This window comes from Acinetobacter sp. YH12235 (genome assembly GCF_013417705.1).
Classification (GTDB): Bacteria; Pseudomonadota; Gammaproteobacteria; order Pseudomonadales; family Moraxellaceae; genus Acinetobacter.
Map to the genome: position 1 here is coordinate 115,067 of NZ_VPDL01000003.1, position 42,887 is coordinate 157,953.

At 44.0% G+C, this 42,887-nt stretch carries 36 protein-coding genes, 3 tRNA genes and 1 pseudogene (1 of these 40 cut by a window edge); 18 read left to right on the forward strand and 22 right to left on the reverse strand.

Annotation, left to right across the window (positions count from 1 at the left end):
• Positions 1-1,379 carry the 5' portion of a 3-isopropylmalate dehydratase large subunit gene (gene leuC, locus FTV13_RS02930; protein ID WP_180010945.1) on the reverse strand. The gene continues 55 nt to the left of window position 1, outside the view, so only the first 1,379 of its 1,434 coding nucleotides appear in the window; it begins with the start codon at positions 1,377-1,379; its stop codon lies off the left edge, out of view.
• A gap of 262 nt (positions 1,380-1,641) precedes the next feature.
• On the opposite strand from leuC, the gene FTV13_RS02935 reads away from it, so the two are divergent.
• From FTV13_RS02935 to ovoA, 3 genes are all read left to right on the forward strand, one after another.
• Positions 1,642-1,878, forward strand: coding sequence for a DUF2061 domain-containing protein (locus tag FTV13_RS02935; protein WP_159123642.1), 237 nt, complete (start codon positions 1,642-1,644; stop codon positions 1,876-1,878).
• Positions 1,879-2,063: 185 nt separating this feature from the next.
• On the forward strand, positions 2,064-2,933 hold the full coding sequence (locus FTV13_RS02940; protein ID WP_004781845.1) for a LysR family transcriptional regulator: 870 nt from the start codon (positions 2,064-2,066) through the stop codon (positions 2,931-2,933).
• A 217-nt stretch (positions 2,934-3,150) separates the two neighbouring features.
• Complete coding sequence (gene ovoA, locus FTV13_RS02945) at positions 3,151-5,274, forward strand: 5-histidylcysteine sulfoxide synthase (RefSeq protein ID WP_257218446.1); 2,124 nt, start codon at positions 3,151-3,153, stop codon at positions 5,272-5,274.
• Between the two features lie 43 nt (positions 5,275-5,317).
• Here ovoA and FTV13_RS02950 read toward each other — a convergent pair whose 3' ends face one another.
• A complete protein-coding gene (locus FTV13_RS02950; protein WP_005232362.1) occupies positions 5,318-5,569 on the reverse strand; it encodes a DUF2789 domain-containing protein in 252 nt (83 codons plus the stop codon).
• Between the two features lie 156 nt (positions 5,570-5,725).
• On the reverse strand, positions 5,726-6,376 hold the full coding sequence (locus FTV13_RS02955) for an HAD family phosphatase (RefSeq protein ID WP_180010949.1): 651 nt from the start codon (positions 6,374-6,376) through the stop codon (positions 5,726-5,728).
• Between the two features lie 182 nt (positions 6,377-6,558).
• Between FTV13_RS02955 and FTV13_RS02960 the strand changes: the two genes are divergently transcribed.
• The 3 genes from FTV13_RS02960 (at position 6,559) to FTV13_RS02970 (ending at position 9,973) form a co-directional block, all read left to right on the forward strand.
• Positions 6,559-7,041: an RNA pyrophosphohydrolase gene (locus tag FTV13_RS02960; RefSeq protein ID WP_004781838.1), complete on the forward strand. Its 483-nt coding sequence runs from the start codon at positions 6,559-6,561 to the stop codon at positions 7,039-7,041.
• Between the two features lie 91 nt (positions 7,042-7,132).
• Positions 7,133-9,430 (forward strand): phosphoenolpyruvate--protein phosphotransferase, encoded by a 2,298-nt coding sequence (gene ptsP / locus FTV13_RS02965; protein WP_034702391.1) that lies wholly within the window; start codon positions 7,133-7,135, stop codon positions 9,428-9,430.
• A gap of 42 nt (positions 9,431-9,472) precedes the next feature.
• Positions 9,473-9,973, forward strand: a complete 501-nt coding sequence (locus tag FTV13_RS02970) for a hypothetical protein (RefSeq protein ID WP_166138117.1) — start codon at positions 9,473-9,475, stop codon at positions 9,971-9,973.
• Here FTV13_RS02970 and FTV13_RS02975 read toward each other — a convergent pair.
• Positions 9,970-10,146, reverse strand: coding sequence for a hypothetical protein (locus tag FTV13_RS02975; RefSeq protein ID WP_004781833.1), 177 nt, complete (start codon positions 10,144-10,146; stop codon positions 9,970-9,972). The genes FTV13_RS02970 and FTV13_RS02975 overlap by 4 nt on opposite strands.
• A gap of 637 nt (positions 10,147-10,783) precedes the next feature.
• Between FTV13_RS02975 and FTV13_RS02980 the strand changes: the two genes are divergently transcribed.
• A complete protein-coding gene (locus tag FTV13_RS02980; protein WP_180010952.1) occupies positions 10,784-12,304 on the forward strand; it encodes a catalase in 1,521 nt (506 codons plus the stop codon).
• Between the two features lie 144 nt (positions 12,305-12,448).
• On the opposite strand, the pseudogene FTV13_RS02985 reads toward FTV13_RS02980, so the two are convergent.
• The 3 genes and pseudogenes from FTV13_RS02985 to FTV13_RS02995 form a co-directional block, all read right to left on the reverse strand.
• A pseudogene (locus FTV13_RS02985) lies at positions 12,449-12,568 on the reverse strand (catalase-peroxidase 2); the annotation flags it as partial.
• A gap of 84 nt (positions 12,569-12,652) precedes the next feature.
• Positions 12,653-13,708 carry an MBL fold metallo-hydrolase gene (locus FTV13_RS02990; protein WP_034704696.1) on the reverse strand — a complete coding sequence of 352 codons (1,056 nt, stop codon included), beginning with the start codon at positions 13,706-13,708 and terminating at the stop codon, positions 12,653-12,655.
• Positions 13,709-14,119: 411 nt separating this feature from the next.
• The gene (locus tag FTV13_RS02995; RefSeq protein WP_180010954.1) at positions 14,120-15,058 is read right to left on the reverse strand and encodes a cation diffusion facilitator family transporter; all 939 of its coding nucleotides are present in this window, start codon (positions 15,056-15,058) and stop codon (positions 14,120-14,122) included.
• A gap of 138 nt (positions 15,059-15,196) precedes the next feature.
• Here FTV13_RS02995 and FTV13_RS03000 point away from each other — a divergent pair, with 138 nt between their 5' ends.
• Positions 15,197-15,628, forward strand: coding sequence for a GNAT family N-acetyltransferase (locus tag FTV13_RS03000; RefSeq protein WP_373684918.1), 432 nt, complete (start codon positions 15,197-15,199; stop codon positions 15,626-15,628).
• A 53-nt stretch (positions 15,629-15,681) separates the two neighbouring features.
• Here FTV13_RS03000 and FTV13_RS03005 read toward each other — a convergent pair whose 3' ends face one another.
• From FTV13_RS03005 to hcaE, 7 genes are all read right to left on the reverse strand, one after another.
• Positions 15,682-16,590: a DMT family transporter gene (locus FTV13_RS03005; RefSeq protein WP_125279397.1), complete on the reverse strand. Its 909-nt coding sequence runs from the start codon at positions 16,588-16,590 to the stop codon at positions 15,682-15,684.
• A gap of 346 nt (positions 16,591-16,936) precedes the next feature.
• Positions 16,937-18,166 (reverse strand): 3-phenylpropionate/cinnamic acid dioxygenase ferredoxin--NAD(+) reductase subunit, encoded by a 1,230-nt coding sequence (hcaD, locus tag FTV13_RS03010; RefSeq protein ID WP_180010956.1) that lies wholly within the window; start codon positions 18,164-18,166, stop codon positions 16,937-16,939.
• Positions 18,167-18,170: 4 nt separating this feature from the next.
• Positions 18,171-19,136 (reverse strand): 3-carboxyethylcatechol 2,3-dioxygenase, encoded by a 966-nt coding sequence (locus tag FTV13_RS03015; RefSeq protein WP_004781819.1) that lies wholly within the window; start codon positions 19,134-19,136, stop codon positions 18,171-18,173.
• 67 nt (positions 19,137-19,203) lie between these two features.
• Positions 19,204-20,019: a 3-phenylpropionate-dihydrodiol/cinnamic acid-dihydrodiol dehydrogenase gene (hcaB, locus tag FTV13_RS03020; RefSeq protein ID WP_004781818.1), complete on the reverse strand. Its 816-nt coding sequence runs from the start codon at positions 20,017-20,019 to the stop codon at positions 19,204-19,206.
• A gap of 2 nt (positions 20,020-20,021) precedes the next feature.
• A complete protein-coding gene (gene hcaC, locus FTV13_RS03025) occupies positions 20,022-20,348 on the reverse strand; it encodes a 3-phenylpropionate/cinnamic acid dioxygenase ferredoxin subunit (RefSeq protein WP_004781817.1) in 327 nt (108 codons plus the stop codon).
• Positions 20,348-20,866 carry a 3-phenylpropionate/cinnamic acid dioxygenase subunit beta gene (gene hcaF, locus FTV13_RS03030; RefSeq protein WP_004781816.1) on the reverse strand — a complete coding sequence of 173 codons (519 nt, stop codon included), beginning with the start codon at positions 20,864-20,866 and terminating at the stop codon, positions 20,348-20,350. The genes hcaC and hcaF overlap by 1 nt, the downstream gene beginning before the upstream one ends.
• Positions 20,863-22,230: a 3-phenylpropionate/cinnamic acid dioxygenase subunit alpha gene (gene hcaE, locus FTV13_RS03035; protein ID WP_004781815.1), complete on the reverse strand. Its 1,368-nt coding sequence runs from the start codon at positions 22,228-22,230 to the stop codon at positions 20,863-20,865. The genes hcaF and hcaE overlap by 4 nt, the downstream gene beginning before the upstream one ends.
• Positions 22,231-22,510: 280 nt before the next feature.
• Here hcaE and hcaR point away from each other — a divergent pair, with 280 nt between their 5' ends.
• Positions 22,511-23,419 carry a DNA-binding transcriptional regulator HcaR gene (hcaR, locus tag FTV13_RS03040; protein ID WP_159123907.1) on the forward strand — a complete coding sequence of 303 codons (909 nt, stop codon included), beginning with the start codon at positions 22,511-22,513 and terminating at the stop codon, positions 23,417-23,419.
• Between the two features lie 378 nt (positions 23,420-23,797).
• On the opposite strand, the gene FTV13_RS03045 is transcribed toward hcaR, so the two are convergent.
• The 7 genes from FTV13_RS03045 to FTV13_RS03075 all read right to left on the reverse strand — a co-directional run bounded on the left by FTV13_RS03045 (position 23,798) and on the right by FTV13_RS03075 (position 31,998).
• Positions 23,798-24,658 (reverse strand): alpha/beta fold hydrolase, encoded by an 861-nt coding sequence (locus FTV13_RS03045; protein WP_180010958.1) that lies wholly within the window; start codon positions 24,656-24,658, stop codon positions 23,798-23,800.
• Between the two features lie 283 nt (positions 24,659-24,941).
• Positions 24,942-26,216, reverse strand: coding sequence for an OprD family outer membrane porin (locus FTV13_RS03050; protein ID WP_180010960.1), 1,275 nt, complete (start codon positions 26,214-26,216; stop codon positions 24,942-24,944).
• A 415-nt stretch (positions 26,217-26,631) separates the two neighbouring features.
• Entirely contained in the window at positions 26,632-27,651 is a 1,020-nt protein-coding gene (gene dmpG, locus FTV13_RS03055) for a 4-hydroxy-2-oxovalerate aldolase (protein ID WP_125279391.1), read from the reverse strand.
• Between the two features lie 11 nt (positions 27,652-27,662).
• Positions 27,663-28,559, reverse strand: coding sequence for an acetaldehyde dehydrogenase (acetylating) (locus FTV13_RS03060; protein ID WP_180010962.1), 897 nt, complete (start codon positions 28,557-28,559; stop codon positions 27,663-27,665).
• Between the two features lie 22 nt (positions 28,560-28,581).
• Entirely contained in the window at positions 28,582-29,379 is a 798-nt protein-coding gene (locus FTV13_RS03065) for a 2-keto-4-pentenoate hydratase (protein WP_004781809.1), read from the reverse strand.
• A gap of 408 nt (positions 29,380-29,787) precedes the next feature.
• Entirely contained in the window at positions 29,788-30,456 is a 669-nt protein-coding gene (locus tag FTV13_RS03070; protein WP_180010964.1) for an HAD-IA family hydrolase, read from the reverse strand.
• Positions 30,457-31,029: 573 nt separating this feature from the next.
• Positions 31,030-31,998, reverse strand: coding sequence for an RluA family pseudouridine synthase (locus FTV13_RS03075; RefSeq protein WP_004781807.1), 969 nt, complete (start codon positions 31,996-31,998; stop codon positions 31,030-31,032).
• 769 nt (positions 31,999-32,767) lie between these two features.
• Here FTV13_RS03075 and FTV13_RS03080 point away from each other — a divergent pair.
• From FTV13_RS03080 to FTV13_RS03100, 5 genes are all read left to right on the forward strand, one after another.
• Positions 32,768-36,202 carry an Rne/Rng family ribonuclease gene (locus tag FTV13_RS03080; RefSeq protein WP_180010966.1) on the forward strand — a complete coding sequence of 1,145 codons (3,435 nt, stop codon included), beginning with the start codon at positions 32,768-32,770 and terminating at the stop codon, positions 36,200-36,202.
• 173 nt (positions 36,203-36,375) lie between these two features.
• Positions 36,376-38,217 (forward strand): long-chain-acyl-CoA synthetase, encoded by a 1,842-nt coding sequence (locus FTV13_RS03085; protein ID WP_180010969.1) that lies wholly within the window; start codon positions 36,376-36,378, stop codon positions 38,215-38,217.
• Positions 38,218-38,414: 197 nt separating this feature from the next.
• A tRNA-Lys gene (locus tag FTV13_RS03090) sits at positions 38,415-38,490 on the forward strand.
• Positions 38,491-38,511: 21 nt separating this feature from the next.
• Positions 38,512-38,587, forward strand: a tRNA-Lys gene (locus tag FTV13_RS03095).
• A 57-nt stretch (positions 38,588-38,644) separates the two neighbouring features.
• Positions 38,645-38,720 (forward strand) — tRNA-Lys (locus FTV13_RS03100).
• A 157-nt stretch (positions 38,721-38,877) separates the two neighbouring features.
• On the opposite strand, the gene FTV13_RS03105 is transcribed toward FTV13_RS03100, so the two are convergent.
• On the reverse strand, positions 38,878-39,564 hold the full coding sequence (locus tag FTV13_RS03105) for a hypothetical protein (protein ID WP_159123913.1): 687 nt from the start codon (positions 39,562-39,564) through the stop codon (positions 38,878-38,880).
• A gap of 250 nt (positions 39,565-39,814) precedes the next feature.
• Between FTV13_RS03105 and FTV13_RS03110 the strand changes: the two genes are divergently transcribed.
• The 4 genes from FTV13_RS03110 to FTV13_RS03125 form a co-directional block, all read left to right on the forward strand.
• A complete protein-coding gene (locus FTV13_RS03110; RefSeq protein WP_034169835.1) occupies positions 39,815-40,087 on the forward strand; it encodes a PspC domain-containing protein in 273 nt (90 codons plus the stop codon).
• 179 nt (positions 40,088-40,266) lie between these two features.
• Entirely contained in the window at positions 40,267-41,049 is a 783-nt protein-coding gene (locus FTV13_RS03115) for a sulfite exporter TauE/SafE family protein (protein WP_180010971.1), read from the forward strand.
• Between the two features lie 84 nt (positions 41,050-41,133).
• A complete protein-coding gene (locus tag FTV13_RS03120; RefSeq protein ID WP_180010973.1) occupies positions 41,134-42,543 on the forward strand; it encodes a DASS family sodium-coupled anion symporter in 1,410 nt (469 codons plus the stop codon).
• Between the two features lie 139 nt (positions 42,544-42,682).
• Positions 42,683-42,887: DUF4372 domain-containing protein (locus tag FTV13_RS03125; RefSeq protein WP_180010975.1), on the forward strand; the 205-nt coding region annotated here is incomplete at its 3' end.

The window sequence follows — 42,887 nt, forward strand, 5'->3', positions numbered from 1 at the left end:
GCTGGGCTCACCAAGTGGGTACGACCACCATTACCTTGACGACCTTCAAAGTTACGGTTTGAAGTTGAGGCGCAATGTTCGCCTGGCTGCAATTTGTCAGCATTCATTGCCAAGCACATTGAACAACCTGGTTCACGCCATTCAAAACCAGCTTCGATAAAGACTTTGTCCAAACCTTCAGATTCTGCCTGCTGTTTCACTAAACCCGAACCCGGAACGACCATGGCCTGCTTAATGCTAGAAGCCACTTTACGGCCTTTGATTACTTCAGCCGCAGCACGAATATCTTCGATACGTGAGTTGGTGCAAGAACCGATGAATACACGGTCTAACTGAATATCTGCTAAAGGCTGACCTGCAGTTAAGCCCATATATTGATAAGCACGGTTCCAGTCATTGCGCTGTACATCATCTTTGGCCTGTTCCAAAGTTGGAACCGCTTGAGACACCGGAATCACCATCTCAGGAGAAGTCCCCCAAGACACTTGCGGTTCAATTTCTTCACCTTGTAACACTACAACTGTATCGAAGTGAGCACCTTCGTCGGAGTGCAAGGTCTTCCAGTACGCAACCGCCTGATCCCATTGCTCGCCTTTCGGTGCATATGGACGGTCTTTAACATACTCAATGGTTTTTTCATCGACTGCGACCATACCGACACGTGCACCCGCTTCGATTGCCATGTTACACACGGTCATACGGCCTTCAATCGACATGTCACGGAACACCTGACCACCAAATTCAATCGCGTGACCTGTACCGCCTGCAGTTCCGATTTTACCGATAATGGCTAAAACCACATCTTTCGGTGTTACGCCTTGACCCAATTTACCGTCAACGCGTACCAACATATTTTTCATTTTCTTCTGAACCAGGCATTGGGTTGCCAATACATGTTCAACTTCTGATGTTCCAATCCCGTGTGCCAAGCAGCCAAATGCACCATGTGTTGCAGTATGTGAGTCACCACATACAACGGTCATACCTGGCAAGGTTAAGCCTTGCTCAGGACCAACAACGTGCGCGATGCCTTGACGAATATCGTTAATATCAAATTCAACAATATCGAACGTCTTACAGTTATCATCCAGGGTTTGTACCTGGATACGTGAAGTATCATCTTCAATCCCAGCCACGCCCTGCTCACGCTCTTTTTTAGAGGTCGGTACGTTATGGTCAGGTGTCGCAATATTGGCACTTAAACGCCATGGCTTACGGCCAGCAAGTTGTAAGCCTTCAAAGGCTTGTGGCGAAGTCACTTCATGCAATAAATGACGGTCGATATAAAGTAGAGCTGAACCATCATCTCGTTGTTTTACTAAATGGTCATCCCATAACTTATCGTATAATGTTTTTGCTGTTTGGGTCTCGCCTGCCATGTCGATGTGCTCCACTGGACTGGGTAAATTCTTTCGCTAATTTTGATTATATCGCTGCATTCACATAAATCTAATTTATCATTTTTATTAGTTAAAAAACTTTTTGGAATCTTTTAAAACTTAAATTAAATCATGGTTTAGCTCTCTTTTTATAAATCTAATTTTCCGATCGTTTTATTAAAAATATTCGTTTTTACAAATTAAATGAGAATTATTATTATTTCCTCATCGGCACAGATCATTTGTTTTGAGGAAGATCCACATGGCACATATTCAACGTTTCGTAGACAACAATCAGCGCATGTTCAAAAAGACATTTAGCTATTACATCATGCACATCACTGTCGCGATGTTAGTGGGCTATTTTGTCACAGGCAGTTTAACCATGGCGATTGCCTTGAGTTTATTAGAACCGACTGTACAGGCAGTTGCTTTCTTCTTCCACGAGAAAATCTGGGAAGCAAAAAGCCAGCAACAGGATGAGGAAATCACCGCATAATTTTTTGTCGATCTTCCTCTTTGAGCCACCTACCCTCGGTGGCTTTTTTTATGACATAAAATAAAACATTTAAAAATGTGTATTAATTCAACATTAAACCAATAGTTCTATATTTTTACTTTGATTTATTCTTAAATTATTACAATAATAAACTTAAGCATAAAAAAACTTTATAGGTGATCAAGATGAATCTCGCAGCTTTTGAAGCCTTTGTAAAAGTCATGGAAACAGGTTCGATTTCTTTGGCTGCAGATCAGCTTTTTATTACCCAACCGGCTGTGACCAAACGTATTCACAGTCTGGAAGAATATTTTGGGGTGAAATTATTTGAATCTGCGGGCCGTGGTGTTCAGGCCACTCATGCGGCACATTCCCTGCTGCCTAAGGTAAAAAACTGGCTGAACGAATTGGGTGATATTCACTACACCCTGAGTCATGAACAAGGTCAGGTCCAAGGCAAACTGAAAATTGGCACCAGCCATCATATTGGCCTGCATCATTTACCGAGCCATCTGCGTGAATATGTACAGCAATATCCAAATGTGACGCTAGATGTACATTTTGTAGATTCTGAACAGGCGCATGAACAGGTCATTGCTGGTGATCTGGAACTGGCTTTCCTGACCTTGCCACCGCATGGTGATGAACGCCTAAAATATGTCACTATCTGGAATGATCCTCTGGTTTTTGTGGTCGCACCATTCCATCCACTGGCTCAGCAAAAAAACCTGTCTCTTGAAGATCTGGTGAATTACCCAAGCCTGCTGCCTTCTGCGCAGACCTATACTACGCAGATTACGATGGCCGAGTTTGAAAAGCAGGGCATCAAGCCGAAAACGACCATGAGCAATAACCCGCTTGAATCCATCCGGATGCTGGTTTCGATTGGTTTAGGCTGGTCAGTCTTGCCCAAAACCCTGGTCAACCATGACCTGCAAGAACTGGATCTGAATCTGGAAATGAACCGTCAGCTCGGTATGGTCTGGCATCCGGGTCGTACTCAATCGAAGGCGGCTGAAGCATTGGTTCAACTGATGCAAGGCCCGTCAATTTAAAATTAATTTTCACATTTCTCTGCTGCATCGATATCGATGCAGCATTTTGTTACCTAAATACATCGCATCAGTTGCTTCCTTTCAAGTACTTTTAAAAGTATCAAATTCATTTTCCTGAAGATGAAAAATTAAAACGTATTCAAGGAAGCACAGAATGCAGATCAAATCTTCTGATTCCAAAACTTTATTATCTTCTTCTCATGACCTGCTCGAAGAAATGGGTTTATGGAAACCGCTTAAACCAACGCTACACCCGACTCCCAACCTTGATTTTGAAGATGAACCGACAGCGCGTGCCGTATTACGTGATTATTTTCTAAATACCTTTGACACCTATGAGCAACTGTTTGACTGTCTGAAAAATGAAGAAGCCTTTTATGACAAACCGATTGCCTTACGTCATCCACTGATCTTTTATTTTGGTCATACTGCCACTTTTTTTATCAATAAGCTGTTGCTGGCTCAACTGATCCCGGAACGTTTAAATCCGCATCTGGAAAGTATCTTCGCGATTGGTGTAGATGAAATGAGCTGGGATGATCTGGATGAACAGAACTATCACTGGCCTAGCATTCAGGCGGTACGTGATTACCGGCATCAGGTGCGTGCCCTGGTCTTGAAAGTGATAGAACATGCGCCGCTACAACTTCCATTGAACTGGCACAATCCCTGGTGGACCATCATCATGGGCATTGAGCATGAACGGATTCATCTGGAAACCTCTTCAGTTTTAATTCGCCAGCATCAGTTACGTTATGTACAGAATCATCCGCAGTGGCGTGCCAATGTCATTACCGGTATTGCGCCTGAAAATAGTCTGGTAAAGGTACCGGCAGGTCAGGTCAATTTACATAAAAATTTCGAACATGCTTTTTATGGCTGGGACAATGAATACGGCCACCATCATGCCGAAATTGCAGAATTCGAAGCCTCTAAATATCTGGTGTCCAATCAGGAGTTTTTAGCCTTTGTTGAAGCAGAAGGTTATCAGACAGCTGACTACTGGACTGAAGAGGGCCAGCAATGGTTAGCATTTTCTCAAGCCACACATCCTACCTTCTGGGTCAAAACGGAACTGGGTTGGTCCTTAAGACTGATGCTGGAAGAAGTTCCAATGCCTTGGGACTGGCCAGTCGAAGTGAATTATCATGAAGCCAAAGCTTTCTGTAACTGGAAATCAACACAGACCGGAGAATCCATTCGTCTGCCCACTGAGGATGAATGGTATCGATTGTATGCAGTTTCAGGACTGGATCCAAAATTACCAAGTCCTGAGCAAGCCAATATTGAATTAAAATATGGCCCTAACTCTTTTCCGGTGGATCATTTTCAGCATGGCGATTTTTATGATGTTCAGGGCAATGTCTGGCAATGGACCGAGACCCCGATTTATCCTTTCGAAGGCTTTCAAGTCCATCCTTTCTATGATGATTTTAGTACCCCGACCTTCGATGGCCAACATCATCTGATTAAAGGCGGTTCCTGGATTTCAGCTGGCAATGAAGCCCTGCACAGTTCACGCTATGCGTTCCGGCGACATTTTTTCCAGCATGCCGGTTTTCGCTATGTTGCCGCGGAAGAGACATCACCGCAGTTTCACTCTCAATATGAAAGCGATCAGCTGATTTCCCAATATCTGGAATTCCAGTATGGGGCGGAATATTTTGCTGTTCCAAACTTTGCCCAAAGCCTCATTCAACTGGCCCGTCCTTATTTTCAAAACATTCCATGCTATAAAGCGCTGGATATCGGGTGTGCAACCGGGCGCGCCAGCTTTGAACTGGCTCAGGATTTTGATCAGGTCACAGGTCTGGATTTTTCAGCCCGTTTTATTCAGCAAGGTGTGGTGCTGGCCCAAGGCGAAACCCTGCGCTATAGCATTCCTGTTGAGGGCGAACTGGTGGAATATAAATCCTGCTCACTGGCAGAACTTGAACTTGAACAGGTTGCCAATAAGGTCGAGTTTTATCAGGCCGATGCCTGCAATATGAAACCGCAATTCAAAGATTATGATTTCATTCTGGCAGCCAACCTGATTGATCGTCTGCATCATCCTAAAGCTTTTCTAAGTGAAATTCATAATCGCCTGAATATGGGCGGCATCCTGATGCTGGCCTCGCCTTATACCTGGCTGGAAGAACATACAGCACGCAGTGAATGGATCGGCGGATTTAAGCAGGCGGGAGAAAACCTGAGTACCTTAGAGGGCATCAAAGCTTTACTCAGCCCACATTTTGAAATGCTGGACGAACCTGTGGATGTGCCTTTTGTGATCCGAGAAACAGCGCGTAAATATCAACATACCCTGTCCCAAATAACTTTATGGAAAAGGGTACGATAATTCCAAAATAAAAAAGCCAATCAGTTGATTGGCTTTTTGTTCACTACTCAATTCCGCTAGTGGCATCCTCATGCAGAGATTCATTGAGCTGATCCACCACAATGGCCCATTCTCCATCTGAAGCAATTTTTTCAGCCAGGAACTGGCGCTGTGCATCTGACCAATACGGCGCCTCCATCAGGTTTACATCTTTGGGTAATTGATGCTCATGAATAAATTGGGCAATCCCTTCTGCACTCGAATCCAGACCTAACTGTGCAAATAGATGAGTCATACGTGGTCTAACTTGGGTCATTTTCATTACCTCAGCGCTTGCTATCGTTATTGTCGACTTGCTTTATTTATTCTGAGCATAGCATGTTTATTCAGCAACGGGCATGTCAAAAAGTACCCTATTCTGCTTATAAAAAAGCACAACCGAAGTTGTGCCTGATTAAATCAAAAGAATTGCTTAAATCGACCAGTCCTGAATTTCCCAGCCCTGTTCTTTGGCCAATGCTTCCAGACGATCATCCGGATTTACGGCAATGGCATGATCGGCATATTCCAGCAGAAAACGGTCATTGATTGAATCTGAATAGGCCCAAGACTCGCTCACGTCACGACCTGCCAGCCATTGTTCCAGACGGGTCAGTTTACCTTGTTGATAGCAGGCAATATTGGTCACCTTACCGGTATATTTACCATCAACGACTTCAGCATTGGTGGCAATAATTTCAGTAATCCCAAACTCACGGAAAATCGGTGCAGTAATAAAGTCCGAAGTTGCAGTAATGCCTACAATTTCATGCCCTGCATCTTTATGGCGCTGAATCGCTTTAAAACCTTCCAGACGCATCTGGGGGCGAATGACTTTTTGCATGAACAGTTGATGTAATTCGGTCAGATAATCATGGTCATGTTGGGTCAAAAACTGGAACACAAATTCATTATAGGCATAGGGATCCAGTTGACCCTTTTTATAGTCCTCATAGAACTTGTCATTCATGGCGCGGTGATGAACGGGATCCACCAGGCCTTCATTGACCAGGAATTCCCCCCAGGAATGATCCGAATCGGTGTTTAACAGGGTGTGATCGAGATCAAATAGCGCCAATTTCATGAAAATACTCGTAAAAACTGAAATTTAAGAAAAAAATTGTAAATCTATCTCCGCTAGTCGATAGAAATTCGTTAAGATCATAGCAATTTTAACATTTTTAAACTTTGCTTTTTTTCGAGTTGGATAAAGAAATAATATTCCCCGAAAGCAAAGGCATAAATTAAACAATTTTAGGTAGCCAAATGATCGACTCAGAAGGTTTCCGACCGAATGTCGGGATCATTTTGGCAAACGATGCTGGACAGGTTTTATGGGCAAAACGCATTGGTCATAATGCATGGCAATTTCCACAAGGAGGTATCCAATATGGAGAAACCCCTGAGCAGGCACTTTATCGTGAGCTGAGAGAAGAAGTTGGCTTACTGCCTGAACACGTCCAGATTATCGCGCAGACCAAAGGATGGTTGCGTTATCGTTTGCCGTATCGATACATTCGCACGGATTCAGATCCGGTATGTATCGGTCAAAAACAGAAGTGGTTTTTACTCAAACTGACGGCGCCCGTACAGAACATTCAACTTGATCTGTCCGATCCGCCCGAATTTGATCAATGGCAATGGGTCAGTTACTGGTATCCATTAGGCCAAGTGGTGAATTTTAAACGCGATGTTTATCGCAAGGCCATGATTGAACTCTGTCAGCAATTACCACAACAAAAACCTTAAAAAAATCGCGTGCATGTGCAGATTTTTTGCTCGGCTATTGTTATAAATAAACTAAATTACCGGACTTCTAAAAAAATACGGAGCAGCTCCCATGTCGAATATGCAACTGGATACCCTGAGACGCATTGTCCAAGAGATTAATGCGTCTGCCAGTTTGCATGAATCACTCGATATTATGGTCAATCAGGTGGCCGAGGCCATGCATGTGGATGTCTGCTCCATTTATCTGCTCGATGAACGCAACCAGCGCTATCTGTTGATGGCATCTAAAGGCCTGAAGCCTGAAGCTGTCGGTCATGTGTCTCTACATACCGGTGAAGGTCTGGTTGGTCTGGTGGGTCAGCGTGAGGAAATCGTTAACCTCGACAATGCCCCTAAGCATGATCGTTTCCTGTATTTACCGGAAACGGGCGAAGAAATTTATAATTCCTTTCTGGGCGTTCCGGTCATGTACCGCCGTAAGGTCATGGGCGTACTGGTGGTCCAAAATAAAGAATCCCAGGATTTTAGTGAAGCGGCTGAATCGTTCCTGGTTACGCTATGTGCCCAGCTTTCGGGCGTAATCGCTCACGCCCATGCAGTCGGCAATATTGATGTATTCCGCAAGCCAAATAATTTACCGGCATATAAAACCTTCCAGGGCGTATCGGGTTCTGGCGGTATTGCACTCGGCCGTGCCATTGTGCTTTATCCACCTGCAGATCTGGGCGCTGTTCCGGATCGTGAAGCGGATGATATTAGCGAAGAACTGGCTTTGCTGGATAATGCCTTAAATTCGGTACGTGAAGAAATTCAGTTCCTGGATGACAAGATGCAGGATGCGCTGATGGCCGAAGAACGTGCTTTGTTCAGTGTGTTCCTGCGTATGCTGGATGAAAATGCGCTACCATCGGAGATTAAAGCACTGATTCGTGATGGCCACTGGGCGCAAGGTGCGGTTCGGATCGTAATTGATAACCATGTGGCGCAGTTTGCCCAGATGGAAGATGATTACCTGCGTGAACGTGTCGCTGATCTGAAAGATCTGGGTCGCCGTATTCTGGCCAAGTTGCAGGAAGCCGATGAAAGCCATCGCGAACTGACCGATGAAAGCATCCTGATTGGTGAAGAAATTTCAACGGCTGCACTGGTAGAATTGCCTGTCGATAAGATTGCAGCGATTGTCACCACTGAAGGTGCCATGAATTCACATATGGTGATTGTGGCACGCGCACTCGGTATTCCGACTGTCGTGGGTGTGACTGAACTGCCAATCAATACCCTGGATGACGTCGAGATGATTGTCGATGCGCATCAGGGCCGTATCTTTATCAATCCACCACGTCGTCTGCGTACCCGCTATAAAGAAATTCAGAAAGAAGAAGAACAGATTGCCAAAGATCTACGTCAATACGAGACCAAAGATGCAATTACGCCAGATGGTACCGCTGTACGTCTGTTTGTAAATACCGGCCTGATGATTGATGTGGTTCGTGGTGTACAGCGTGGTGCCAAAGGTGTTGGCCTATACCGTTCGGAAATCCCGTTCATGCTACGTGACCGCTTCCCGGGCGAAGAGGAACAGCGAGCCATTTACCGGCAGCAACTGAGTCACTTTGCCAATAAACCGGTAGTCATGCGAACGCTGGATATTGGTGCAGATAAAGACCTGCCATATTTCTCGATTGAGGAAGAAAATTCAGCATTGGGCTGGCGCGGAATTCGTTTCACGCTGGATCATCCTGAAATCTTTTCTTCACAGATTCGCGCCATGCTAAAAGCCAGTATTGGCCTGAACAATCTGCATATCCTGTTGCCGATGGTGACCAGTGTCAGTGAAGTTGAAGAAGCACTGTATCTGTTAGAGCGTGATCATTATGCCGTTCAGGAAGAAGAGCAGGTCAAAATTACCAAACCGCAAATCGGAATTATGGTCGAAGTACCAAGCGTACTGCATCAGATTGATGAATTTTCTGAACTGGTCGATTTCTTCTCGGTCGGTTCTAACGATTTGACCCAATATTTACTTGCTGTAGACCGGAATAATCCACGTGTGGCCAATGTCTATTCACACTTACATCCAGCGATCCTGCGTGCCCTGACCCGTCTGGTAGAGGATTGTCACCGTAATAACAAACCGATCAGTATCTGTGGTGAAATGGCCGGTGATCCTCTATCGGCCGTACTATTAATGGCCATGGGATTCAATACCCTGTCCATGAGTTCTAGCAATATTTTGAGAGTCCGAAAAACGATTTGTCATGTACCGATGCCTGATGCACAGGAATTACTCAAACATGTACTAAAACTGGACAATCCACTCATGGTAAAAAGCTGGATGGAGCATTATTTTAGAACACATGGTTTAGGAGATATGGTGAAATCCACCACCCGTATGGTCAGCGCTTAAGGAGGAACTTTTCCAGGTTCCTCTGCATCTGTCGAGGTACTTATGGAATTTGTGCTTATCCTGCTTATGCTGGCTGCAGCGTTTTATTTTATTATTGTTGCACCGGCCTTACGTTCGCAAAAATCCAGATATACATCTTCTCGTGGTCGTAATAACACAAGTACCAGTCATCAGTATATCCGTGAAACTGAACGTCCTAAAGCCTGTCCCTTATGGGGAATTGAAATTTCTCGTACCCAGCAACGGCGTTTAGGCAAGAATGATCCATCGGTCATTGCGGCAAAACTGTATCGGCAACAGCTAGGAAAATTTGCCAGTTTTCAGCAAACCCGGCCTATGGCTGATGCTGATCCAAATAGATCTTCGAGTTCTGCGACCCTGCCCCGTTTTTTTCAAAATATGTTTCCCGAAGAAGCTTCTTCAACCACCCGGCGGACTTCACCGCATTCTTCGAAAAGAAATTCATCTTTTCACTATACCCTCCAGAATCCCTTAAAGTCAGCTCCTGTCCAAAGCAGATCCACTTCTTCCTGGCCGCCCTAAGCCGCCCATAAAAAAGGGCGATCATCTTGTTGATATCGCCCTTGTTTGTGCTTGGTATAACCACGTTTTGCATTTTTCTTCCGGTCTACAAAAACCTGGCTTTTATTGACTTCATGCATATGTTTGGCCACGAAGTTTGGCATGACTGCCTCTACAGCTTTTTTCTTTGCCATCTTGCTCTCTGTTTAATTTGGACTAAGGAAATGATCCGCTCGGGATGTGAAATGATTATAAGGGCGACTGGCCAATTTTCAAGCAGATCAGGACTTAAATATTTTCCAGAAAATAGATAATTTGGTAGATATTCTTGCTGTAAAAATCAGAAAATTGTGAGCAAGAGAATGCTGATTTAACTACCTGTTTAATCCTTGAATTTTAATCCTTAAATCTTTCTATTTAAAAAATATTTATAAAATTAATAACTTAATAAATATTTAATAAAACCTAATGAAATCTAAAAGAGATATTGAAGCATTTTTCTGACTTAGAGAAGACATCTTAAATTCTGATTTTCTTACTTAATCATTTTAAACTGAGTGAAAAATTTGCATATTTTAACATTGTCACATTTCTAGAAATATCTTATGTTCAAATTAGATTATTTATTTTCAATGACTTAATTTTTATTCATTTAGGCAGTATTTTCTGAAGTTACAGAAAAACCAAACTTATTGCCAAAACACCCAATTCAACAACTCACTTAATTAAAAATCTGTTGGAAATAAAGCCCCTAATGTTATTCCTGCGCTTATAGATGATTTTTTTGAATGCTGGAATAACGAATAAAATTCTCAACGCTTGGAGAGAAATATGAGCCAAGATATGAAAAAGTGCCCTGTCACCCATCTGACTACTGAAGCTGGCGCACCTGTAGTCGACAACCAGAACAGTATGACGGCAGGTAGCCGTGGCCCATTGCTGGCCCAAGATTTATGGCTGAATGAAAAACTGGCTAACTTTGTTCGTGAAGTGATTCCTGAGCGCCGTATGCACGCAAAAGGTTCAGGTGCATTTGGTACCTTTACCGTAACCAATGACATTACTGAATATACCCGTGCAAAAATTTTCTCGGAAGTCGGTAAAAAAACCGAACTCTTTGCCCGTTTTTCGACCGTCGCCGGTGAACGCGGTGCAGCTGATGCAGAACGTGACATTCGTGGTTTTGCCCTGAAATTCTATACCGAAGAAGGGAACTGGGACCTAGTCGGTAACAATACACCGGTATTCTTCCTGCGTGATCCACGTAAATTTCCTGACTTAAACAAAGCAGTAAAACGTGATCCGAAAACCAATAAACGTAGCGCCACCAATAACTGGGATTTCTGGACTTTATTGCCGGAAGCACTACATCAAGTTACCATCGTAATGTCCGATCGTGGGATTCCGGCTGGTTACCGTCATATGCACGGTTTCGGTAGCCATACCTACAGTTTTATTAATGCCCAAAATGAACGCTTCTGGGTAAAATTCCATATGCGTACCCAGCAAGGCATCAAAAACCTGACTGATGCTGAGGCAGCAGAGCTAATTGCTAAAGACCGTGAAAGCAGTCAAACCGACCTGTTTGATGCAATCGAACGTGGCGATTATCCGAAATGGAAAATGTACGTTCAGATCATGCCTGAAACAGATGCCGAGAAAGTGCCTTATCACCCGTTTGACCTGACCAAAGTCTGGCCGAAAGGCGATTATCCACTAATTGAAGTAGGTGAATTCGAACTCAACCGTAATCCGGAAAACTATTTCCAGGACGTAGAACAAGCCGCTTTTGCGCCAAGCAATCTGGTACCAGGTATCAGCTATTCACCGGATCGCATGCTACAGGCACGTTTGGTCAATTATGCTGATGCAGCGCGTTACCGTGTAGGTGTGAATCATGCCCAGATTCCGGTCAATGCCGCACGTTGCCCGGTACATTCAAATCACCGTGATGGTTTGGGCCGTATGGATGGCAACTATGGTTCATTGCCGCATTATGAGCCGAACAGTTTCAGCCAGTGGCAGGAACAGCCAGAATTCAGAGAGCCCCCCCTCAAAATCACGGGTGATGCAGATTTCTGGGATTATCACAAAGATGATAATGACTACTTCAGCCAGCCACGTGCCCTGTTCAACCTGATGAATGATGAGCAGAAACAGGCTCTATTTAATAATACCGCAGCCGCAATGGGTGATGCGCTTGATTTCATCAAGTACCGTCATATCCGTAACTGTTATGCCTGTGATCCCGCCTATGGTGAAGGTATTGCTCAAGCTCTTGGGATGAGCGTAGCTGATGCCCAGATGGCTCGAGCAACTGATCCAGCTAAAGGCCTACCAAGCTTTCTCTAAGTTTTTTAGCTTGAACTGAGCGAATAAAAAACCACCCGAGGGTGGTTTTTTTATTGGTGTTAAATTAAAGCATTAGGAATATGAATTGCAGTTCATTTCAGGTCATGTGTTTGACGGTCACGGATTTCAAAAAGGTTCTTCTACCGGTACCCAGATCTTTTTCATATCCATCAGATTCACGAAGAAATCATTGCTCAACATACCCACCCGATCAGTCAGTATGCCATGCTTGTTTCCACCACGATTGGCACCTGTACCCTTCAGCATAGGATTTAATCCTATACAAATGAGAGCTACTCTATATGCTAGCTAACGACTCAATCGTTATACAGGAGTGATCTTAAGCCCTTAGACAATAATCCGTTTGCCTTCACGAATACAGTAAAACGGGTTAATCAGCTTGGATGAATGCTGGATAATATGCTGCAGTTCATTTTCAGGCTGGTCACGTGCTTCATCAGTGAGCTGGAAGGTCCGATAATGAATTGCCATTGAACAACGTGCCATTAAGTCCTGATGGGCATGGAAAGCATCTTCCGGATTCATGTGAATATTGCGCATCAGTTCACGTGGTTCATAGGCACCGATCGGCAACAGCGCAATTCGTGGTGGCCCAAGGCGTTTACGAATTTCCTTGAAATGCGGCGCATAGCCGCTATCCCCAGCAAAATAGCAATGATCCTTGCCATTCAATAAGGAAAAACCGCCCCATAATGCGCAGTTCTGGTCACGCATTCCACGTCCTGAAGCGTGCTGTGCTGGCGAATAGACAATCTGGATATCTTCAAAAAATGCATTTTCCCACCAGTCCATTTCAATGACATTATAGTCTTTAGGCAGGTACCAGCCATTACCAAGGCCGGTATAGATCGGCATTTGATAGGTCTGATGCAGCCAGGCCAAGGTCGCCAGATCCATATGATCATAATGGTTATGGCTGAGCAATACGGCATCAATATGCGGCAGCTCATCCAGGGCAATGCCAGCAGGAATGACGCGCTGTGGCCCTCGGGATGCAGAAGGACTGGCATATTCACACCAGACCGGATCAGTCAGAAAATTATACGGCCCGATCTGGATCAGAGCGGTAGCATGCCCAATAAACCAGATTTGCCAGTCATCTAAAGTGGCTTCCGGCCGATTTTGTGGTAAAGCACGCGGACGTGAAAAAAACTCGGCACGTTCCTGTTCCAGATTTACTTCCCAAGTTCTGGATTTTCTGGTGAATAACCATTTATACAAGTCAAAGCGACTCTGCTCGAGCGAATGATGCTCCAGATTCTTAAACCGCTCACCATCAAAATGATCGGAATGTAGATAATCAAATACTGGCTTGGACCAGAGATGTTTCCAACTGGACTCAGTCTCAAGCTGAAATTTTTTAGTCTTGAAAAGATCTTGCATAAATATCCACTATTTATTATTTGTTATATGCAAGACAGCATCCACCTGGAATTTTCAAACGGAGCATCTCTTTAAATCGCATACAAACTTATATACTTCGGTATTTCAGCATAGTATGAAATACGTGCCCAAGATTCATTTATGTTTTTGTTATTTTTAGCAAAACATCGAGCCCATGGAAAGACTAAAACCGATGAAAAGCTTCTAAAAAAATGAATACTCGAGATCAAGTTTGTGTCCATTCTTCTTTCTAAAAAGACAGGAGAATGATCGATATTCATCCGATAATTCTCACTCCATACCTGACTGTACATGATTTCATGACCTAAATTTTTATCCCGTATTCATGTAATCACGCTTGATGCCCTCCTGACTATCCGACGAAAGTTATCTGCTGAAATCTTCACTTCCTCAAATACGACCTTGGGTCCGTTCCAGCCATACCGCTTTGGTTTGAGGTTTCACAAACAGAGTAATAATTTCAGGGTGTAGCTGTTTGATCTGCGCTTCAATCCGGTTGACGCAAGCTTCGATTTCATCAGAAGTAAGATCATCTTTAAATTCCAGACTTAAGGAGGCAATCACCTGATGCGCGCCCATCTGCTCGGTGAGTACACCATTGGCGCTATAGACCGCAGCATCCTGCTGAGCAATGTTAAGTACATTTTCACGCAGTCTAGGATCTGCTGTTTCTCCCAGTAATAGGCCTTTGGTTTCACGTCCCAGTAACCAGGCTGATACCGCCAATACAACACCAATCAGAATAGAGGCGGCACCATCCAGCTCAGGAATATTCAGTTGATGAGCCAGGAAAATCCCGGTCAAGGCAATAAACAGACCGATCAATGCAGCTGTATCTTCAAATAACACGGTAAAGGTGGTCGGATCTTTGCTGCGTCTAAAGGCTTCAAAATAGCCCATTTTCCCTTTCATTTTTCGGAATGTTTTCAATGCGACAAACCATGAAAAACCTTCACATAGAATGGCAATACCGAGCACCACGTAGTTGATCATCGGATCCTGCATTTCTTCAGGATGAATAATGTGCTGGATGCCCTGATAGATCGACACAATGGCACCCAGTGCAAAGACCATCAAGGCCACGATAAAGGCCCAGAAGTACAGTTCACGTCCATAGCCGAAAGGATGCAAGGCATCAGGGCGCTGCTCAGCCTTTTTCATACCATACAGCAGCAGAATTTCATTCAGTGTATCAACAACCGAGTGAATCGCCTCACTCAGCATGGCAGAACTGTTGGTGATATAGGCTGCGACAAATTTCACCAGCGCGATTGCCAGATTACCAAACAGCGCTGCATATACCACAATTTTATTCGATTCAGACGACATTCAAATTTGTCCTAATTTTTTTCTCAAACAGATGGATCTATTTGATTTTTCATTTTATCTCTTTGCATCTTAATAAACTGCTGCGATAAATTGTTTATTGTTTTGTTGTTCTCATTTTTAATCGGAATCTTCATAGCTGTGATTGTCCATACTTCTGCCGATCGGCATCCTCAGCTCCTAGAACTGTGGGAGCAGTCCGTCCGGGCTTCGCATCACTTCCTGAATAACGAGCAGGTCCTGAAGATCCGTCAGCAGATTATTGATCATAATTATTTCACCCACGTGCAATTGTTCCATGTGGAACATCAGCAGCAGATTCTGGGTTTTATGGGCATTGCAGGCAACAAACTGGAAATGCTGTTTGTCTCTCCTGCGGCATTTAGAAAAGGCATAGGCAGCCAGTTATTACAACATGCGCTTGCTCTAGGTGTGACTGAAGTCGATGTGAATGAGCAGAATCCTGATGCGACTGCTTTCTATTTAAAACATGGTTTCGAGATGATCAGCCGTTCAGAAACCGATGCTGAAGGTAATCCCTACCCAATTCTGCATCTAAAACTGCAAAAATAAAAAAGGAAGCCAAAGCTTCCTTTTAGGTCTGAATTTAACTTGAACAATCTATTTTAAGATTTAGAAAAATACTGCTCGCGCCATTCTTTCCAGAAGTACATCACGATCCCGAACATCACCACGGCAATTCCGGCAAAGGCATGACTGCTGATCACTTCGTTATTCAGGGTTGCACCGAGAATCAGGGCAATGATTGGCGTCATTACATTACTGAGGGATACGGTGGATGCGGCTAAACGGCGAATCAGCCAGAAGTAACAGAGCATCGCCACAATCGAAGACAGGATCATGGTAAAACCAAAGCCGAATAGCGCCTGCATACTTGGCATTTGTGTTGGGAAAGATTGCCAGATAAATGGAATGATTAGTAATGATCCCAATGAGGAAACAATCAAAGAACCCGTTGCTTGTGACATTGGTTTTAACGGTGCATTGATCTGCTTCACCCAGAAAATCGAGCTGATATAAGACACCATGCTAATCAGCATTAGCACCACACCCCACGGATTCACTTTACTATCTGCTGACTCCGCAAAGACAAAACTTAAACCACCGACGGCAACTGCCATACCGAGCCATTGCAGCCAGATCAGACGGTTGGTTTTCAGGATGACATGCCCGATCAGACCTGCAACCAGTGGTGAGAAACCGAAAATTAAGGCCATTAAGCCAGAGGTCAAATAATTCGCAGCCAGGTAGATAAATAACTGCGCGCCGATCAAGTTCAGGCTACCTGCTACATAGCTCATCATGGAGGTTCGATCAAATGGCAATGGATTACGCATGGCAGCCAAGATCGCCAACGCCAGCAGAGAAGCGCCGAAATAACGGATGATCAGCACCCACATCGGGTGCACTTCCTGCACGCTCCAGACAATCGCCAGTGGCGTTGCTGCCCAGATCAGCACCAGCAAGGCATAAATACTTGCCGTCACCAGCATGGGAGATGAATTTGAATTCATAAAAGACTCAATTAAATTTTTTTAGAAAGAATTGAACTAACTTCTCGTTCAAATCCACAATCGACAATACTGATGGTGGCAGGGATGCCGCTCGAGCTTTTGGGATACAGGGAAGTAGCCTCAAATGCTCAAAAGATTTTTGTTACCTTGCGCCATATATGGCTCATCTTTTAAAAGTAAAAGCACCTACTCTATAACTTATATAAGTAGAATCAAAATTGGAGGTCATGATAACTGCTCATCACAATCAAGTCCCTACATCTTTCAATATTTTTTAATACTCATAAAAAAGCAGACCCAAGTTGCCCAAGGTCTGCCCTTTTGTAAACTTATCAATAAAACAAAGTTATTTCACAAGTTTACGAAGATCCTGGCTGAGATCTAAATATTTATCTGCTTCAAACGCTGCATTCTTGCTGATCAGCTTTTTCAGGTGACGCATTTCTTTTGCCGCATTTACCGTAATACCGCCGACAATAACGCCATCAGTCACACCAAACATCACGAATGATGATTCAGCGCGAAGCTCTGGATTGATTTCACCACGAACTTGCCATTCAGCAGCCGCCATGTCACCTACGAACTGATAATTGATGTCCAACTGATCTGTCCAGAACCATGCCGGGTTAGGTGTCGGATGCTCAACGCCCATCACATGACGTGCAAAGATCCCTGCTTGCAGGTTGGCATTTTCCCAAGTTTCGACACGACGGTGGTTACCGCAATTACGAAGTTGAGTTGCCACATCACCTGCTGCATAGATGTCTGCATTTGAAGTCTGGCAGTTTTCATTTACTTTAATCGCGAAATCAACATCCAGGCCAGCTTCTACAGCCAATTGTGCATTTGGCACGATACCAATACCATAAACTACAGCATCAGCGCGAAGTTCTTCACCACCCTCAAGGGTAATCACCACTTCTTCACCATCCAGTTTGCAATCTGCAATTTTGGTTTCCAGACGAACGTCGATCCCTGCCAAACGTTGTTGTTCAAGCAGGAATTCGCTCAGGATACGAGGTGAACAGCGGCCCATCACCATAGGACCCATTTCGATCACAGTTACCTGACACTCTTTGAAACGTGCTGAAGAAGCCAGTTCCAGACCGATCACGCCACCACCAATCAGGACAATACGACGGCCTGATTGCAATACTGGAACCAGTGCTTGTGAATCTTCTAGGTTACGTAGCGTATAAACATGTTTACCCAGCGCATCGAAGTTCGACAGACGACGAGCTGCGCCGCCTGTAGCAAGCAACAGTTTGTCATAAGCAACAACGTCACCATTTTGAAGTTCAACCGTTTTCGCTTCAGCGTTGATTTTTTTCACGCCATTGCCACGAATGGTTTCTACACCAAGTTCCGCCAGTTTTTCTTCTGACAGGATTTCAATCTTGGTCTCTTCAGGTTTTAGAATCACGTCTTTAGACAGTGGTGGACGCTCATAAGGAAGATGCGTTTCATCACCGATCAGAATGATTTTACCTTCGTATTTGTTGCCACGAAGTTCTAAAATCGCGCTTGCACCTGCCTGGCCAGCACCTACAATTACGATGGTTTCGATGTTGCTCATGTCTTTAACCTTTTAACTCTGCAGATACGATGCCGAAGCCCGCAATCCATTCACTGATTTCTTCATAACAGTGCGTTGTCATTTCGTACTCGCCCATTTCGCTTAAAGCAGCAAATGCCGCCATCCACGAACGGACTTCCTGACCACCACGGCCACCATCACGGCGGATTTCAGCTTCAGTCATGGCTTCTAGTGCAGCGAAGTCGGCATTCTTGAATTTTTCAAGCAATGCGATATCCCATTCAGCATTCAGAGGAACTGCAACAGAGGTATCGCCCGCTGCCAGTTTTTGTCCCACTGCAATAATTTTTGACTGACGCGCGTTACGTGCTTCAGGTGTCGGGTTACGACCTGCAATCAGGAACTCTTCCACTTCTGGTGGTACAGAACCCATTTGCGGAGTTGGTGGATCGTGTGACAGACCACCTGTACCTAGGACAAGTACACGCTCATTTTCAAGGTTCAGAGATTTGATGAACTGACCTACAGCACGGCCTAAAGCGATGGTACGCTTCGTGGTTGGCATTGGTGCTGCAGCGCCATTAATGAAAATTGGAATCGTTGGATAACGATCAAGTTTGCCGTCGCACAGGAAGTGCAATGGCTGAGTCACACCATGGTCAGCTTGCATACGGTAAGAATACGCAACGTCCACGCCCTCATCGAGTACACGCCGCACTAAGCCCAGTGCTTTGTCTTCAGGTACATCAATGTGTGCATTGTCTTTACCATAGTCCCAGTCACCTGCAGCAGTCGCGCGAATGCCCACACAGAAGCTCGGCATCAGGTCATAGAAGAAACCATTGAAATGGTCAGGACCAAAGGTAATGATCAGGGTTGGGTCGTAAGCTTTTACTTCAGCAGACAGTTTTTCAAACGCTTCACGAACAGCCTGTTCTTTGCGTTTTTCCTGCGGTGAAGCAAATTCCATTAAAGGACTGTGCGATGCACAAATAAGTTTAACGGCCATGAGAGACTCCTTAAAAGGAAGGCAGCCTTAGAACAGGCTGCCGAAAAGTCCATTTCAGACTAGATTTTTATTCGTCAAAGAAACCGGCACGTGGCTGACGTAGACCACGAATACCCAGACCGCATTCTGCATTGATCAGAACACCAGTCAAAGGACGGTTATTTTGACGAGATGCCAAGAGCACATATGAACCAGTCATATCTTCCGGCTCAGGTAAGAAATTCAGTGGCATGCCACGGGCGATTTTCTCAGGATCACGTGCATCGAGCAGGCCAAGATTTTCCTGACCCAAAGATGCAGCACCTTTGATATTCACATTCATACCTGATGGCGCAACGGCATTGACTCGGACTTTAGGTGCAAGTTCATAAGCCAGTTCTTTCATAATGCCTACACCGGCATGTTTTGATGCAGTGTAAACCGGACCGCCACCTGCAGAATACAATGCAGAATTTGACAGTGTGAAAATGATCGAACCTTCAGATTTCACGAGCTCATCAAGTGCAGCTTTGGCACCCAAGATCAGAGATTTGGTATTAATCCCCATAATCTCATCAAAGGCTTTTTCCAGCTGCTCACCTGAAGTATTGACGATATCGGCATAGTGATCCCAGATACCGGCATTACCCACGAAACAGTCGAGTTTACCGTAACGCTCTACAGTCGCTTTAACAGCGCGGACGTTGTCTTCATAGCTGGCCACATCACCTGCGATTGCCAGCACGCGATCACCAAAATGTGCATTCAGTGCATCGACTTTAGACTGTGAACGTTGAAGAACGGCCACTTGTGCACCCTCTTCCAGGAAACGTTCTACCAGTGCCCAACCGAGACCTGAACCACCACCAGTGATCAGTGCAACTTCGCCTTGTAGCCAACCCATGATTACTCTCCTGCCATCTCTACGTATAACGCACCATCTTCAAGTACAACTGGGAATGTTTGAATTGGGTCAGTTGCTGGTAAGCAAAGTGCCTGACCTGTTTTCAAACAGAAGCGAGCTGCGTGAAGTGGACATTCCACTGTACCGTCGTCTTCAAGGTAGCCTTCAGACATAGAAGCATTACCGTGTGAACAGCGGTCGTTCATTGCGAAGAATTCGCCACCGTTGTTGAATACTGCAAGCGCTTCGATACCGTTTACGCCGCAATCCACTTTTAACGCTTCGCCTTCGTCTAATTCGTCAACTTGGCAAACAAAAATCTTATTCATTAGAAGAACACACTCAGGTTATGTGAGTTATAGGTAACTTGGTCAAGCGTGATCTTACGGTTGAAGATCTGGAAGCCCAGGCCGCCTTCAACTTTGCGGATCTTGTCATGACGTTTACCACAGTAAATCGTAACGTCTTTCTCTTTCTGGGTACGGTACAGTAGGTATGTCACGTATACATCGTATTCGCCTTCAACTTCAGTCGGCTCAACAATCACGTTGCTCACCATGTGAGTGGTACGTGATGGAGGCTCTTCAGCCCAAGCCATACCAGTTTCCAGACGTGCAACACGACGTTCCAGAAGATCTTTCGTATCGTTGAATACCCAGGTAGTAGGTGGTTCAACTGAACGACGACGGTCACGCGTTTGAGCGTTTGGTGTAGTACGTAGCGTGTAAGAAATATCTTCAGCTAGCGTGTCTAACCACTCGCGGAATTTCCAGTCATCAAGAAGCTTGGCTTCTTGATACAGGAACTGACTAATTTGGTGATGAAGTTCTAAACTGATTTGACTCATTTCATAAGCTCCTTCTCATATTCGTCAGCCGCAGCTTCAACGTCTTCCCATTTTTCATGAATCAATAAATCTGCCCAACGGCGGTACATACCACGTGCTGCAGTTTCAGAGAAAATATAGTTAGTGATACCCGGGATACCATCTTCACGTACTTTCTCGTTACCTTTACCCATTTCCATAATGAGTTTGTTTTGACGCGCTTTGTAACCACGTAAAACTTTTTGGATTTCGATCCAGTTTTCAGAGTCATCTTGCTCCAGGAAGCCTGCAGGACCGAAGGCACGAGTTGCAGAACGTTCAAATGCTGCTTGTACATCTTCTGGTGCGTCCGCATCACAGATACAGAATGCCCAAACTTCAGTTTTGTTTGGACCACGTGGGTGCCATACACGAAGAGTCGCAGTACCGTTCAACCAAGACAATGTAGGGAACATGGTGTTGTGACCCGCTAAACGAAGCGCACGAGTTTCACCTAGGCGTTCTTTCACTTCTTCGTAAGTTTCACGGAAGTAGTTCGCTACTTCACCGTCAACCCATACGTTTGCATCTGGTTTCTCTGTGAAGAAGAAGCCTGAACCGTGACCACGTGAACCGTATTGGATCGCGTCTTTCGCAGTTTCCCAAACTGGACGAGCAGTTTGTGCAGCACCTAATTTCTTAGAAGATTCGTCGTCTGGTTTCGCACCAAGCACCTGAATTGCAGATGCGTGAGAGAACAACGCGTGATATTGGTCAGATGCGAACTGTTCAGCTGCAAATTTCCAGTTACACTCGATTTCCCATTTGTGTACACCACCCACAATCACAGTACCGCCTTCACGACGATCTACAACGCCGTCCAGGTACCAAGCGATATCGCCCATGTATTCTTCTAGATCTGGAGTCGTTTCATCCCAGCATCCGAAAATCAGGCCTTTGTATGATTTAACACGGTTAACTTCTACCAGACCCCATTGCTCTTTACATGCACCATGTGGGTAAGCACGATCTTCAAGCGGGATGTCTTTTAGAGAACCATCAATACCGTATGACCAGCCGTGGTATGGGCAAGTGAACGCACGTGTATTACCACAGTCTGCGAAGCTTACGCGCATAGAACGGTGACGGCATTGGTTTAAGAATGCTTTGATTGAGCCATCTTTTTGGCGTGCCACGATGATTGGATCTTCACCCATGTAGGTATTGAAGAAATCGCCAGCCTTAGGAATTTGGCTTTCATGGCAAAGGAATAACCATGTACGACCGAAGACACGTTCAAGTTCTAATTCGTAAATGTCAGGATCTGTATAGATAGATGGCGTGATACGTCCATTTTGTGCATCGACTAAAGCGTCGATTTCGCGCACATCAATTTTTCCACTCATGAAAAGCTCTCCTGTGACCAGTTATGGCACAAAGTAATAGACTCAACTTTTCAACGATGATGGATTTTAGGGCGGTTTTGGGGAAATATTTTTTTTGTTTCAATTAATAGTTTTAAGCAATTATTCTAGGCGTGTATTTTTATATTAAAACACTAATCAATCCCTCCAAAGCATTTACTTTCTAAATGACAAAATAATCTTCACGACATAGTTGTTTATAGATTATACTCTTCTGAAATTATAGTAAGACATTTTTTGGATTACTCGACGGGCTGATGATATGGAATTACGACACCTCCGCTACTTCATTACTGTGGCTGAAGAACTCAACTTCAGTAAGGCAGCACTCAAACTTTACACGGCTCAGCCATCACTTAGTCAGCAAATCAAAGATTTGGAAGAAGATGTCGGTGTCAAACTGCTACACCGTACCAAGCGTAAAGTCGAACTGACCGAAGAAGGTGCTGTATTCCTAGAACAGGCCCGCCTGACGCTGGCACAAGCCGATAAGGCGATTGCCATGGCCCGTCAGGTCTCACAAGCCAAGCAGCAGATGCTACGCATCGGTTTCGTCCCTGTCGCGGAAATGAAAATCTTCCCGTATATCCTGCCGAATCTGCGCGTGCAAAACCCTGATTTAAAAATTGAATTGCTCAGTCTGAACAATAATGAGCAAATGCGATTATTGAAGAAAGGCGAACTGGATCTGACCTTTACCCGTCACAATTTCCATAGTGATGAAATTGAAAGCCAGTTTGTGATTCGTGAGCCATTGATCTTCATTTTGCCGAAGGATCATCCTTTAGCGAAATACGACCGTATTCCAGTTAAATTACTGAATGGTATAGATTTTATTATTCCATCTGCAGAACAGTCACTCACCCTGCACAATACGATTATGGAATTTGCCAAGACCAATGGCATTGAGCTTAATATTGTGCAAAAGGCCGATAATATTCTGTTTAATATCAACTCGATTGGAATGGGTTTGGGCTGTGCCATTCTGCCAGGCTATATCGCGCCATTGACCATGAACAATACTGTAATCCGCCCGCTGGATGTAGAACTTCCCTTTTTAGATCTTTATGTTAGCTATCGCAAGGATAGTAATTCAGTCGCAGTGAAGAAGTTCCTGGAACTCCTGACTCGCGTATTCTACCTAGACATTAACCGCGACGAACCACATTAATTTTCTATTTTTATAGCAGCACACGTAATTTCCTCTGAGAATACGTGTGCTTTTTTGTTTTTATTTTTTCTGATCAAAATTTCATTTTATATTCATTTTTCCTATGACAGACCACGTCTAGCATGGCTTCCAACATCTCCGACCATGGCTTATTAGGTTTAATTTTTGCTCAAATTAGGCTTCTTTTACAACTTAAGTCTAATAAGAAGTCTAGGGCCCATTTTTAATTTTTGAAATTCTGATTAATAGCTAAAAAGCATTAAAAATGTTTAAAAAACTCACTGAATGAAATGGTGTTCATTTGGCAGCTGTAAATCTAATATTTTAGAAAGAAAAAAAGGATGACCGAAGCCATCCTTTTTTTAAACTGAGTACGACTTATTTTACGCCGTGTACAGCCAGGTAGTTTTTGATCACAGTGTTGAACTCATCTGATTTTTCAACTTGAGACCAGTGACCACATTGACTGAAGATGTGTGCATCAGCATTTGGCACGATGTTCAGGATATCCCAAGTACGAGAAACCGGAATCACCACGTCTTGAGTACCATGAATCAATAATACAGGTACAGTGATGTCTTTCATTTTTCCGAAGTCTAACGGGAATTCGAAACGGTCACGGTCACGTGCGCCCACTACATCCATCAAACGGTTTGATGCATAGTCATTTGCAGCAGAAGCAAAACGTACTTTAACCAGTTCGTCAGTGATCAGGTCTTTGTTCACGACAAACATAGAAAGTGTTTTCTTGATGCCTTCTTCAGTTAATACAGGGTTTGCATGTGCTTTTAGTGCAGCAGTCTGTTTTGCACCGCCAGTACCCATAGACACGATACCTAGAACACGTTCAGGATAATCAAGTGCCATCTGGAATGCCAACCAGCCACCCAGAGAGTTACCCACTAACCAGGTTTTTTCGATACCTAAAGCATCTAGAGTACGTATAGCATGATCCACCCATGCACGGATACCATAAGCAGTACCTGGTGCAACCACAGTTTGGCCATAACCAATAGTATCGATTGCGATACAACGTGCTTGTTCACCAATTGAAGGCAGGTTTAACCACCAGTTAGCCGCAGCAGACACACCCGTACCTGAACCGTGCAGGAACAGAATAGGTGTACCTTCACCAATTTCATGGTAGTGAGTCAACTCACCTTCTGCAGTTTCAATCCATTTGTCTTCTAAGCCGAAGAAAGGATCTGTTTTATAATCAGGGATTTGAACAGTGCTCATCATGATTCCTCTTACAGTTTCTTGCTTGCGTGTTCCTCGATGACGAGAACTCGACGTCAAGTTGACTCATTAAAAATGATCTTTTTACAGTCTTATATTAACCGCTCTACTGTCTTCAACTGATATAAAATTACGATTGCATACTACAAAAAATATATTATTTAAGTATTTGTTTTAATTAATTATTTTAAATTTAAAACCCTGTTTAATTTAAGGCTTTGACTAGATTCTCAACTCAAAAAAAAGCAGCCAGAATACTGACTGCCCTTAAACTGCGCTTAACTTAGAATTTATGAGTATAAGTTGTCGCTACGCGGTATTCCTGAAGATCTGGTTTAGTAGGATTTGCAAAATTTACATCAATATACATCGCTTGGATGCCTAAACCTTTTAACTTACCCTCTGGAACAGTGTAATTCGCAATCAGATTTAACTCATCAGTATTAAAGTTTTGATCATCTGATTTAGCATCATAACCTTTGAAATAAACTGCAGTCGCATTTAAGCCTTTGGCACCCATTTCAGAGAAGTCATAGCCATAAGAAATATTCCATGACTTTTCTTCTGGTGCAGTAAAGGTTGCAACGCCCCAGTTCACCAGATAAGGCTGCGGCACCCAGCCGCCGAGTGATGGAAATGCAGTATCACCAAACATTTGCTGATAACCCAGACCTACGGTATGCGCACCATGATTAACTTTTGCCCCTACTGACAATGCCTGATTATCAATATCACCATACAGTTTGTCACCTGAATCTGAGTTATCAAAATAACGCACATGGCTATCTAATTTGGTTTTTTCGCCTAGCGCAGTTTTGTAATTCACACCCAAGTAATGCTGTTGGTAGATGTCTTGAACATCTGCATACCAGTAGCTACCACCAATTTCAGGCGTGAACTGGTGATCTACACCGGCAATCCACATACCATCAGATTCAGGACCTAAGTCATAATGACCTTGTGTACCATCAGGTAAAGTTCTACCTGGAGAAAATAAAGCTAAATCACGGAACTGATTGTCGTAACGATTATTAATTTTATCAATATAAGCCAAAGTCAGTTTGGTATCTTTAATCTCTTTAGATTCTAACCATGCACCGCTATAAGTAGTGATGAGCTGACGAGATGGATCAAATACCAGCACTGGAGATACAGGCAATAACTCACCCACTTTCAGCTCAGTCTCAGAAACTTTAGCTTTTAAGGTTGCGCCAACTTTACCAAAATGATCTTTAGATTCTTTACCATCGTGAGGCAACACCCAATCCGGATTTTGATCACGGCCTTTGAGTTTAACTGCATGTTGAACCAGAACATCTGCACCAACCTGCACCCCACCACCAATATCGTGATAGCCTGACTTCGCATCCAAAGTCACACCTTGTGACCAAGAACCCCAATTACGTGAAGAAAAATCATCTTGATACTGACGATCTAGATAAAAGTTTTTAAATTTAAGCTGGACATTACTATCGTCAATAAAATCTGCATTCGCTGCAGTTGTTCCTAAACTTGCTGTTGCAGCAAGCATTGCTATCCATAAGTTTTGACGACGCATGGCTTATTCCTAGTAATCAAATTAAGCTATGCCGCTATCATGCTCAACTCTAGTTTTTTTAAAAATCCGACTACAGTATTAAAATTTTTCTATTAATCTCTATAGATAGAATAAGTATGCTGAAATTTGAAAAAGACTTATATTTATAAACAATTAACTAAAATAAAAAATTAACCAGATAATCAATATAAATCCATGTTTTCTCTTATATAAACAGCCATTATTTTTTTATAATTTAAAAATAACTTTTTATTTATCGTTTTTATGTTTAAGGAAATGTGTTTGATTATTTTCTTAAAATAAATAGTAATAATTAAAATATCTTATTCTATCGTTTTAATATCTTATTCATTTTATTCAAATAAATAAAAAAGCGCCCTTTCGGACGCTTTTTTTAAAATTTAGCTTTTAACTATTAAGCTTGAAGCTCTTTCGCTTTAGACATAGTCAATGCCAAATCTTCAATCATATCTTCCTGACCACCAACGGTGCCACGACGACCAAGCTCAAGCAGAATTTCACGAGCAGATACGCCATATTTTGCTTCAGCACGTTTAGCGAACAGCAGGAATGAAGAGTAAACACCCGCATAACCTAAAGTTGCAGCATCACGGTCCGCACGGATCTGATGAGTCATCATTGGAATGATCAGATCTTCTGCAACGTCTTGTACTTTAAACAGGTCAACACCAGTTTCCATTTGCATACGATTGGCAACCGCAACAAACAGTTCAAGTGGCGTATTACCTGCACCAGCACCCAGACCGGCAGATGCCAAGTCAACACGTGTTGCACCCGCTTGTACAGCAGAAACAGAGTTAGCTACGCCCATACCTAAGTTGTGGTGACCATGGAAACCGATTTCGATATCTGAACCCAAGTTAGCACGTAAGATACCTACACGGTCAGTCACGTCTTGCGGAAGCATGTAACCAGCAGAGTCAGTCACATAGATACAGTTAGCACCGTATGACACCATTTTTTGTGCTTCTTCAAGCAATTTTTCAGGTGTTGCCATGTGAGCCATCATCAGGAAGCCCACAGTGTCCATACCCAGTTTACGCGCAGCAGTAATATGCTGTTCAGAAACGTCTGCTTCAGTAGAGTGAGTTGCAACACGGATGGTTGCTACACCTACATCATGCGCCATTTTCAGGTGATCAACCGTACCAATACCAGGAAGTAAAAGTGCAGAAACTTTTGCTTGTTTCAGGTTTGGAATCACTGCTTTCAGGTATTCTTCATCAGTTGCAGCCGCGAAACCGTAGTTCACAGAGTTACCGCCAAGACCGTCACCGTGTGTTACTTCGATTAAAGGTACACCTGCATCATCCAGCGCAGTTGCAATCGCAACCATTTGCTCAGGTGTAGTTTGATGGCGCATGGGATGCATACCATCACGTAAAGTCATATCATTAATAATAATTTTAGACATGAAGGTGCTCCTTAAGCTTCAACTGCATTTAAAACACGTTCTGCAAACATCTCTGCGGTACGTGCAGCTGCTGCAGTCATAATGTCGAGGTTACCTGCATATTTAGGTAAGAAGTCACCTAAACCTTCTACTTCTAGGAAGATAGAAACACGGTTACCATCAAATACTGGACCATTCACAAGTTTGTAACCTGGTACATATTTTTGAACCTCGAGGATCATCGAGTGAACAGATTCAGTAATCGCTGCTTGATCCGGCTCGCCTTCAACGAGACAGTGAACAGTGTCACGCATCATTAACGGTGGCTCAGCCGGGTTAATAATGATGATCGCTTTACCTTGTTTCGCGCCACCCACTTGTTCAATTGCGCCAGCAGTTGTACGTGTGAATTCGTCGATGTTTTTACGTGTGCCTGGACCTACAGATTTTGTAGATACAGTTGCAATGATTTCACCATATTCAACAGGTTGAACACGTGAAATTGCAGCAACCATCGGAATTGTTGCCTGACCACCACATGTCACCATGTTTACGTTTGGCACTTCGCCTTGTTCAAGCAATGCTTCAAGGTTTACTGGTGGTACGCAGTAAGGACCGAGTGCAGCTGGTGTTAAGTCAATCATTAACACGCCAAGCTCGTTCAGCTTACGGCTGTTTTCAGCATGGACATAAGCGGAAGTTGCATCGAATGCGATTTTGATTTCGTCTTCAACAACGTGAGGAAGCAAACCATCTACACCTTCAGCCGTGGTTTTTAAACCCATTTTCGCTGCACGCGCCAGACCTTCAGAAGTTGGGTCGATCCCTACCATCCATACTGGTTCTAACCATTCGCTACGTTGCAGTTTATAAAGCAAATCAGTACCAATGTTACCTGGACCGATCAATGCACATTTAATCTTTTTCATGAATGTACTCTCTTGTATTCCCTTATTCAGCAGCAAAAGCAGCTGTTACTGAACCAAAGCCTTCAATTTCAACTTTGAATTCATCGCCCGGCTGAGCCACGACCATTGGACCTAAAGCACCAGTTAAAATAATGTCGCCTTTTAATAATGGACGGCCACGGCGTACCATTTCGTCAGCTAGCCATACAGCAGCGTTTAATGGGTTCGCCAGACATGCTTTACCCACACCTTGAGAAACCACTTCATCACCACGCGTCATGACCATCTTGCAGTTCACAAGATCAAGGTTTTCCAGTTTGACAGGCTTAGAGCCCAGAACGAATGCAGCAGAAGATGCGTTATCAGCTACGGTATCAATCAGGCTGATTTTCCAGTTTTCGATACGGCTATCGACCACTTCTACAGCAGGAAGTGCATAGTCAGTTGCACTAATGATGTCTGCATACGTATGTTTTGCTTTAGTCAGATCTTCTTTGATGACCAATGCGATTTCAGCTTCAACTTTCGGTTGAATCAGCAAACCTGCAGGGATTGCTTCACCATCGCCATAGGCCATGTCGGCAAACAACATACCGAAGTCAGGCTGATCTACGCCAAGCTGTGCTTGAACCACTTTCGATGTCAAACCAATTTTACGACCTACCAGACGGCGACCTTCCGCCAGAGCACGCTCGGTATTTACTTCCTGAACGGCATAGGCAATATCTACGTCAGCACTTTCACCACCAAGTTCCGGGCGAATCGGTGCGATCGCAGTTTTTGAGAGTTCAGCAGTACGTAATGCTTGTGCAACTGATTCAACAACAGCAGAATTCGACATCAATGTTTCCTTAAACTGCAAAAATGAGGCTTATGCCGAGAACTAAGACAAGCAAAATGTTCTGACCTGATCATTTCGATCATTCCAATAAACAATTGCGCCTAGTACGGGCATATGAATAAACAGTTTTAGGATGGGAAAAATACGACGTGAATGCCAATAGTTATTTTATTTTTTGCAATAGCTATTATCTATAAATTAAATTTATAAAAATCAATTAAAAACATAATCTTATAATTATGAATTAAGTTATATCCAACTAAATAACTCAACAATCATGACAGAACAAAACCACTGTAATCACAACTTTAGACTAAAAGATAAGACCAGTTGTTCAAATCTACCGCATTGATCCGCATCTTCTATTTCAGAAAATGCCGGATCTTGAAGAATGACTAAGATACTGAATTAAATCGCTTCCTTCCATTGGACTTTAGCCAATAAAAAGTCATGCAAACTGCTGACATCCTTTACAATCGACAGTGGATTAAACTGTGCCAAAGTTTCCGGTGTATGTACGCCATAAGTCACACCTACACTTGGCATGGCAATGTTCATCGCCATTTCCAGATCATAAGAAGTGTCACCGACCATAATCGCTTCATGCGCATTGACACCAGTTTCAGCCAGAATTTCAGCCAGCATTAAAGGATCCGGCTTCGAGCGGGTTTCACTTGCTGCACGAGTAGCATGAAACAGCTCCAGACTATTAGTCTGCTTTAATACACGATCCAATCCTTTCCGGCTTTTACCTGTCGCCACTGCCAGTTTGATGCCTTCGTCTTTTAAGCTATACAGCATTTCAGAAACACCCTCAAACCAAGCATCATTCACTGAATTCGCCACATAATGATCTGAATAGGCCTGCAAAATATCCGCATGTAATTCTGGCACACTTGGGAATAGCCGTTGTGCGACTTCTGGCAAACCCAGCCCGATAATGCCCTTCGCATCTGCATCAGTTAACGGTTGCTGAAATTGCTGCGCGGCAAACTGCAGGCTCGACACGATCTGACCCACTGAATCAAATAAAGTGCCATCCCAATCAAAAATGACCAGTTTTACAGGTGAATTCATATAAGGTTCCTAGTATTTGATTTAGTGTTAATCCACCCCAACTCTCCTTTTTCTAAGGAGGGAGAATTTCATCACAAAATAACTTTTATTGTGATATCACAACAGCTATTAGCTATCCAATGGCGACATTGATGTCGCCGTTGATCTGTGGCATAGGGACATGCCATCAGATCAACAGAAGGGGTTTTGTTACTTTTGCCCCCGTCAAAAGTAAAACACTGCCTACGCGATAAAATTTGATTTTATAACTACAAAACTCGGTTGTGCTTTACTTTTACCTCACCTCAGCCCTCTCCTTCTAGGAGAGGGTTTGGGAGAGGTGAGTTAAATTAATTCCCCACCACAATTAACATCAGTGAGCAGCTGTTTTCGTATAGGTATTATCTACTTTTCAAGGATGAAAAGTAGCAAAAATCCTTTGTTACTCTGATGGCACGTCCCTGTACCACAGAGTAACAGCGACATCCATGTCGCCCTTCATTGATTTAGAAATTGTCTTGAATCATCTCTAATAAAGAGGGAAATTTCTCCCACTCAAGTAAAGCAAGATAAGACTCATTAAAAAGCTAAAAATTACTCGTCATCTTCCGTAGGTATTACCACCTTATCCGCCTTTTGCGCACGAAGCTGAGCTACAAGACTCTGCATATCTTCAGGCAAAGGCGCTTCAATCGTCGGATAACCCGGAATTTCTAAGCGCATCGCATGCAGACATAAACGACGTGGTTTTGGTCCACGATATTCAGTCTCGTGACCATATTTCTCATCACCCACTAACGGATGACCAATGCTGAGACCATGTACACGAATCTGATGGGTACGACCAGACAATGGAGAAGCATACACCAGTGTCGCATGCATAAAACGCTCTGCCACATTCCACTGGGTTTTAGACTCTTTGCCTTCTTTAGAGACACGGACACGGCGCTCACCATTAGAAAGTTCATAACGATGCAAAGGTGCATCAATGAGTTGCTTATCTAGCGTTACCTGCCCTTTCACGACAGCGGCATAAGTTTTTTTAATCTTATGTTCACGTAATAAATCTTGTAGCGTTTTTAAGGTACTGCGCTTTTTCGAGATCATCACCAGACCCGATGTGTCACGGTCAATACGGTGAATCAATTCCAGGTATTTTTTACCTGTTGCAGCACGTAGGCCTTCAATCAGGCCATACGCCACACCGCTACCGCCATGCACAGCAATACCCGATGGTTTATTGACAACCATCAAGCCTTCATCTTCATATACCACACGTGACAGAAGACCTTGAGCCACCTTGTCCGAAATCGGCGCTTCTGATTCATCTTTTTGTTCATAACGAATAGGTGCGACACGAATCTGGTCGCCAATCGCCAGTTTGGTTTCGGCCTTAATGCGTTTTTTATTGACGCGAACCTGTCCTTCACGAATCAGACGATAAATCCGACTTTTAGGCACCCCTTTCAGACGACTGAACAAGAAATTATCGATTCGCTGTCCATCTTGATGTTCATCCACTTCAAACCAAGTGACGCTTTGCCATTGTTGTGTAGAATTCATACAGTTACTATGACCCAAAAATTACTAAAATTGATTAAAAACTGATCACTTAGGTTATGCTTTACACAAGAAACATAAGCTTAGCCCATAGGCAGATGATGCAAGGTTTGATATAGTCAGCGCACGGAAACCATCGTTTGTGAGTAAAAGTTGAAGCATTTCAGATTTCTCTGAACTTGATTATTCAATTAAAGACTCACATGATACGGGAAGGTCCCAAAAGAATTATGCCGACGCCGAAGGCTTATTATATCGGCAAACAAAGCAAACTGTTGCGTTTAATTGTACCTCAGGTACATAAATCAGTTTGTCTGAAAAAATATGTCGCCAACCTAGTTGGTTTTTAAACGTAAACTGATACACATCAGATTAGTCGCACCCTGAAGACGACTTCAGGCTACAGCGTTTGATGCATTGGATCTGCACAGTTTGTAAAGATACGACGACAATTCCGTATCAAGACACTTTCTATAAAGAAGGGATGATCTTCGAGCAATGTGACAGTGAAAGTTACTCACATCTAATGCACCGCTTGTCCGCCAGTGAAACGTTCAGGTGACTTTAATCGTTTAAAGATTGAAGCCGTATTGCCATCATCAATACGTGAATCAAAATACCGAAGCTGATCTATATTCAAGTAGACGCCGGGAATAAAAGACTCAGACCACAATGCCAAGCATTGGAGATCTGGGCCATTGATCCGTGATGTGTGATGTTCGCTACGTGAATAGCGATTTTTTGCTGTGTATCACTATAAGGTGTTACACCCATGAAACGTATGTTGATTAATGCAACACATGCCGAAGAAATTCGCGTTGCACTTGTCACTGGTCAGCGTCTTTACGATTTCGATTTAGAGAATCGTACCCGTGAACAAAAAAAATCTAATATCTATAAAGGTCACGTGACTCGCGTTGAACCTTCTTTAGAAGCTGTATTCGTTGAATACGGCGCAGGTCGCCAAGGCTTCCTGTCTATGCGTGAAATCGCAAACTCTTATTACAAAGCCGATCCTCGCCAAACTTCAAATATCCGTGAACTGATTACTGAAGGTACTGAACTTCTGGTTCAGGTGGAAAAAGAAGAGCGCGGCAATAAAGGCGCTGCTCTCTCAACTTTCATCTCTTTAGCTGGTCGTTATCTGGTTCTGATGCCAAACAACCCGAAAGGTGGCGGTATCAGCCGTCAGATTTCTGGTTCAGTACGTGAAGAACTGAAAGAAATGCTGGCCTCTTTAAATGTGCCACGTGGTATGAGCGTCATTGTTCGTACAGCAGGCATTGGCCGTTCTCAAGAAGAATTACAGCTTGATCTGCAACATTTGCTAGACCTTTGGGCACAAATTCAAAGCACTGCAAATTCAGGTCCATCACCTATGCTGGTCCATCAGGAAGCAGGTGTGGTAACTCGTGCCATCCGTGATTACCTGCGTGATGATGTAGCAGAAATCCTGATTGACTCTGAGCAAGCCTATAACGAAGCTTATAACTTCGTTAAAGCAGTAATGCCGCTTCAGTTAGACAAACTGAAAACTTATACATTGAATGAGCCTTTGTTTGCGCATTTCGGTATCGAAAGCCAAATTCAAACTGCTTATGAACGTGAAGTAAAACTGCCTTCAGGCGGTTCGATCGTGATCGATCAAACTGAAGCTTTAGTTTCAATCGACATTAACTCGGCAAAATCAACTCGCGGTCAGGACGTTGAAGATACAGCGTTAAATACCAACCTTGAAGCCGCTGAAGAAATTGCTCGCCAATTACGTTTACGTGATATCGGTGGCTTAGTTGTCATCGACTTCATCGACATGACCAAAGACCGCAACCAGCGTATGGTAGAAGCGAAACTGCGTGAAGCAACTCAAAGCGACCGCGCACGTATCCAGTTCGGCCAACTGTCTCGTTTCGGCCTGATGGAAATGAGCCGTCAACGTCTGCGTCCATCGCTTGAAGAAGCAACTGGTTATGTCTGCCCACGCTGTCATGGTACCGGTATAGTACGTGACCTGCGTTCTCTATCACTTTCAATTATGCGTAAAGTGGAAGAAATCGCACTACGTGAACGTCATGGTGAAGTTCAGGTTGAAGTACCGGTAGAAATTGCGGCGTTCATGCTCAATGAAAAACGTCACAGCCTGGTATATCTGGAACAAACTTCAAATACACGTGTGACTGTACTTCCACATCCACACTTGGAAACACCTCACTACGAAATTTCGTATAATCCTGAAGGTTTCGCACCGACAAGTTACGAGCGTACTGAAGCAACCCGTTCAAGCGAAAAAGAACTGGGCTATGAGTCTTCTGAGTGGCATTTAGAAGAAGAACATACGCATACCGCTGCACCAGCACCTACTCAGCAGCAAAACAACGGCAAAAACAATAAACGCCGCAATAACCAGAATCAGCAAAACGTACAGCAAGCACCTGCTGCACAACAGGCACCTGCTCAAGTTGCCGCACCTGCTGCCAGCCCATGTGCATGGTTAGAAAACCTGTTTGTACAAAAACAGGCAACTACTGTTGATCAATCTCGCACAGCGAACAATGCTGCTGCTGCTATTGAACAGATGGTGAATGGCGGTGCAGTGAGCCGTGGCCAGTTCGGCCAGGTTGCTCCTGTAACACCAGCAGTATCCGCACAGCCAACAGCTGTTGCAGCACCAGCAACTACCGGCAATGCTTATCTGGCGCCATCGACTGTAGTCCATAAACCAGAGCGTGATCAGTCTGAAAAAGCTGAACGTGAAGAGAAATCACAGCGTCATAACAAGAAAGCACGTAGCAACAAGCACAAAGAGCCACGTGAACAGGCGCAGTCTGATAATGCATCACAACATCAGGTGCATGAAGAAGTGGTTCAGGTTTCTCGTCAGGAACAACGTCAGGAAGCGCGTGAAAACAAACGCAACTCTCGCCGTCAGCACCACAATGAGTCTGCACAGCAAAGCGATACTCACGGCAATGAGCAACAGCAAAACGTGCCACGTCGTGACCGTCGCAACCAGCAACGTCCAGAACGTCCAAATCGCCACCGCGATCCAAGTGTTCTAAATGAACAAGCTGCACCTCAAGCACCTGCTGCCGTTGAAGCGCCAGCAGTCAATGAAAAGCAAGTTCGTGTGGAACTGGTCGATGCTCCTCGTAAAGAAGTGATGCCAACAGCAATGGTGGTAAATATTGACGAGGCGAAAAGCGAAATTGTGGCATTGAATGACACTGCTCCAGTCGCAAAACCTGCTGTTGAAGTGACTGCCCCTGCCGATGCTCCTGTAGAAGCACCAGCTGCGGAAGAGTTCCTGGCTGAAGTGACTGCATCTGCTCCTGCAGAGAAAACGCCTGAAGCTCAGTCATCATCAAAACAGCGTGCCAGCAATGACCCACGTCAACGTCGTCGCGACCGTCGTGCTGCACAAGGCCAACAGGCGAAAACTCAGCAATTGACACCATCACAGGTGCCAACACTTGGCCAATACACTATTGGTAGCCTGATTCGCCATGTTTATGGTGAAGACTGTTCAGTCCTGATTGAACAGTTCGGTCTGTTACCAACATTTAACCGTGCATTGCAAAAGTTCACGCAGGAATATAATGCGACTTTAGCAACGGTTTCGACCGCGGCCACAGAGAAAAAACCTGTAACTCGCGATGTAGAAGTCAGCAAAGCGCAACCTGAAGCAGAACCTGCACCTGTGCTGGATTTAACTCCGCCTGCACCGGTTTCAGAGAAACGTGTGGCGAATGATCCACGTGAGCGTCGCCGTCTTGCTAAACTGGCTGCCGAGCAAGCGTTACAGCAGGCAAAACAGCAAGCACAAGCTGAAGCAGAATCTACTGCGGTTGAACCTGTTCCAGAAGCAACGGCTCCAGCAGAAGAAGCAAAAGCTGAAAGTGCTGAAGCTACACCTGCTGAAGCTCCGGTAGCTGCAGTAGAAAGTGCTGATACAACTGAAGCGACTCAAACTCCTGAGCCAGCTGCGGAAGCATCTGTAGAAACTGCGAAAGCTGAACAGGCTCCCGCTGAAGAAGTCACTGAAACAACTACAGTTGAAGTAACTCCAGCAGAAAACAAAGCTGCACCTACCGAAACTCCGGAAGCCGATAAAGCTGAAGAAACTGTAGCAAAAGCTGAAAAACCGGCTGCCCGCCCACGTCGCCCACGTGGCCGTCCACCGAAAAAAACCAATACTGCAACTGAGTCATAATTCGCCCAATTGCAGTTAACTAAAAAACCTAGTCATTTCGGTGGCTAGGTTTTTTTTGCTAGATTTTGTCAGAATAGGTTGATTACTCTAGTTTCAACACGCTAAAAGATGGCTACCATCCGTTTATTGCATATAAATTAAACGCATTGGATACGAAAAATAATAGGACGCCCATGACCCAGACGAATCAACCCGATCTTATTGGCATTGCAGATGTCGCAGCCAAAATCCCTGCCTTCATCAGTAAGGTCCCTAATCTGCTAAACGGACTGCGACAGGCGTATTTACGTACTCCCAATACGCCCGCAGGCCTGGGTTTGGCTTTTGAAAAAGCAACACAGCGTAATCCTGAAGGTATTGCATTACGTTTTGAGGATCAGTCCTATACCTATGCTCACCTAAATGGCTGGGCGAACCAGATCGCACATTTCTACCTCTCTCTCGGTGCACAGAAAGGTGATGTGGTGGCCGTGATGGTCGAAAACCGTCCGGAGTTTATTGCCAGTGTGATTGGCCTGGCCAAGCTGGGCATCACGATTGCGCTGGTGAATACCTCTCAGGTCGGTAAAGTCCTGACACATAGTATTAACCTGGTGAAACCGATTGCAGTCATTGTCGGTGAAGAGTGCCGTGCTGCTATTGATGAAATCCGTCATGATCTCAATATTGCCGCTGACCGTTTTCACTGGTTTGCCGATCAGAATACGCAAGAAAATCCCGGACAGGCACCTGAAGGTTTTATCAACCTGGCAGAGCAGATTGACCAGTTCCCGAAATTCAATACACCGACTACGCATTCGGTACAGGGCAAAGACGGCCTGTTCTATATCTATACTTCAGGCACCACTGGCTTACCTAAAGCTGTGGTCTTTACCAATAGCCGCTGGACACTCGCCTATGGCACCTATGGCCATGTCCTGAACCTGAATAAAGATGACGTGATGTACTGCACCCTGCCGCTTTATCATGCGACAGGTATTGTGGTGTGCTGGTGTGGGGTGATTGCCGGAAGCAGTACTTTTGCCATCCGTCGCAAGTTCTCCACCTCTTCCTTCTGGAAAGATGTCAAAAAATTTGATGCTTCTGCGATTGGTTATGTCGGTGAACTTTGCCGCTACCTGATGGATGCCCCACCGTCTGAACTGGAAAAAGGCCATCGTGTCACCAAGATGATTGGTAATGGCATGCGCCCGAATATCTGGGATAAATTCAAATCCCGTTTTGGCATCAAGGAAGTACTGGAACTGTATGCCTCAAGTGAAGGTAATGTCGGTTTCAGCAATGTCTTTAACTTTGACAATACTGTCGGTTTCTCACCAACGCCTTATGCCATTATCGAATTTGATAAAGATAAAAATGAGCCTGTGCGTGATGCCAAAGGTCGCTGCAAACGGGTAAAAAAAGGTGAAACCGGTTTATTGATCGGTAAAATTACCCGCCGCTCCCCTTTCGATGGTTATACCGATCCGGAAAAGAACAAGGCAGTCATCATGCATGACGTGTTCAGTAAAGGTGATTCCTACTTCAATACCGGCGATCTGGTGCGTAATATCGGTTTCCGTCATGCCCAGTTTGTTGATCGTCTCGGTGATACCTTCCGCTGGAAAGGTGAAAATGTTTCAACGACTGAAGTCGAAAACATGCTGACCGAGTATGACAAAATTATCGAAGCTGTGGTTTATGGCGTAGAAATTCCAAATACCAATGGCCGTGCCGGTATGGCTGCAATTACCCTGCAACCGGGAAGCACCCTGGATGAGCAAGACCTGAAAAATATGGTCAGCACCTTTAAACGCTGTCTGCCTGCATATGCAGTTCCAGTTTTTCTGCGCATTCAAGAACAGGTAGAAACGACCGGTACCTTCAAGTATCAGAAAAACAAACTGAAAGAACAGGCTTTTGACCCAAACAAAACCGATGAACGCTTGCTGGTTTTATTGCCAGGCAGCGATGCGTATTGTGAGCTGACTCAAGAAATTTTTGAGAACATTCAAGCCTATCAATATCGTTTCTAAGTGCTGAAGTTGCCTATTTTTTGTTTAGATAAAGCAGAATTGTTGTATTTATAATCAAACATAGGCAACTTTGTTATTTTTTACTTGCGCTGCAATGAGATCTTGCTACAATACGCTCCATCAAACAAAGTGGTGCTTTCAGAACTCTTTAGTTTCTTTTGCACTGCACAATTAAGCCTTGCTTGATTGTTGGTTCAGGGCCGTTAGCTCAGTTGGTAGAGCAGTGGACTTTTAATCCATTGGTCCCGCGTTCGAGTCGCGGACGGCCCACCATTAAATTTGATATCCCCTGATGGGCCGTTAGCTCAGTTGGTAGAGCAGTGGACTTTTAATCCATTGGTCCCGCGTTCGAGTCGCGGACGGCCCACCATCATTTCTAAAATCTCTTTTTAGAAACTTCAATCAAAGCTACTTTGATTACCCGAATGGGCCGTTAGCTCAGTTGGTAGAGCAGTGGACTTTTAATCCATTGGTCCCGCGTTCGAGTCGCGGACGGCCCACCATTCTCCCCTCTATATTTATTTCTTCTTTCAATATTCTTATAATATTTCATATATTATTCAGTTCATTCTTTTTATTTAAGCGCAATTCATCCTGACAATTTTAGAATCGCCATTTCCATTTACTCTGTTTTTAAATTTTTTACAGATTTTATCGCTTTTATTCTGTCATCTTAAATTCAGAATCTTTGACCAACTCATACGCTTTAGAAGGTGCAGGATAACCCTGATCAAATAACTGCTGGTTTGCCCGTTCTTTTTCGTCATAAATTTTTTCCAGATTCATGACCAGATGGGTTGGGCTTTTAATTGTATAATAGAATTTTGCCCCCTCTTTACGGTCCACGATCAGTTCAGTTTGTTCCGGATTAATCGTCCAGCGGTCCTTACGATAGGTCACATTGCTTTCGGTCTGAACTCGTCTGGAATTATTCACAAAGACTTTGCCATAATGCACGATACTGCGATGCACTGTACCATCTGGCAATAAAGTCAAAATAAACACCGACTTCCCTTCCGTACAAGGTGCAAACCGTCCGTCACAATCAATCTGGGTAAGATAACGCCCGACATAGCTTTTGGCATAATCCGGTACAGGTTTAGGATCGACATTTGGTTCTACAGGCAATGCATTATAGGTTGCAGTCTGGGTGAGCGATTTAGCATTACGGGTGTCATAACTTTCATTGGCGGCGGAGATGACTACGCCATCTTGTGCCAAAGTTTTCGTAGTATCAGGTAAGGGTTTGCTTTGATGGTCATCACAGGCAATCAGTCCTGCAACACTTCCCAGCACAAATCCAAGCCGGCATAAACCACTTAAATGATGCGATACATTCGATTTCATTTTAAAAATATACCTGAAGGGGTGCACATCTATATAGGCAGACGACTCACTGAAAACTTATAAGTTTTAATAATGAATTCAATGGAATTTTTATGATCTTAGTGATTTTTTAAGGATTATTTAATCTCCCGTAACATTACTTAACGAATTTATTTTCAATAGATACTTTAAAAATTCAGATAAAACTCCATTCTTATAAATACGAGTCATTTTTTAGACTCAACCTTATTTTTTCTTTTAGGAGACTTGGATGGCCAATGTTGGTTTATATCGCTCTAACCGCTCAAACATGATTGCAGGTGTAATGGGCGGTATTGCTGAACGTTTTGGTTGGAACGCAAATTTATTACGCTTGATCTTCGTGATTATTTCGGTCATGAGTGCTGCTTTCCCGGGTATCTTAGTTTATCTGGTTCTATGGTTAGTGATGCCAAAAAAGAATTCTATGCCTGATTATGCTGCGAGCAGAACTGATTATGAACGTCCTGTGCGTACCGTGAATCAGGATAAAGACTACCGATAAAATCGTTTCCTCTTTCACCTAAATATTCATATGGTGAAATTTTTATGCCACGGTCTTTCCCCCAAAAGATCGTGGTTTTTTTTGCCTGATTTTAGGTTTTGGTCTTATTACCATTTTATGCTTTACCCTGCTCACCTGTTCAGGGTAAGTTGATACTTTATTCTTGAAATGGATTCCAGATGACACAGGCAGAATGGATTGTGCTTTGGCTGTGTGCGATCGCAGCATTACTGCATGGGGTCAGTGGCTTTGGCTTTCCTATGCTGAGTACGGCTGCCTTATCCAGTGAATATGCCTTAAGTACAGCAGTCACCTTAGTGATCCTCCCCTGCCTGTTATTGAACCTTTGGATGCTCAATAGCGATCCAAAACATAGCCTGTTGCAGAGCATTTGCTATTATGTCTCACGCTATTGGCCACTCATGTTAAGCAGCTTGGTCGGTAGTGTGCTGGGGGTCAAATTACTCATCTGGATCAATGAAGGCTATCTTAAATTATTACTGGGTCTGGTGATTATTTTCTATGTACTGGATCAGTTACGCTCTACTCCGCTTCGGGTCAGTAGCAGTCAGCTCAGTATGCTAGGATTCGGTTTACTGGCCGGCATGATTGGAGGTGCAACCAATGCCATGGCCCCCTTCCTGATGATGTATCTGCTTAGCTGCCAGCTCTCCAAAACTGATATCGTCATCATCAGTAATCTTAACTTTATTGCCAGCAAACTGGTGCAGTTGACCTTACTCTTCCCGATCCTCATTTCTTTACAAACCCATCAGCGACATATCCTGCTCGGAATCATGTTATTTGCACTCATCGGCGTCTGGCTGGGTGGAAAAATACGGCATCGACTTTCCCAGCAACATTTCAAATATCTGGTGCTGTTTTTTCTATTTGGACTGGGGATTTACGCACTTTGGCAAAGTGTGGGATTATTACAACACTCTACTATACTGTTTAAATAATATCTTTTTTAATCAAAACACATATTCACTTTTATAAGAATTTCAAAAACGCTTTTAAATAAAAAAGTTGAGCAAGGAGGTTGTATGAACGACCCTTTACGCACCCCGACTAATGCCATGCCAAAAGGAATTCGCAAAGGCTGGATTTTAATTGTGATCGCTGCCGTGATCTCTTATGGCTTGTATCATATTTTACCCTATGACGAAAATGCCAATAAGGGATTGGCCCTACTGACCTTTATCGCCATTCTATGGCTGACCGAAGCCCTGCATATTACGATTACAGCCCTACTCATACCGGTACTGGCGATTGTATTGAGTATGCCGATGGCAGATGGTGATGAACTGGTACCGATTAGCATGCAGGCAGCACTCGCTACCTTTGCCGATCCCGTGATTTTCCTGTTTTTTGGTGGTTTTGCTTTGGCTACGGCGCTGCATATCCAGAAACTGGACAAGAAGATTGCCACATGGATTATCTCGCTCTCCGGTGGACATCTCGGTGCTTCGGTACTAGCTATCTTTTTAGTAACTGCTGCCCTGTCGATGTGGATTTCCAATACCGCCACCGCAGCTATGATGTTGCCTCTGGCGCTGGGTTTACTTGCGCATCTGGATGCCGAAAAAGAACGTAAAACCTTTGTATTTATTCTGCTCGGGATTGCCTATTCAGCCAGTATTGGTGGCTTGGGCACCATCGTCGGTTCTCCACCGAATGCGATTGCAGCCAAAGCCCTCGGTTATGACTTCGCTGACTGGATGAAAGTCGGCCTGCCAATGATGTTCATTATTCTGCCAGCAATGTTGATCAGTCTGTATGTGGTATTGCGTCCAAAACTGAATCATAAGGTGAATTTTGTCACTGAAAATATCCCCTGGACCACCACCCGTATTGCGACGATGGTGTTGTTCCTCTGTACGGCGATGGCCTGGATTTTCAGTAAAAAATTGACTGAAAATTTCGGTATTTCACAGCCTGATACCTGGATCGCGATTCTGGCAGCCTGTCTGGTGGTGATTCTGGGTACGGCTACATGGAAACAGGTTGCTGAAAATACCGATTGGGGCGTGCTCTATCTGTTTGGTGGCGGCTTGACCTTAAGTGCTGTCTTGAAGGATTCAGGCAGTTCTCTGGTTTTAGGTCAAACACTGGCAAATGCTTTCGGTGACTCCTCGCCTCTCGTAATTATCTTCGTTGTGGCAACCTTCATCATCTTCCTGACTGAATTTACCAGTAATACTGCCTCAGCTGCCTTACTGGTTCCGGTCTTTGCCGCCATTGCCGACCAGATGGGTATGCCTAAAGAGATTCTGGTGATTGTGATCGGGATTGGGGCTTCTTGTGCCTTCATGCTACCTGTGGCGACACCACCGAATGCGATTGTGTTTGGTACTGGCCATATTCAACAAAGTGAAATGATGAAAGTCGGCTTTGTCCTGAATATCATGTGTATTTTCTTGGTTTCCCTGTTTATTTACTGGTTCTTTATCTAAGTTTAAATAAATCCAGATTCCAAATTAAAAAGCACCCGAGGGCACTGCTGTCCCATAGTTTGCTTTAAATAAAAAAACCTGAGTCCTAACAGTTAAAATATGAGTGCAAACAAACACTTTAACGACCAGGATTCAGGTTTTGTCACATCAGAATACCGTATTTCATGAGCTAATTAAACCTGTTGTGCGACAGGATTTTGAACAACTTGCTAAAGTACACCATGTTGGACAGAAATTTAGAGCGGCTTCCCGGTGGGATCAGTTTATTGCCATATTGATGTCTCAATTCTCTTGTAGGCAAAGTCTGAGAGATATTCAATCCAATTTGGAGTGCCAACAGGAAA

Coding starts and splice junctions, on each gene's coding strand:
- FTV13_RS03070 (WP_180010964.1), bottom strand. CDS start 30,456: ATGAATTCACCTGTAAAACTGGTCATTTTTGATTGGGATGGCACTTTA.
- FTV13_RS03080 (WP_180010966.1), top strand. CDS start 32,768: ATGAAACGTATGTTGATTAATGCAACACATGCCGAAGAAATTCGCGTT.
- FTV13_RS03060 (WP_180010962.1), bottom strand. CDS start 28,559: ATGAAAAAGATTAAATGTGCATTGATCGGTCCAGGTAACATTGGTACT.
- FTV13_RS03045 (WP_180010958.1), bottom strand. CDS start 24,658: ATGAGCACTGTTCAAATCCCTGATTATAAAACAGATCCTTTCTTCGGC.
- ptsP (WP_034702391.1), top strand. CDS start 7,133: ATGTCGAATATGCAACTGGATACCCTGAGACGCATTGTCCAAGAGATT.
- FTV13_RS03110 (WP_034169835.1), top strand. CDS start 39,815: ATGGCCAATGTTGGTTTATATCGCTCTAACCGCTCAAACATGATTGCA.
- FTV13_RS03050 (WP_180010960.1), bottom strand. CDS start 26,216: ATGCGTCGTCAAAACTTATGGATAGCAATGCTTGCTGCAACAGCAAGT.
- FTV13_RS03015 (WP_004781819.1), bottom strand. CDS start 19,136: ATGGCCGTTAAACTTATTTGTGCATCGCACAGTCCTTTAATGGAATTT.
- FTV13_RS03065 (WP_004781809.1), bottom strand. CDS start 29,379: ATGTCGAATTCTGCTGTTGTTGAATCAGTTGCACAAGCATTACGTACT.
- FTV13_RS02935 (WP_159123642.1), top strand. CDS start 1,642: ATGGCACATATTCAACGTTTCGTAGACAACAATCAGCGCATGTTCAAA.
- hcaD (WP_180010956.1), bottom strand. CDS start 18,166: ATGAGCAACATCGAAACCATCGTAATTGTAGGTGCTGGCCAGGCAGGT.
- FTV13_RS03075 (WP_004781807.1), bottom strand. CDS start 31,998: ATGAATTCTACACAACAATGGCAAAGCGTCACTTGGTTTGAAGTGGAT.
- FTV13_RS03005 (WP_125279397.1), bottom strand. CDS start 16,590: ATGAATTCAAATTCATCTCCCATGCTGGTGACGGCAAGTATTTATGCC.
- FTV13_RS02990 (WP_034704696.1), bottom strand. CDS start 13,708: ATGCAAGATCTTTTCAAGACTAAAAAATTTCAGCTTGAGACTGAGTCC.
- hcaC (WP_004781817.1), bottom strand. CDS start 20,348: ATGAATAAGATTTTTGTTTGCCAAGTTGACGAATTAGACGAAGGCGAA.
- FTV13_RS02955 (WP_180010949.1), bottom strand. CDS start 6,376: ATGAAATTGGCGCTATTTGATCTCGATCACACCCTGTTAAACACCGAT.
- hcaF (WP_004781816.1), bottom strand. CDS start 20,866: ATGAGTCAAATCAGTTTAGAACTTCATCACCAAATTAGTCAGTTCCTG.
- dmpG (WP_125279391.1), bottom strand. CDS start 27,651: ATGTCTAAAATTATTATTAATGATATGACTTTACGTGATGGTATGCAT.
- FTV13_RS03105 (WP_159123913.1), bottom strand. CDS start 39,564: ATGAAATCGAATGTATCGCATCATTTAAGTGGTTTATGCCGGCTTGGA.
- ovoA (WP_257218446.1), top strand. CDS start 3,151: ATGGGTTTATGGAAACCGCTTAAACCAACGCTACACCCGACTCCCAAC.
- FTV13_RS02960 (WP_004781838.1), top strand. CDS start 6,559: ATGATCGACTCAGAAGGTTTCCGACCGAATGTCGGGATCATTTTGGCA.
- FTV13_RS02940 (WP_004781845.1), top strand. CDS start 2,064: ATGAATCTCGCAGCTTTTGAAGCCTTTGTAAAAGTCATGGAAACAGGT.
- FTV13_RS03085 (WP_180010969.1), top strand. CDS start 36,376: ATGACCCAGACGAATCAACCCGATCTTATTGGCATTGCAGATGTCGCA.
- hcaB (WP_004781818.1), bottom strand. CDS start 20,019: ATGGGTTGGCTACAAGGCGAAGTTGCACTGATCACTGGTGGTGGTTCA.
- FTV13_RS02995 (WP_180010954.1), bottom strand. CDS start 15,058: ATGTCGTCTGAATCGAATAAAATTGTGGTATATGCAGCGCTGTTTGGT.
- FTV13_RS03120 (WP_180010973.1), top strand. CDS start 41,134: ATGAACGACCCTTTACGCACCCCGACTAATGCCATGCCAAAAGGAATT.
- FTV13_RS02970 (WP_166138117.1), top strand. CDS start 9,473: ATGGAATTTGTGCTTATCCTGCTTATGCTGGCTGCAGCGTTTTATTTT.
- hcaE (WP_004781815.1), bottom strand. CDS start 22,230: ATGAGTGGAAAAATTGATGTGCGCGAAATCGACGCTTTAGTCGATGCA.
- hcaR (WP_159123907.1), top strand. CDS start 22,511: ATGGAATTACGACACCTCCGCTACTTCATTACTGTGGCTGAAGAACTC.
- FTV13_RS02980 (WP_180010952.1), top strand. CDS start 10,784: ATGAGCCAAGATATGAAAAAGTGCCCTGTCACCCATCTGACTACTGAA.
- FTV13_RS03115 (WP_180010971.1), top strand. CDS start 40,267: ATGACACAGGCAGAATGGATTGTGCTTTGGCTGTGTGCGATCGCAGCA.
- FTV13_RS02950 (WP_005232362.1), bottom strand. CDS start 5,569: ATGACCCAAGTTAGACCACGTATGACTCATCTATTTGCACAGTTAGGT.
- FTV13_RS02975 (WP_004781833.1), bottom strand. CDS start 10,146: ATGGCAAAGAAAAAAGCTGTAGAGGCAGTCATGCCAAACTTCGTGGCC.